The following is a 57,671-nucleotide window of genomic DNA, read 5'->3' as shown; positions in this document are numbered from 1 at the left end:
CGAGGAGCACCAGCCACACCGCAGCTGCGAGGACGAGATTGGCCAGGACGCCGTGCACCATCGTTGCGAGGAGCGGGACCATGCGCCCTGCGGGCGTGGCCGCGACGAGTTCCGCCCGGCCGAGCTCCTCATCTGCCCGCGTGTGGCGCACCGCGAGGAAGCTGCTCATGAACGCGGCCAGAAGTGCGAGGAACGGCAGGATCACGAAGGCGATGAACGACCCCTCCGCGGAACCCGACGGCAGCCCCCGGAAGAGCAGGATGACCGGATTGGCGATCGCGGTCGCGAGCAACGCGGTGCGATCCTGCTCGGTCCCGAGCGTCTCCCGCACGCCGGCGTAGGCGGCGGCAGCAAGGGCTGCCGTGCCGAGAATCCACAGCGCCAGCTGAATGACGTCGCGTCGTGCGCGGTGACGCAGCAGCAGGAAGAATCGCGTCACGACAGTGCCTCGGAGGCTGTCACGTCGTCGCCGTAGTGACGCAGGAAAAGCTCCTCGAGAGAAGGCGGCTCGATGCGCAGCCCCGCGACGTGGGCGTCGACGAGCGCGGGAAGCACGGCCGTCACGCGGTCGCTGTCGACGGTGAATCGCACCCGGCCGTTGCTCACGACCACGTCGTGAGCGTCCGGGAGGGGCGGGAGCACCCGCCCGTCGAGGGCTGCGAACGAGACCTCGGTGCGGGTCAGGTGCCGCAGGTCGCCCAGACTGCCGCTTTCGACCACGCGACCGGCGCGGATGATGCTGACCCGGTCGCACAGCTGCTCGACCTCCGAGAGGATGTGGCTGGACAGCAGCACAGAACTTCCGGCCTGGCGCACGCGCATCAACTCGCGCTGGAACACGACCTCCATCAGCGGGTCGAGCCCGCTGGTCGGTTCGTCGAGGATGTAGAGGTCGGCGGGGACGGCGAACGCGGCGATCAGCGCGACCTTCTGCCGGTTGCCCTTGGAGTAGGCGCGGCCCTTCGTGCGCGGATCGAACTGGAACGCCTCCTGGAGCCGGGCGCGTTCGTCGCGGTAGGCGGCGGAGCGCCCGCTCCCGCGAAGGCGGCAGAGGAAGTCGATCGCTTCGCCGCCGGACAGGTTCGGCCAGATGTTCACGTCACCGGGCACGGACGCGATGCGGCGATGAAGCTGCACCGCATCGCGCCACGGATGACCACCCAGGACGGATGCTTCGCCGCTGCTGGCGCGCGCGAGGCCCAGGAGGATCCGGACCGTCGTCGACTTGCCGGAGCCGTTCGGACCGAGAAACCCGTGGATCTCGCCGGGCGACACGTCGAGGTCGAGCCCATCCAGCGCGCGGACGCGGCCGTAGAGCTTCCCCAGCCCGCGGGTGCGGATGACAGCTTCCATAGGCGGGACGCTACGCCGGTGAACGTACCGCCGCAGCATCCCTCCCGCTGAGGGGCGGGATGTATACCAGAAGGTGCAACAGGGCGGAAAAAGTGCGGCCTTTGCGCCGTCTATGTATACAATGAGACGAAACCACGAGGAGGTGCGGGATGCGAGCCAGTGATCGCGCGTACGCGACCCTCCTCGGTGAAATCCAGGATGGATCGCTGCGCCCTGGCGCCGTGCTCGGGGAGGTCGAGCAGGCCACGCGACTCGGCGTGAGCCGCACACCGCTCCGCGAAGCGCTGAGCCGTCTCGCCGGCGACGGACTGGTCTCCCAGCTCTCACCGCGCGTCACCGTGGTCAGCGACGTCGACGCCGACGACATCCGGGCGCTCTTCGAGCTCCGCCGGGCGCTGGAGGAGGCCGCATCCCGGATCGCCGCGGCTCGAGGTGACGCCGACGCCTTCGCGGCGCTCGCCGAGGAGTTCGCCGCAGCGGACCCGGACGTGGCCGACCACTCCGACGCCTACTACGCCCTCATCGCCCGCTTCGACGCGGCGATCGATGCCGCTCTCGGTAACGACTACCTGACGTCCGCTCTGCGCACGGTGCGCACGCACCTGGTGCGGGTGCGCCGGATGGCACGCGACAACCCCGCGCGGCTGCAGCAGTCGGCGCGGGAGCACGAACTCATCGCCCGGGCGATTGCGGACGGCAATGCCGAACTCGCCGCACACGCCACCCACGTGCACCTGCACAACGCCCTCACGACCATCCTCGATTCCCTCCCGGAGGAACAGCCATGACCATCACCCACCACGTTCGGGTGCACCGCAGCGACGAGAACCTGCCCCGGGAGGGTCAGCTGGCCTGGGCCATCGCGCGCGTCGCCGCCGATCCGGTCGCCGTGGATGCCGACGTCACCGACATGATCATCAACCGCATCATCGACAACGCGGCGGTGGCCGCGGCATCCCTCACCCGCCGCCCCGTGAGCGCGGCTCGTCAGCAGGCGCTCGACCACGCCGTGTCCATTGGCGGGGTCGGTGCGACCGTCTTCGGGTGCGCGCTCGACCGGCGATCCAGCCCGGAGTGGGCGGCGTGGGCCAACGGCGTGGCCGTGCGCGAGCTGGATTACCACGACACGTTCCTCGCCGCCGAGTACTCGCACCCCGGCGACAACATCCCCCCGATCCTCGCTGTCGCCCAGCACACCGGGCACGACGGCGCGGCGCTCCTGAGGGGCCTCGCCACCGGCTACGAGATCCAGATCGACCTCGTGCGCGCGATCTCCCTCCACAAGCACAAGATCGACCACGTCGCCCACCTCGGCCCCTCGGCCGCGGCCGGTATCGGTACGCTGCTGGGCCTGGACGCCGAGACGATCTACCAGGCCGTCGGCCAGGCGCTGCACACCACCACCGCCACCCGCCAGTCGCGCAAGGGCGAGATCTCCACGTGGAAGGCGCACGCCCCGGCCTTCGCTGGAAAGATGGCCGTCGAGGCCGTGGACCGCGCGATGCGCGGCGAGACCAGCCCGTCCCCGATCTACGAGGGCGAAGACGGCGTCATCGCGTGGCTGCTCGACGGCAAGGCTGCCGCGTACGACGTGCCGCTGCCGGGCGAGGGCGAGCCCAAGCGCGGCATCCTCGACTCCTATACGAAGGAGCACTCCGCTGAGTACCAGGCGCAGGCGTGGATCGACCTCGCGCGTCGGCTCGGCGCGCAGCATCCCGCCCTTCGCGACCCGCAGAACGTCGCCTCCGTCGTGCTGCACACGAGCCACCACACGCACTACGTCATCGGGTCGGGCGCGGGCGATCCGCAGAAGTACGACCCGACGGCCTCTCGCGAGACTCTCGACCACTCGATTCCGTACATCTTCACCGTCGCGCTGCAGGACGGCGCGTGGCACCACGTCGACTCGTACACGCCCGAGCGTGCCGGCCGGCCCGACACGGTCGAGCTGTGGCGCAAGGTCACCACGGCCGAGGACGCGGAGTGGACGCGGCGTTACCACTCGGAGGACCCGAACGAGAAGGCCTTCGGTGGCCGGGTCGTCATCACGCTCACCGACGGCTCGACGATCGAGGACGAGATCGCCGTCGCCGACGCCCATCCGCTCGGGGCACGGCCGTTCGCCCGCGAGGACTACCTCCGGAAGTTCCGCCTCCTCGCCGAGCCGGTGATGCTCCCCGAGGAGATCGAGCGGTTCCTCGACCTCGCCCAGCGGCTGCCCGAGCTGACGGCTGCGGAAGTGCAGCAGCTGAACATCGTGGCCAAACCCGGCGTGCTCGCGATGGCCCCCGCCCCGAAGGGCCTGTTCTGATGCTGTACGCCAAGACTCCCGCGGCCGAGAAGCGCCGCCTGTTCCGGGAGCGGCTCGCCTCGGGCGAGGTGCTCCGCTTTCCCGGGGCCTTCAATCCGCTCTCGGCACGGCTCATCGAACGCAAGGGCTTCGAGGGTGTCTACATCTCCGGTGCCGTGCTCTCGGCCGACCTCGGTCTTCCCGACATCGGCCTCACGACCCTCACCGAGGTCGCCGGCCGTGGGCAGCAGATCGCGCGCATGACGGAGCTGCCGGCGATCATCGACGCCGACACCGGCTTCGGGGAGCCGATGAACGTCGCACGCACCATCCAGACCCTCGAGGATGCGGGCCTCGCCGGCACCCACATCGAAGACCAGGTCAACCCCAAACGGTGCGGGCACCTGGACGGGAAGCAGGTCGTGGATGCCGACACCGCCATCCAGCGGATCCGCGCCGCCGTCGACGCCCGCCGCGACCCGAACTTCCTGATCATGGCGCGCACCGACATCCGCGCCATCGACGGTATGGATGCGGCGATCGACCGCGCCAAGGCTCTCGTGGATGCCGGGGCGGACGCGATCTTCCCCGAGGCGATGCGCTCCCTGGAGGAGTTCGCCGCCGTACGTGCCGCCGTCGACGTGCCGATCCTCGCGAACATGACCGAGTTCGGAAAGAGCGAGCTGTTCAGCGTCGATGCCCTCCGCAACGTCGGGGTGAACATCGTCATCTGGCCCGTCTCCTTGCTGCGGATGGCGATGGGCGCCGCGGAGCGCGCGCTGGACACGCTCGTCGAGGAGGGGCACCTCACCTCCAAACTCGACGAGATGCAACATCGCGCAGACCTCTACGACCTGATGGACTACGAGGGCTACAACCACTTCGACACGAGCGTTTTCAACTTCACCGTCGCCCGCTGACGCGGCATCCTCGAAGGACACGGCAATGACCGACACCGACATCAAAAAGGGCCTCGCGGGCGTCGTGGTGGACTACACCGCGGTCAGCAAGGTCAACCCGGACACCAACAGCCTTCTCTACCGCGGCTACCCGGTGCACGAGCTGGCGGCGACCCAGCCGTTCGAAGCGGTGGCGTACCTGCTGTGGAACGGCGAGTTGCCCACCGATGGGCAGCTCGCGGAACTCCGCGCCACCGAGCGGCGGCATCGGGCACTGCACCCTCACGTCAAGGCCGCGATCGACATCCTGCCGACCAGCGCCCACCCGATGGACGAGGTGCGCACCGCCGTCAGCGTCATCGGAGCGCAGGACACCGCCGGTATCGCGAACGTCATGGATGCGGTGGGAACCCCCGATGAGAACCTCGAACGCAGCATCCGCCTGTTCGCGCAGCTGCCGGCGATCGTGGCGTACGGGCAGCGGCGCCGCCGGGGCCTGGAGCCTGTCGAGCCGCGCGACGACCTGGACTACGCCGCGAACTTCCTCTGGCTCACGTTCGGCGAGGAGGCGCACCCGGTGGTCGTCGACGCGTTCAACCGGTCGATGGTCCTCTACGCCGAGCACTCCTTCAATGCCTCGACGTTCACCGCCCGCGTCATCACCTCCACCCTCAGCGACCTGTACTCCGCGGTCGTCGGAGCCATCGGAGCGCTGAAGGGCCCGCTGCACGGCGGGGCCAACGAGGCGGTGCTGCACATCTTCGAGGAGATCGGCACGGCTGACAACGTCGTGCCGTGGCTGGATGCGGCGCTCGCCGAGAAGCGCAAGATCATGGGCTTCGGTCACCGTGTGTACAAGCGCGGCGATTCCCGGGTCCCGACGATGAAGGCGGCCCTCGACACGCTCGTGGCCCACTACGACCGGCCCGACGTCGCCGACCTGTACAACACCCTCGAGCGCGAGTTCGTCGAGCGCAAGGGCATCTACCCGAACCTGGACTACCCGTCCGGTCCCGCGTACGACCTGATGGGGTTCGACATCCTCACCTTCACGCCGCTGTTCGTGGCGGCGCGGATCACCGGCTGGACCGCCCACATCATGGAGCAGCAGGCATCCAACGCCCTCATCCGGCCGCTGTCCCACTACAACGGTCCCGATGAGCGGCACATCCCGGGCTACGTCCCCGACACCGCGGTCATCGAAGTCGCCGAACGCGCGGAGGAGGCGGCGGACTGATGGGTTCCACGGCGCACGAGAAGGTCGTGATCCTTGCCGGCGCGCGCACGCCGGTGGGAAGCTTCGGCGGGTCGCTCGCGAGCGTCCCCGCGCACGAGCTCGGCGCGACCGCCGTCACCGCGGCACTCGCGCGGGCCGGCGTCTCCGGGGACGACGTGGGCGAGGTCGTGATGGGATGCATCGCCCAGAACGGTCCCGACGCGTACAACGCGCGGCGGGTGGCGCTCGCGGCCGGGCTGCATCCCCGCATCCCGGCCTTCACAGTGAACCGCCTGTGCGGATCGGGTCTCCAGGCCATCTGGTCGGGAGCCCAGGAACTCCTGTGGGGCGGCGTGGACGTGGTGGTCGCTGGCGGCGACGAGAGCATGTCGCGGACGCCCTTCCTCGACTTCGGCGCGCGCGGCAACGCGCGTCTGGGCGACCGGAAGCTCCTCGATGGGACTCTCGCGATCCTCACCGATCCCTTCAGTGGCCGGCATATGGGGACGACAGCGGAGACCGTCGCGACGCGCTACGGCGTGAGCCGGCAGGCGCAGGACGAGTTCGCCGTCGAGAGCCAGCGGCGAGCGGCCACAGATGCGGCGCGCGCGGCATTCGCGGAGGAAATCGTGCCGGTGACGACCGGTGGTCGGAAGCCGGTCGAGGTCTCGGTCGATGAGCATCCCCGCCCCGGGACGACGGTAGAGGTGCTCGCGGGTCTGCGCGCCGCGTTCGAGGAGAGCGGCAGTGTCACGGCCGGTAACTCCTCCGGCATCAACGACGGAGCCGCGGCAACCGTGCTCATGCGGGAGTCGGACGCGCGTGACCGCGGGCTGACGGGCCTCGCCACGATCGAGGCGGTCGCGACAGCGGGCATCGAGCCGGAGATCATGGGCTACGCGCCGGTCATCGCACTGGAGCGGCTCTGGCAGCAGACCGGGATGTCGCCCAGCGACGTCGACACGGTCGAGCTGAACGAGGCCTTCGCGTCGCAGGCGGTTGCGGTCATCCGCGATGCGGGCTTGGATCCGGCGAAGACGAACCCGTATGGCGGAGCCATCGCCCTCGGGCATCCGGTCGGCGCCACCGGCGCAATTCTCACCGTCCGCGCGGCGATGGACCTGCACCGTCGTGACCTCGAGTACGCCGTCGTGACCATGTGCATCGGCGGCGGCCAGGCGCTGGCAGCGCTGCTTCGCCGCTGGGACGGTTGACCTTCGCGGCTCCCGCGCGCCGTATTCAGGCTGAATCACCGCCTGAATTGCGAGGTGCCCGAGATTACGGCAGGGCTGCAGGCGTTACTGCTGATCGGGCCTGAGTCAGGCCCGGGGGAGGCGGGGCAGGAGTGGACGGGGAAAGCCGGTCGGTTCGCGCGCGGGCCGATGGCGGGGCAGGATTTGTCCGGGATCGAACCACCGATCCGGTCCGGCAGTGCGACGTAAGGAGCCCGATGTGACAAGCTACGAAACCATCCTCGTGGAACAGCGCGGACGGGTCGGATGGATCACCCTGAACCGTCCTGATGCGCTCAACGCGCTCAACACCCGGGCGATGCACGAGGTGGTGACTGCCGCAGAGGCATTCGACGACGATCCCGGCGTTGGCGCGATCGTCGTGACCGGATCAGAGCGGGCGTTCGCTGCAGGTGCCGACATCAAGGAGATGGAGGGGAAGACCTCCGTCGACATGGTGCTGGACGACCACTTCGGCGCGTGGCGCCGCTTCGCCGACGTGCGCACACCGGTGATCGCTGCCGTCTCCGGCTATGCGCTGGGCGGCGGTTGCGAACTCGCCCTCATGTGCGACGTCATCCTCGCCGCCGACACAGCTGCCTTCGGCCAGCCCGAAATCAACCTCGGGGTGATCCCGGGCATGGGTGGCACGCAGCGGCTGGTCCGCGCCCTCGGCTATTACAAGGCGGCCGACCTCGTGTTGACCGGGCGCCGGATGCCCGCTGAAGAGGCCGAGCGCGCGGGCCTCGTGTCACGCGTCGTCCCGGCCGCCGAACTCCTGGTGGTTGCGGAGGAGGTGGCCGGCACCATCGCTGCGAAGTCGCTGCCGTCCCTGTATGCCGCGAAGGCTGCGCTGGATGCGGCGCTGGAAACGACGCTCAGTGAGGGCTTGCGTTATGAGGGCGCCGCTTTCTCGTCGCTGTTCGCCACGCACGACCAGAAGGAGGGCATGTCGGCCTTCCGGGAGAAGCGCGCGCCGGAGTTCATCGGCCGGTGAGGCGCATCGGAGCGGCTGCGGCGGGACGGCCGAAGGGCGAGAGTGCGCGCCGCCTAGACTCGATCCGACGTGAGGAGCGGAATCGATGAGGATCGTGGTTCTCGTGAAGGAGGTCCCCGACACGTACGGGGATCGCAAGCTCGACCTGGAGACGGGATTGGCCGATCGGGGCGCGAGTGACGCGGTGCTGGACGAGATCGGGGAACGTGCTCTCGAGGTCGCGTTGACGTACGCCGATGCGCATGCCGGTACCGAGGTGGTCCTGGTGACCATGGCGCCGGCGTCGGCGGTGACGACGGTTCGCAAGGGCCTGGCGATGGGAGCTACGTCGGCGGTGCATGTCGTGGATGACGGTCTGCGGGGTGCCGACATGTCCCTGACGGCGGAGGCGCTCGCCGCAGCGGTGCGCCGGGCGCAGCCGGATCTGGTGATCACGGGAAATCTATCGACGGACGGCACCGGCGGGGTGATCCCGGCGATGCTCGCCGAACACCTCGGGATGCCGCAGCTGACGGCGCTATCGAGCGTGGAGATCGCGGAAGGGTCGGTGTCGGGGACGCGGGCCTCGGATGCGGGAGCGGTGTCGGTCTCGGCGCCTTATCCGGCGGTGATCTCGATCACGGAGGCGCTGCCGGATGCGCGGTTCCCGAACTTCAAGGGCATCATGGCCGCGAAGAAGAAGCCGTACGAGACCCTGACCGTTGCTGATCTCGGTGTGGATCCGGAGGACTTCTCGGTGCCCCGGTCGATCCTGGTGACGGTCGCCGAGCGCCCTGCCCGGGCGGCCGGCATGAAGATCGTCGATGAGGGGGATGCAGGCACCAAGCTGGCCGAATTCCTCATCGCGAACCGGCTGGCGTGAGGGGAATGCGATGACTTCCAACCCGATCCTCGTGCTGATCGAGACCACCCCCGACGGCACGGTCGTCTCCACGGCCGCCGGCCTGCTGGGCGCGGCAGCGGCGGTCGGGGAGCCCGTCGGCGTCGTCGTGACAGGCGCGGGTTCCGGCGACGCGGCGGCGCAGGAGGCGGCCTCCCTCGGCGCCCGGCGGGTGCTCGTGGCCGAGCTGGACAGGGCTTCCTCGCACCTGACCGTGCCGGTCGTCGACGCCCTCGCCGTGGCGGTCGCCACGGTGCGGCCCGATGCGGTGCTCGTGGCCAATTCGATCGAGGGCCGTGATATCGCCGGCCGTCTCGCGGCGAGGTTGCGGCTGGCGATCGCGGCGGACGCGGTGGGGGTGGCCCGAGACGACCAGGGCATCCTCGCGCAGCACTCCGTCTACGGCGGTGCGTACAGCACCGAGTCGGCGGCGACCTTCGGCACGCTCGTGGTCACCGTGCGACAGGGCGCGATCGACGCGCGCGCCGAGGCCGTCGCCGAGCCGGTGATCGAACGGCTGGAGGTGGACGCATCCGGTGCCCCCGCCGCATCCGTTCATGGGTACGACCCTGCCGTGGCGACATCGGCCCGACCGGAGTTGCGTGGTGCGGTCAAGGTCGTCTCCGGTGGCCGCGGGTTGGGATCGGTGGACAAGTTCGTGCTGGTCGAGCAGCTCGCCGATGCGCTCGGGGCCGCAGTGGGCGCATCCCGCGCCGCCGTCGACGCCGGATACATCCCGTATTCGGCGCAGGTCGGGCAGACCGGAGTTTCCGTGTCGCCGCAGCTCTACGTCGCCCTCGGGATTTCCGGGGCCATCCAGCACCGCGCGGGCATGCAGACGGCCAAGACGATCGTCGCGATCAACAAGGACGGCGACGCTCCGATCTTCTCCATCGCCGACTTCGGCGTCGTGGGCGACGTGTTCACGGTGGTGCCGCAACTCATCGCGGCGCTCGAACAGCGCAAGGGATAGGCCGCCCGTGAGTCCGACCCGCACCCTCCGCCGAGGCCTGCCGCGCACTCCGGGCGGCGAGCCGTGGCCTCCCGCCGGCGTGCCGGTTCCCGGTGCGCTCGCCGACGTGGCAGGGGAGCCCGGGGTCGCTGCGCGCGGTGACGCGGTCGGGGCGGAGGCGACGCCGGATACGGCCGCGGGAGCACGCCCGCCTGGGATACCCGAGGGTGCCGAAGTGCCGGGGGAGGCTGCGGCGGGCAAGGCCGAAGCGCCGGGCAAGGATGTCCCGGCCGCGGCCGCGCCGGGCGCAGCGACGATGCCGGCCTCTGGTGGCACGTCCGCGCCGCGCAAGGCCGCGTCTCTGGTGCCCCAGGAGAGTGCGGCCGAGCGGCCGCGCGGTCTGCGCCGCGGACTGCCGCGTGTGCCAGGCGGGGAGCCGTGGCCTCCTGCATCGGCAGTGATGGCGACCGCGTCGCCCGGTACTGGCACGTCGGCGAACGCGGGCCGATCCGAATCGCCGCGGACGGCAGACGTCGGTGCGGATGCGGTGGCCGCGGTGCCGGCCGCACTCTCTCCCGGACGTGTGACGCCGTCGACGGCGACACCGGAGTCCGTTGCGCCGCAGGTGGCCGTCACCCGAGCGGGGGTGAGCCTCCGCCGGGGGATGCCGCGCGAGCCCGGCGGCGAGCCGTGGCCCCCGGTGGACGCCGTGGTCGTGGCTGCCGCGGCGCCGGCCGCGTCCGCGCCCGAGTCCGCCGGCGGGCGCGACGCGACGACACTGCCCGCCGAGGCCGTCCCCGTCGCCGCAGCCGCAGCCGTCCCCGCATCCGCAGCGGTGCCGGCGGGTCCGCGGCCGCCGTTGCCGTTCCCGCCCACCGTCTGGCCCGGGCCGGCAGCATCCGGGCCGCGCATCCCGCGGCCGGAGCCGAAGCGGTACGGACCCTTCACCCGCGTGCAGTGGGCCGGGGCCGCGGTGGTCGCCGGCGGCGGGTTGCTCGTCGCCGCGGGGATGGCGGTCGCGCTCGTGCGGTGGCTGCTTTCGACCGAGTGGGGAACGGGGTTCCTCGCGGCCTACCCCGGCGAGTACCACCTGCCCGCCGGTGCCCCTGTGGGCTTTCCCGCGTGGCTGGGGTGGCAGCATTTCTTCAACGCGTTCCTGATCGTCCTCATCATCCGATCGGGCCTGGAGGTGCGTCGGGACAAGCGTCCGAGCGTGTTCTGGTCACCGCGCGGAAACTCCAAGCGCAAGATCAGCCTTGCCCTCTGGTTCCACCAGTCGCTCGACATTCTGTGGCTCGCCAATGGCCTGATCTTCGTCGTGCTGCTGTTCGTCACAGGGCAGTGGATGCGGATCGTCCCGACCTCGTGGGAGGTCGTCCCCAACGCGATCTCGGCGGGCCTGCAGTACGTGTCGTTGAACTGGCCCACCGAGAACGGATGGGTCAACTACAACTCGCTGCAGCAGTTGGCGTACTTCGCGACGGTGTTCCTCGCCGCCCCGCTCGCGGTGATCACCGGGGTTCGGATGAGCGGCATCTGGCCCGCGAACGCCACCGCGCTGAACCGGATCTATCCGCTCGAGTGGGCCCGCCGCATCCACTTCCCGGTGATGATCTACTTCGTCCTGTTCATCATCGCCCACGTCGCGCTCGTTTTCGCGACCGGGGCGCTGCGCAACCTCAACCACATGTATGCGGCGCAGGATGCGGTGAACTGGACCGGGTTCTGGATCTTCGTGGCATCCATCGCCGTCACCGCGGCAGCCTGGGTCGCCGCCCGCCCGCTCATCCTCGCTCCGATCGCGCGTCTGTTCGGCGACATCAAGGGCCGCTAAACCCCCGCGACGACCGTTCCGCCGCTCAGTGGCCGGCGAGGCGCGCCGTCAGAGCCGCCGCGGCGTGGCGGACGGCGCCGCCGAGGGCCTCGACGAGGCCCTCCTCCTCCCGCGCGCGGAAGGTGAGACCGACGGATGCCACGGGGTAGCCGTTGCGGTCCACCGCGGCGGTGGCGACCGAGGCGTATCCCGGCGTGATGTCGCCGTCCTCGGTCGCCCAGCCGCGCCGACGAGCGGCACGCAAGAGCCCCTCGAGCTCCCCGAGCGTCGACGGTCCGGGGCCGACGCGGCGGTACAGGGCCTCGCGGTGGGGGTACAGGGCGCGCACCTGATCGGTCGACAGGACGGCGAGCGCGGCGCGTCCCGTTGCCGTCAGGTGCGCCGGCAGCCGCACTCCGACGTTCGACACCGTGGTGGGCGCGCGGGGCGCCGAGAGCGCGTCGACGTAGGTGACCTCGGCTCCGATGAGGACCGCGAGGTGCCCCGCAGCGGGGACCGGGGCACCGGCGACCAGCTGCTCCACGAGGGGGCGCGCCATCCGCCGCAGCCGATCGGTCTGGAGCGACCCTGCGCCGATCTCTGCGACCAGGGCCGAGAGACCATAGGCGCGCTCCTCGGGATAGTGCACGAGAAACCCCTCGTCCATCATCGCCCGCGCCAATTGGTACAGCGACGACCGGGGGATGCCGAGCTCCCGCGCGAGCGTGGAGGCGGGCACCGGGTCGGTGCGTTCGGCGAGGATCCGCAGCATCCGCAGCGCGTTCCGTGCAGCGGGGACCTGAGGCACGGGTTCTCCTGGCTGTCTGGGATTTCAGACAGAATAGCGCGCCCCGCCGATGCGCGACGCGGTCGGCGGGGCTTCACTGAGGGCATGCCGGATGTTCTTGTGGGCGCAGGTCCTCTCCGTATCCCCGACGTCGTCGCCGTGGCGCGCGATGCCGCGCCCGTGCGGCTCGATCCCGACGCCCTCGGCCGGATGGCGCACACCCGCGCCGTCATCGACCGGCTCGCCGACCACCCGCTGCCGCACTACGGCGTCTCGACCGGGTTCGGCGCCCTGGCCACCACGCACATCCCGCCGGACGATCGCCGCCGGCTGCAGCGCTCGCTGGTGCGCAGCCACGCCGCCAGCGCCGGGCCGGAGGTCGAGCGCGAGGTCGTCCGCGGCACGATGCTCCTCCGGCTGGCGACGCTCACCACCGGCCGTACCGGAGTCCGCCCGGTCGTTGCCGAAACGTACGCCGCGATGCTCAATGCGGGCATCACCCCGATCATCGGCGAGTACGGGTCACTCGGATGCTCGGGCGACCTCGCCCCGCTCGCTCACCTCGCGCTGGCCGCCATCGGCGAGGGCGAGGTGCACGACCCGTCCGGCACGCGCCGGGACGCCGCATCCGCCCTCGCCGAGGCCGGCATCACCCCGCTCGTGCTGCAAGAGAAGGAGGGGCTCGCGCTCATCAACGGCACCGACGGGATGCTGGGGATGCTGGCGCTCGCCATCTCCGATCTCGACGCACTGCTGCACACCGCCGACATCGCGGCGGCCATGAGCGTCGAGGGACTGGCGGGCACCGACGGGGTCTTCGCCGCCGACCTCCACGCCCTCCGGCCGCACCCCGGGCAGGCCGCGTCGGCGGCCGTGATGCGCGGGATGCTCGACGGATCGCCGGTCATCGCCGCCCATCAGACGGCGGGGTTCACGCGCGTGCAGGATGCGTACTCGGTGCGCTGCGCGCCCCAGGTGCACGGCGCAGCGCGTGACACTGTCGACCATGCGCGGCTCGTCGCCGATCGCGAGCTCGCGAGCGCCATCGACAACCCCGTCGTGACGCCCGATGGCCGGGTCGAGTCCAACGGGAACTTCCACGGCGCTCCGATCGGGTACGTCCTCGACTTCCTCGCGATCGCCGCAGCGGACGTCGCGAGCATGAGCGAGCGGCGCACCGACCGTTTCCTCGACCGCACGCGCAGTCATGGGCTGCCGCCGTTCCTCGCCGATAACCCGGGCGTGGACAGCGGACACATGATCGCCCAATACACGCAGGCCGGGATCGTCAGCGAACTCAAGCGGCTCGCGGTGCCCGCATCCGTCGACTCCATCCCGACGAGCGCGATGCAGGAGGACCACGTGTCGATGGGATGGAGCGCGGCCCGAAAGCTCCGCCGGGCAATCGAAGGGCTGACCACGGTGCTGGCGATCGAGGTGTTCACCGCGGCGCGCGGCATCGAAATGCGCGGCGAAGGCGCCGCTCCAGCGACCGGCCGCGTGGTCGACGCGCTCCGCGAAACGGTGCCCGGCGCAGGTCCCGACCGCTACCTCGCCCCGGAGATCGCCGCGGCGACCGACTTCGTCGCCTCCGGTGGGGTGCTTCGCGCGGCCGGCGTCACGGACGAGGGATCTCGATAACGGCCCGATGCGAGCCGCACGCCGGACACCGCACTTCTTGGCAGGTCAGCGGGATGCGGCGCCGTCGGCGTAGCCGGCGGCGTACGCCTCGTCGGCACCCAGGCGGAACATGTCGCGCTCGGTCGGTCGGACGATCGAGCGGGCACCGGGAAGGTCCAGCGACCCGACGAGGTCGGCCCGGCCCCGGACCACCGCGACGGGGCGGCGCGAGGCCTTGCCCTTCACGAGGTCGGCGGCGGATGCCAGCTCGTCGGCGACGCACGGCATCGTGACGACCAACGGCCGGCCCTCCGCATCCACGCCCCCGCGGAGATCCTCGAACACCAGCACGCCGGCAGCTCCGATCGCCGAGTCGGTCTGCCCCTCGCGCCACGCGCGCCCGAGTGTGTCGGAGATGAGGACCCCCACCAGGGCGCCGGTCCGCTCGCGCAGGCCTTCCGCGAGCGCGCGCGCCGACGCATCCGGGTCTTCCGGCAGCAGCAGGACGGTACCGTCAGGGGTGTTGCTCGCGTCGACGCCGGCGGCGGCCGCCACCATCCCCAGTCGGTTCTCGACGATCCGCGTGACATGTCCGGTCGGCGCGGTGCGGGTCGCCACGGTCCGCACCGTCTCGGCGGTGATCGCGTCTTCGCGGTCTTCGGCGATGACGAAACGGTTCTCGGCCTTCGACACGATCTTGGAGGTCACCACGACGATGTCGCCGTCGCGCAACTCATCTCGCGCCGCATCCGCGATCACCGCGACCAGATCGGTCCCCGGTGCGACCTCGCCGATGCCCTCGAGGGCCCAGACCTGCAACACGTCAGCGGACGAAGCGGACTTCGGTGAGCGTCTCGCCGAGGAAGGGCTCGGTGTGTGAGGCGCCGTCGAGGGTGAACCCGTTGCGCGTGTAGAAACGGTGCGCGCGGGGGTTGTCTTCGGCGACCCACAGATACACCGGCTCGTCCTTCTCCACGACGGCGTCGAAGAGCTGCTGGCCAATGCCGGTGCCGTGCCACGCGTCGAGGAGGTAGATGAAATACAGCTCCCGGTTGCGCGGGGCGTCCCGGTCGCGGGCGGGTCCGGAGCCGGCGAATCCGACGATGTCGCCATCGAGGAGAGCGGCTCGCATCGTGAACTCCGGGCCCTGGACGGCCCAGTGGGTCCAGAGCTCCGCCATCCGCTTCGGCGAGACCCGTTCGAGCGCCGCCTTGCTGATGAGGTGGTCGTACGTCTCGTGCCAGCAGGTCGCGTGCACACGTCCGAGGGCTTCGATATCCACGTCGCGTACGGGTCGCACGACGATGTCGGTGTGCAGTTCGGCGTCCATGGGCGTGACTCTACGCGCGCGGGTGCGGGGCGAGAAATTCAATACAAAGGTGTCTCGTGTCGCGATTCCGGGGTGCCGTTCGCCGCCCCCGCGAAGCTACTGTGAGAGCGTGCGGACGGTCGTGGTGACGATGGGCCGGCTCCTCGTCGCCCACTGGCCCGCGCTCATCGCCTGGTTCTTCGCGGGCATCCTCGGCCGCTACCTCGCGATCGAGCTGGCCGGCTTCGTCGGCGCGTACACCGCGATCGGCGGCTTCCTCTTGCTGCCGTTGGCGATCCTCGCGCGCCTGATCGGGTTCGTCGCGATGTTCCTCGTCCTGCGCGACGGGATGGCGCGCCTGGGCGCCATCGCGCCGGTGCCGGCCGAGCCCGCCGGACGCCGCCGGGCGTTCCGTGACGCTCTGCTGGCGTCGATCCTGCCGTTCTTCGCCGTCTACACCGCGTGGGGGTTCCTGCGGGAAGACGTCACGGCGTACATGAACCGGGCTCTCGAGGTGCAGTCCGAACGCATCATCGTCTCGACCTTCTCCGGCGGGCCGGAGGTGGACACGAGTGGCACCGTCCTGGAGCTCGGCTTCGAGCCCTGGACCGCCGCCGCCATCGTTCTGGCTTTCACGGGGCGCTGGGCGTGGAAGCGGTGGGCGTCCCGGGTTCCGCGCTGGTTCGCGGTCGGCGCGGTGTACCTCGAGGCGGTGTGGGTCTTCCTCACTCTCTTCCTCATCTCGGACGCCGTCGGCTGGGTGACCGAATGGATCGACACGCGTCAGGCGATGGCGTGGCTCGCCGACATGCGCGGCTGGCTTGCCGGCGCCGTGGCCCCGGTGGCGTGGGCGTGGGATGCGGCGGAGTGGCTGATCGGACAGGTCGGCGCGGTCGTCCTGCTGCCCCTTGCGTGGCTGACGATCGCCGGCGTCATCTACGGACAGGCCGTGTCACCGCAGGGCGTCGCGGTGCGTGCGCCTCTCGTGGAGAAGGTGCGCGGGCGGTACACGAGCCTCCCGCAGCGACTCCGCCGACGCGTGGGCGACATCGGCTCGGGGCTGGGGTCGCGGTTCCAGCCGATCTGGCGGGCACTGGTGCTCATGTGGCGGGGCGGCCCGATCCTCGTCGGCGGGTACGTCCTGCTGTACACCGTCCTGCTGCTGGGCGAGCGGCTGCTGACGGTCGGGCTCACGCGGGCGCTGGGCCCGCACGACTTCTACTCGTTCTGGATCGTGGCCGACACCCTCGTGCTCCTCGCCGTCCCGCTCGTCATCGAACCGTTGCGCGCGGTACTGGTCGCCAGCGCCTACGACGCGACGATCGGCGCGCTGATCGGCGCACCCGTGGTGTCGTCAGGGCACGTCGACGACGAGTCGCAGGAAGCGCGGGAGCTCGTCCACGACCGTGAAGTCGAGGCCGACGGAGCCGGAGACGTCGTCGGGAACGAGGAACGGGACGGCGACGGTGTAGCCGCCGATCCGCTCGGAGTCGCATGACCACGTCGCGTCCTCGTCGGAGGGCAGATCGATGGTGAGGGTGGCGTTGGTCCACCGTCGGCCTTCACCGGACAGCTCGCGCAGGGTCGGGGAACCGCACCGTGCGGGCGCATCGTCTGTTCGCACCGGAACCTCCACCGATAGCACCTTCACTCCCTGCGGAAGCTCCCAGTCCGGGTCTTCCCGCAGCTCCGTGACCGTCGCCGGTCCGTACGTGGCTCCGGAGAAGTCGGCCGTTTCCCCGGCGTCGACGGCGACGGGGAACACCTCGCGGCCGGAGTAGTACCCCCACCACTCGTTGCCGCCGATGACGACAGCGCTCGCGGGGACGAGGAGGGCCGCCGCCGTCAGGGCGAAGCTGTTGCGGCGCAGCCAGGAGGAGGTCATGCCTGTGCCCATTCGGTCGGGAGCAACTCCGTCTCGGGGAGGTGCTCGACAGCCCCGAGGTCGATCGTCAGCTCGATGAGCGCGTCCAGCCGCGTCTCCGTGTCCTCCGAGAGGCGCAGGATCCCCACATCGGCAGCGGCATCGGCGGGCAACTCGAAAGCGATGCTGCCGGAGAGCGGGATGCCGACGAAGAGCGGTTCCCGGAACAGCGACGCGGGCCTCTCGCTGGCGCGGAAGGTGCGATCACCGATGGTGAGGGTGGCGCCGCGGAGGAGTGCTCCCTGCTCGTCCATCCGTGCGGCGATGTCGAGATCGACCACGAGCCACGTCCCCTCCGCGCTCCATCCCTCGGCGGTGACGCGCTCAGCCACGCGCGCGTCCCTGATCGTCGCGGTGAGCGTGCGGGCTGCGACCTCCTCGCCGATCACCGCAACGACGGGGAAGGGCGCCTCGGCCGCGTCTTCCGGCGGTGTGATCAGGGTGATGATCCACGCGACCACGAGCAGCCCCACGCCGATCGACCACGCCAGCCACGGCCTCATTCCTCTGCTCCCGCCGAGGCGCCCGCGCCCACGTCGGTGAGGCGAACCGCCACGCGGGCTCCGACGACCGGGTCGATCCACGACTGACCGGCCGTGACGAAGGAGCCGGTGTGCAACTCCGCGTCGCCCAGCTCGACGACGAGCTCGGCCCCCTCTCGGAAGCGGCCGGCCTCCACTCGCCACACGATGGCCAGTTCGGCGGGAACTCCCGGCTGAAGATACGGTGACCGCGTCGTGTCATCGAAGCGCGCGACCGCGCTGGGAGGTCGGTCACCGAGCTCCGGGATGCGGAAGTTCTGCGACACGCTGGAGTCGCCTGTCGTGGCGAGGGCCTCGGTCCACCGATTCTCGGCGGTGACCACGAGTACGAGCACCCGTTCCCATGGCTCGACCGTCACCCCCGCCTCCGGGAGATCGTCGATGAGGACGGCCCGCTCCACGGTGATCGCGAGCTGCTCGTTGACGTGCTCGTCCCCGGCGGTGAGCTCGGGAATCGCCGGCGCGGCGACGGTCGCCAAACCGCCGAAGCCGGCTGTCGCTGCGAGGAACGCCGCGGCCCCCAACCCGCCGAACCACCGGGTGGGTATGCGGTCGGTCGCGGCGTGCACCCACCGGAACCGGCCGCCGGGCGCGGGAGACGGAGCCCTCCCACCCTCGCTCTGCGGCGCCCCCGAGTCCACGGCGCCAGCCTAGAGGCGAACCGGCCGAGCTGGGTACGCGGCACGGGCGCGGTGCCCCCGCCCCTATCCTGAGCAGATGCGTACGGCCCGCGCCACGGTCAAAGACGTCGCGGCGCTCGCGCGCGTGTCACCCAAGACCGTGTCGAACGTGCTCACCGGCACCGTGCACGTCCGCCCCGAGACCCGCGCACGCGTCGAGCAGGCCATGGCCGCACTGGACTTCGTGCCCAACCTCAGTGCACGAGGTCTGCGCAGCGGCCGGTCCGGAGTCATCGCCGTCGCCCTTCCCGACCTGGCAACGGCCTTCTCGGCCGACCTCCTGCACTTCCTGGTCGAGGCGGCGCACGAGCGTGGGTTCGCGGTGCAGATCGAGGAGACGGCCGCCCGTCCTCAACGCGAACGCGATCTGCTCTCCCGCGCCCGGGCGCACCTCGTGGACGGTCTCATCCTGAACCCCATCCGGCTCGAAGACAGCGTGATCGATCGCGCCGACGACCTGCCACCGGTGGTGCTGATCGGCGAGGTCGAGCAGCACCGCACCGACCGGGTGCTCATCGACAGTCGCCAGGCGGCGAAGGATGCGACGCGGCACCTCATCGCTCGGGGGGCTGGCCGCATCGCCGCGATCGGCGGGGACGACCGAGCCGAACACGCCACGGCGACCAGTCGTCTCCGGCTGGCGGGGTTCCGGGACGCACTGGCCGAGGCGGGGATGAGCTCCGACCCGGCGAGCGAGGTCAATCTCCTGCCATGGAGCATGGCCGCCGGCGCCGCGGCCGTCCGCGAGCTCCGCCGGCGCAGCATCCCCGTCGACGGAGTCGTCGCGTTCACGGACTCCCTCGCCGTCGGGGCCGTCCGCGAACTCGCCGAGGGCGGGGTGCGGGTACCCGATGACGTCCTGATCGTGGGATTCGACGACATCGAGGTCGCACGGTTCACGACCCCCTCGCTCACCACGGTGGGCTTCGACCGGCGCCTGTTCGCGCAGGAGTCGCTGCGCCTCCTCGTCGAGCGGATCGCGCGGCCGGGACAGGAGCCGGAGGCCGTCACCATCCCGCATCGCGTCATCGAGCGGGAGAGCACGGTGAAGCCGGCCGCGTAGGCCCGCTGAGACGGCGCGTCGGCCACTGGCTCTTGCTCCCCGGTTACATCGATGTAAGGATGCTGTCACTCTCACCGCGGACTGGTCACGAAGGAGTGGCGATGACGGCACCCTCAGCCTTCACCCGAAGGCAGTTCCTCAGCCTCGCGACGGCGCTGGCCGGCACCGCGGCGCTCGCGGCGTGCAGTCCGGGCGCCGTATCGGCGTCGGGCGCGCGACCGTTGGAGTTCTGGCACCTGCTCAGCGGCGCGGACGGCGTCACGATGTCGGGTCTGATCGATTCCGCGAACGCCGGGCAGAGCGCATACCGCGTCCACCCCACCGTGCTGTCGTGGGGGGAGCCCTACTACACGAAGCTCGCCATGGCGGCCGCCGGCGGGCGAGCGCCCGACCTGTCGGTGATGCACGCCTCGCGCGTCGTGGGCTACGCCCCGGGCGGACTCCTGGACACCTGGGATGTGCAGCGGCTGGGCGAACTCGGTCTCGACGAGAGCACGTTCCCGGCCGCGATCTGGGAGAAGGGGTTCGTCGGCGACAACCTCTACAGTGTCGCGCTGGACGCGCACCCGTTCATCCTGATGTACAACACCGAGATCTGCGAGCGGGCCGGCGTCCTGGACAGTGACGGGCGACTGCGGCCGGTGTCGTCCCCGGAGGACTTCCTCGAACTGGCTCGGGCGGTGGCGGGGGAGTCGGAGGGCCACGGCCTGTCGTACGGATACCTCGGCGACGGCGCCCAGATGTGGCGGCTGTTCTACACCTTCTACACCCAGCACGGGATGGAGATCGAGCTGCCCGAAGGCGGAAACGCCGAGATGGACGACGATGTCGCGGTCACGGCGCTGAGCTTCATGCAGGAGCTCCTCGACGGCGAGATCGCGGCGCGCGAGAACGACTACCAGTCCGCGATCGCCGAATTCGCCACCGGTCGCAGCGGGCTCTTCCTCACCGGCGTGTGGGAGTTGCGATCGATGCAGGAGCAGGACCTCCCGCTGGATGCGACGATCATCCCGACGCTCTTCGGCACTCCGAGCGTCTACGCCGACTCGCACGCGTTCACCCTGCCGCACCAGAGTTCCCCCGACCCGCAGAAGCGAGACCTCGTCTACCGGTTCGTCGCGGACATCCTCAAAGGATCCTTCGACTGGGCCGGGGCGGGACACATCCCGGCGTACCTCCCGGTGACCGAGGCGCCCGACTACGCCGACCTGCTCCCGCAGGCCCACTACGCCGAGGCTGCGGAGTACGTCGTCTACGACCCGCCGGCGTGGTTCACCGGCTCCGGGTCGCGCTTCCAGGCCGAGTTCGGCTCGGCGGTGCAGAACGTGCTGCTGGGCGGAGACGACCCGTCCGCGGCGATCGCCCGGTTCCGCTCCCGATTGGACGCGCAACTGAAAACGCCCAACCCGGCCAATCCCGAGGGAGGCACGGCATGACCACCACAGCACCCGCCACCTCGACCACCACGGTCGTGACCGGCCGCCCGGCCCCCCGTGTCCGACGCCACGCCGGAGACCGCCGCGAGGCCGCCGCCGCCTGGGGCTTCCTCGCGCCCTTCCTCCTCGCCTTCGCGCTCTTCCTCGTCTGGCCGCTTCTGCACGGCCTCTACCTCAGCTTCACCAACCAGTCCCTCACCGGCGCCGGCGGATCCTTCGTGGGATTCGCGAACTACGCCGAGGCGCTCACCGATCCGGTGATGTGGCGTTCGCTCGGCAACACCGCATGGTTCACCATCCTCTCCACGGTGCCGCTCGTGCTGCTCGCGCTGGTGATGGCGCTGCTCGTGCATCGCGGGCTCCCCGGCCAATGGCTGTGGCGACTGTCGTTCTTCATGCCGTATCTGCTCGCCTCCACCGTGATCTCGCAGATCTGGGTGTGGATCTTCAACCCCCAGATCGGTGCCGCCAACCGGATCCTGCAGACCTTCGGGCTCGAGCCGCTCGCGTGGCTGCAGAGCCCCGACACCAACATGTACGCGATCGTCATCGCCACGGTGTGGTGGACCGTGGGCTTCAACTTCCTGCTCTATCTCGCCGCGCTCCAGAACATCCCTCACCAGCAGTACGAGGCGGCGTCGCTGGACGGTGCCGGGCCGTGGCGTCAGCTGTGGTCGATCACCCTTCCGCAGCTCGGGCAGGTGACCGTGCTCATCGTGATCCTGCAGGTGCTCGCCTCGCTGAAACTCTTCGACCAGGCGTACCAGATGCTCGGGGGCATCGCGAGCGACACCACCCGATCGATCGTGCAGTACATCTACGAGGCGGGATTCGTCGGCTACCGCTTCGGCTACTCCGCCGCCATCTCCTACGTCTTCTTCGCGATCATCGTCGTCATCGGCGTCATACAGGCGCTCGCTCTGCGCCGCCGGGGGGAGCAGTCATGACCACCACCGCTCAGGCCCGCACACCGCTCGCCACGCCGGAGGGGGCAGGAACCGCCCCCGACCGCGTGAAAAAGCCCGGCGGGCGCCGGTTCAGCCTTCTCAATGTGCTCGCCTTCGTGGCACTGGCACTTCTCGCTCTGGGCTGGCTGCTGCCGTTCCTCTGGGCGGTGGCGACCTCGTTCATGACCGAAACGGATGCTGCGTCCGGGGGGAGCTGGATCGGGGCGTCCGGTCCCACCATCGACGCGTACCAGACGATCCTGGCGCAGGGGAACGTCTACGTCTGGGCGTTCAACAGCCTGTGGACGTCGGCCGCGGTCACGTTCATCACTCTGGCCATCTCGGCCCTCGCCGCCTATGCGTTCTCCCGGTTGGACTTCCCGGGGAAGAGCTTCCTGTACGGCGCCGTCATCGCGTCGATCGTGGTCCCACCGCAGGTGCTGATCATCCCCCTGTTCTACGAGATGCTCGCGTTCAACCTCGTCGATACGCCTCTCGGGCTGATCCTGCCGCAGATCGTGGCGCCGCCGATGGTGTTCATCCTGAAGAAGTTCTTCGACCAGGTGCCGATCGAGCTCGAGGACGCGGCGCGGGTGGATGGTGCGGGCCGGATCCGGGTCTTCTGGTCCGTCGTCCTGCCCCTGTCCCGCGGCATCCTCGCGGCCGTCGCGATCTTCGTCTTCATCACCACCTGGAACAACTTCCTGTGGCCGTTCCTCATCATCAACGACACGAACCTGATGACCCTCCCCGTCGGCCTCCAGACCGTCATCAGCGCGTATGGCGTGCAATACGCCCAGATAATGGCTCAGGCGGTGCTCGCCTCGGTGCCGTTGATCGTGTTGTTCCTGATCTTCCAGAAGCAGATCGTCCGCGGCGTCGCCACCACCGGCTTCGGCGGCACCTGAGCCGTCTCCGCCGTCCCGCCGTTCCCCCGCCCCATCCGTCGTAACAGGAGAACAATGTCCCGCGCCCGCATCGTCATCGACCGTGACTTCACCGTGGCCGACGTGCCGCGACGGCTCTTCGGCTCTTTCGTGGAGCACATGGGCCGCTGCGTGTACACCGGCATCTTCGAACCGGGGCACCCCGAAGCGGATGAGCGCGGGTTTCGACGGGACGTCCTCGCGCTCGTGAAGGAGATGGGTCCGACCGTCGTGCGCTACCCGGGAGGCAACTTCGTCTCGGGCTACCTGTGGGAGGACGGTGTCGGGCCCGTGGCCGATCGTCCTCGACGGTTGGACGGGGCGTGGCACACGGTGGAGACGAACGCCTTCGGTCTGCACGAATTCGTCGACTGGGCCCGTGAGGCCAACGTCGAGGTGATGCAGGCGGTGAACCTGGGCACCCGCGGCGTCGAGGAGGCGCGCGCGCTCGTCGAGTACGCGAATCATCCCGGCGGGACGTACTGGTCCGATCTGCGCCGGCGCAACGGAGCATCCGAACCCTTCGACATCCGCCTGTGGTGCCTGGGCAACGAACTCGACGGACCGTGGCAGATCGGACACAAGACGGCGCACGAGTACGGCCGCCTCGCGCAGGAGACCGCGAAGGCCATGCGCTTCATCGACCCCGACCTGGAACTGGTCGCGGTCGGGTCGTCCGGCCGGCAGATGCCGACCTTCGGCTCGTGGGAGCACACCGTCCTCACGCACGCGTATGACGAGGTGGATTACATCTCGATGCACGCGTACTACCAGGAGCGCGACGAGGATGCGGCATCCTTCCTCGCCGAGGCCGTCGACATGGATGCCTTCATCGACGGAGTGGTCGCCACGATCGACGCCGTGAAGGCTGCCGGCAAGCACACGAAGCAGGTCCACATCTCGTTCGACGAGTGGAACGTCTGGTACCAGGAGGGTCAGCAGACCGAGGACCAGCCGCATCTGGTCGCACGGCAGTGGCGGGAGCATCCCCGGCTCATCGAAGACACCTACTCCGTCACCGACGCCGTCGTCGTCGGAACGTTCCTGCACAGCCTGCTGCGGCACGGCGACCGCGTGCGCATCGCCAACCAGGCACAGCTCGTCAACGTCATCGCGCCCATCCGCTCCGAGGAGAACGGCCCGGCCTGGCGGCAGACGATCTTCTGGCCGTTCGCGCGGATCGCCGAGCTCGCCCGCGGCCGCATCCTCCGTCTCGCCGTGGAATCGTCGCAGATCCCGACGGTGAAATTCGGCGATGTGGATGCGGTGGATGCCGCGGCCACCTGGGACGAGGAGTCGGGCCGGGTCGCGCTCTTCCTCGCCAACCGCTCGCTCGATGAGGCGACCGACGTCTCGATCGAACTGCGCGGTCTGGGTGCCACGGGCGTGCGGGACGCGGAGGTGCTCACCCTCCCCGACGGCGGTGACCGGTATGCCGCGAACACCCAGGACGCCCCCGACACGGTGGGTCTTGTGCCCCTGCGATCGGTGGGCCTCGAGGACGGCACGCTGCGCGCGACGCTTCCGCCGCTGTCGTGGTCCGTCGTGCAGCTCGACGTAACCCGCTCCTGACCCCCCACCCCCTCTCCGGGCCGCGAGACTGCATCTCCGCCACGAGACTGCCGGCGGCGGATGCGGTCTCGTGGCGCAGGTGGAGTCTCGCGGCCCCGGGGTGGGCCGGGGTCGGCTACGCTCGCGGATCGTGAACCTGCTCTGGCGCACCCTCCTCGTCATCGCCCATGCCCGCCGGAAGGCCCGCCGTCCCGGCGGACGCCTCGCCCTGACCGAGGTCGGCCGCATCCGCCTCACGACGCTCCCCACCGACATCGACATGCTGCGGCACATGAACAACGGCCGGTACCTGTCGCTGTTCGACCTCGGCCGGTGGGACCTGCTCGTCCGCACCGGCATCTCCGACAAGATGCGCGAACGAGGGTGGTATCCGGTGGTGTCGAGTGAGACGGTGACCTTCCGCAAGTCGCTGAACCTGTGGCAGCGCTTCGAGCTGGAGACGCGCCTCCTCGGGCACGACGACCGCGCCCTCTACCTCGAGCACCGCGCCGTGGTGCGGGGCGAGATCTACGCCCGCGCGATCATCCGCGCGCGCTTCCTCAAGCGCGAAGGCGGCACCCTCCCGCACGAGGAACTGTTCGCCGCCATGGGCCAGCCGGAGGGGCTTCCGGATGTCGAGCCGTGGGTGCACGAGTGGGCCGCCGCATCCGCCCTTCCGTCCACCCGCCGCCCCGCGCCCAGCGTCTGGGACCACTGACGCGCGCCCGATCCGAAAGGGCCGGCGTCGAGCGTCGTCTCCCCTGCGCCGTGCGCACAACTCCTCAGCAGACGGCCCCCTGGCCCGATTCCGGGTCCAGGACGGGCCGGGGTTGAGGAGTTGCGTCCGCCGCGGCACGCCGCATGCCGGCCCTCGGACGCCCTGCCTAGGCTGTGGATCATGAGCACGACAGCGCCCGCGCCGCCTTCTCCGGATCTGCCGGATGGCGCCGTGGAGCTCGCCCGGCGCTGGGCGTCAGAGGCCGCCGGCGAGCCCGTCGACCCGGCGGCGGCGCGGCTGGCGGGCGTGTTGCGCGACCCTCGCGGTCTGGAATTCACGATCGGCTTCGTCGACGGAGTGATGCGACCCGAGAGCCTCTCGGCCGCCGCATCCTCACTCCACCGGATCGCCCCGCTCGTGCCCGGCTTCCTGCCGTGGTACCTGCGCGGCGCCGTGCAGCTGGGCGGGGTGGTGGCCCCTGCGCTTCCCGCCCCGGTCGTACCGATTGCGCGCCGGGCGCTGCGGGAAATGGTCGGGCACCTCGTCGTCGACGCGCGACCGGACAAGCTCGGCCCCGCCCTCGCGAAGCTGCGGGAAGGCGGCGCGCGGCTCAACCTGAACCTCCTGGGCGAGGCGGTGCTCGGCGAGGCGGAGGCGCAGCGCCGGCTCGAGGGGATCCACGACCTCATCCGCCGCCCCGACGTGGACTACGTCTCGGTGAAGGTGTCGGCGATCGCGTCGCACCTGACCCTGTGGGCGTTCGACGACATGGTGGAGCGCATCACCGAGCGGCTTCTGCCGCTGTATCTCAGTGCCGCGGCCGACGGCACGTTCGTCAATCTCGACATGGAGGAGTACCGCGATCTCGACCTGACGATCGCGGTGTTCACGCGGCTGCTGGAAGACCCGCGCCTGAGCGCCCTCGAGGCGGGCATCGTGCTGCAGGCCTACCTTCCCGACGCGCTCCCGGCGCTGCGCGAGCTGAACGCCTGGGCGCGGCACCGCGTGGCCGACGGCGGGGCGCGGATCAAGATCCGCCTCGTCAAGGGCGCGAACCTCGCCATGGAGCGGGTGGATGCGGTCCTTCACGGCTGGGCGCTGGCCACCTACGACAGCAAGCTCGACACCGACGCGAACTACCTGCGGTGCCTCGACGAGGCGCTCCGACCCTCCAACACCGCCGCCGTGCGCGTGGGTGTCGCCGGTCACAACCTCTTCGACATCGCGCACGCCTGGTTGCTCGCCGGGGAACGGGGCGTGCGGGCGGACGTCGAGTTCGAGATGCTGCTCGGCATGGCGCAGGGGCAGGTGGCCGCGGTCACGCGCGAGGTCGGGCACGTGCTGCTGTATGTCCCGGTCGTCCGCCCGGACGAGTTCGACGTCGCCATCAGCTACCTCGTCCGCCGCCTGGAGGAGAACGCCTCCGGTGAGAACTTCCTCTCCGCCGCGTTCGACCTGGACGACGATCCCGAACTGTTCGCCCGAGAACGTGACCGCTACCTCGCTTCGGTCGACCGTGCGGCCGACCCGAGGCTGGCGCTCGGACCGAAGCGGGCTCAGGAGCGCGATGTCGACCTGGATCCTGACGCGCCGCGCATCCTGCGCGACCCGGCCGACGCCGCGCAGGGCCTCACACAGGCGGTGCTGGGCATCGCACGGTCGGCGTCCGCCACCGACACCGATCCCGCTCAGGTGATCTTCGGGGGTGAGGCGTTCGTGGAGACGGCCGTCTTCTCGCCGCGCGAGGACGAAGTGGATGCGGTGGGCGCCCCGGGGTTCCGCAACGCCGCCGACTCCGATCCCGCCCTCCCGTCGAACCGGGAGTGGGGCACCGCCGTGCTCGCCCGTGTGGCGACCAGCGTCGCGGGAGACACGACGCTGGAGGCGGCGCAGGTTGATGACGCCGCGGCCCTGGACGCCGTGGTGACCGGGGTACGGGATGCCGCGACGGCGTGGGGCGCGCGTCCTGCGGCCGAGCGTGCCGAGGTGCTCGCCCGGGCTGCCCGTGCGCTCGCATCCCGTCGGGGGGTGCTCATCGAAGTCGCCGCATCCGAGACCGGCAAGGTGTTCGCCGAGGCCGACGTCGAGGTGAGCGAGGCGATCGACTTCGCGAACTACTACGCCGCGACGGCGCGCGAGCTCGATCGGGTGGCGGGGGCCGTGTTCGTCCCGGCCGGCGTCACGGTGGTCGCGCCTCCGTGGAACTTCCCGATCGCGATCCCCGCCGGTGGCGTCCTGGCCGCGCTCGCCGCCGGAAGCGGGGTCGTGTTCAAGCCCGCCCCGCAGGCGCGACGCTGCGCCGCGGTGGTGGCCGAGGCCCTGTGGGATGCGGGCGTCCCGCGCGAGGTGCTGGCTCTCGTCGACCTCGACGAAGACCTCCTCGGCCGCGCGCTCATCGAGCACCCGGACGTGGAACGCGTCGTCTTGACCGGGTCGTGGGAGACCGCGCAGCTGTTCCGTTCGTGGCGTCCCGATCTGCCGCTCCTCGCCGAGACCAGCGGCAAGAACGGGATCATCGTCATGCCATCGGCCGACCTCGACCTCGCCGCATCCGATCTCGTGCGCAGCGCCTTCGGTCATGCGGGGCAGAAGTGCTCGGCGGCATCCCTGGCGATCCTCGTCGGACCCGTGGCCCGTTCCCGCCGCTTCGCGCAGCAGCTGGTGGACGCCACGACCTCGCTGCGGGTGGGTCCGGCGTCGGACCCGCTGAGCGAAGTGGGCCCGGTCATCCAGGCGCCGCAAGGCAAGCTGCAGTGGGCGCTCACCACCCTGGACGAGGGCGAGCGCTGGCTCGTCGCCCCGCGCGAACTCGACTTCGGCCCTGACGAGGCAGGTCGGTATTGGACGCCGGGGATCCGCACGGGCGTCGCGCCGGGATCACGCTTCCACCGCGAAGAGTTCTTCGGTCCGGTGCTCGGGATCATGCACGCGAACTCGCTCGCGCAGGCGGTCGAACTCCAGAATGCGGTGGAGTTCGGGCTCACGGCCGGGCTGTACACGCAGCATCCCGATGACCTCGCCCTGTGGCTGGAGCGCGTGCAGGCCGGAAACCTCTACGTCAACCGCGGCATCACGGGCGCCATCGTGCAGCGGCAGCCCTTCGGCGGCTGGAAGCGCTCGTCGGTGGGGCCGGGCGCCAAGGCCGGCGGGCCGAACTACCTCGTCGGGCTCGGATCGTGGCGGAGCACGACGGGCGGGGCGCCGTCCTCCACGCTGCACCTCCGCGGCCTCGACTCCCGCATCACCGGGGTCATCGAGGCCGCCCAGTCGTCGCTGGACTACGACGCGTTCGAGTGGCTCCGCCGCGGCGCGCTCTCGGACGCCGTCGCATGGGACCGCGAGTTCGGGCGCGTCAAGGATGTGTCGCACCTGCGGATCGAGCGCAACCTCTTGCGCTACCGGCCGGTGGATGCGGCGATCCGAGCGACCGCGGACGCCCCGTGGCAGGCGGTGCTGCGCGTCGTCCTGGCCGCCGTGCGGGCGGGCGGCCGGTTCACGCTGAGCGCCCCGGTCGGCCTTCCGGCGGACGTGCGGCGCGCGCTCGGGGAGCTCGGTGTGCCGGTTTCGGTGGAGACGGATGAGCAGTGGCTCCAGCGCATCGCAGCGGGGGCCGGAGGGGTCGACGCGGCCGAGGGCGACGCATCCCCCCGTCCGGCGCGCGTGCGGCTGGTCGGAGCGGCCGAGTCGGTCGCGGCCCTGCACCGCGCGCTCGCCCACGCCGTCGAGGGCGACCCCGACGTGGCGGTCTACGCCGACGAGGTCACCACGGCCGGCCGGATCGAGCTGCTGCCCTTCCTCCACGAGCAGTCGATCAGCATCACCGCGCACCGCTACGGCACCCCCGACCCCTGGACCGCCGCCGTCATCTGACCCGCCCGCCCCTCCCTCCCGCCCTCCCGTCCCGCCCTCCCGCCCGTCCCCCCTCCCTCCCGCGAGAAACGACGATCCGGACGAGAAACGACGCGGCGCATCCTTTCTCGTCCGGAATGTCGTTTCTCGGGGGGCGAAGAGGCGCCGGAAACGAGGGTGTAAAGAATTCTTGACACGGGAGTGCGCGCGTGGCATGCTTCCGATGTAAAGAATTCTGTACATCGGAGGATGACATGGTCTACCAAGAGCGCAACACGTGGTCGAGCCTGGTGGTGACGATCGTGGCTCTGACCGTCTACGTCGTCCTGGTGCTGCAGCGGGCCGACGGCGGCCAGCTGACCGAGGTCGACTGGGCGCCCCTCATGTTCTGGACGATCGGCATCTCGATCGTCGGAGCGATCCTCCTCAGCATCCTGTGGGGGATCTTCGCCGGCATGCGCGATCCCGACGGCGTCGGCCGGTCCGACCAGCGCGATCGCGACATCTCCCAGATGGGCGACCGCGTCGGGCAGGCGTTCATGGTCGTCGCGGGCCTCGGGGGGATCGTGCTGTGCGCGGTCGAAGTCGACGGCTTCTGGATCGCCAACACCCTCTTCTTCGGCTTCGCGCTCTCCGCCCTCGTCGGCGGCATCGCCCGGGTCATCGCCTACCGTCGCGGGCTGGTCTGATGGTCAAGCCCACCCGTGTCACCAACGAGATCCGCGCCCTCCGCGCCGCCCACGGCGACATGACACAGGCCGAACTCGCCCGCCGCGTCGGCGTCACCCGCCAGACCCTCATCGCGATCGAGCAGGGGCGCTACTCGCCCACGCTCGAGCTCGCCTTCCAGATCTCCCGCGTCTTCGGCGTTCCGCTGGACGACGTGTTCTCTTACCCCGAGGAGTAGACCCATGGATGCTGCCGCCCCACTGCCGCGTACCCGCACCGTCTGGCGCCAGCACGCCTATGGCTCGGCCGACGCGGTCGCTGCCGAGACCGCAGATGTTCGCCCTCCCGGCCGGGGGAAAGTGCTCCTGCGGGTCGAGGCCGTCTCGCTCAACTCCGGTGACGTGCGGATGATGCGGGGCGACCCGCCCCTGATCCGCCTCTTCGCGGGGCTGCGCCGTCCTCGCCCGCGCGGCCGAGGCATGGACGTGGCCGGCACCATCATCGCGCTGGGCGAGGGCGTGGAAGACTTCGCCGTCGGCGATCGGGTGGTCGGAGCCGGGAGCGAGACACTCGCCGACTACGCGATGGTCCGCGCCGCCCGGCTGACGCACCGGCCACCGGCCGTGGACGTGGCGGTCGCAGCCGCGCTCCCGATCGCCGGGAACACCGCCGTCGCAGCTCTCGACGCCTGCAGGGTCGGCTCCGGGAGCCGCGTGCTCGTCGTCGGCGCCGGCGGGGGAGTCGGAACCTTCACGGTGCAGCTGGCCGCCGAGCGCGGCGCCGAGGTCTGGGCGACCTGTGGCGCCCGCGCGGAGGAAACGCTCCGTGGCCTCGGCGCATCACACACGTTCGACTACCGCCGCACCGACCTGACGGATCTTCCCGCCGCGTCGTTCGACGCGATCATCGACATCGCCGGCCTGCCGCCGCTCCGCATCCTCCGCCGCCTGCTCCGCCCGGGCGGCACCGTTGCTCTCGTCGGCGGAGGGGACGGCATCCTCGGCCCGATTCCGCGGATGCTGCGCACCCTTGTCGTCCGCGCGCGCTTCCGGCCGATCGCCGCCACCACAAAGCCCGCCGTCACCGCCTCGCTCCTGGAACTGGCCGCCGCGGGTCGCCTCACCCCGGTGATCGAGGCGACCTGGCCCATGTCCGAGGCGCGCGCGGCGCTGGCCTCGGTGGACGCGGGTCACACGGTCGGCAAGGTCGTCGTCCGAGCCGCCTAGCCCGCCCGTCCCCGCCCCGCCCGCCTCGCCGCCCCGCACTCCCGGCGAGAAACGACAATGCGGACGAGACACGACGCGTCGCATCCTTTCTCGTCCGGAATGCCGTTTCTCGGGCGCTCGCGGAGCGCCGATAGGATCCAGGGGATATGCCCGCACCCCGCCCGTCGACGCTCGCGACCGGCCGCCTGCTTCGAACGCGCGCGGGGGCTCGCGCGGGGCTCCTCGCGAGCCTCGCGGGAACGATCGCCGTCGCCGTCGCGACGACGCTCACTCTCGGCATGTGGCTGGTCCGCGGCGCCGCCGCACCCGGGATGCTCCGGCCCGCCGGGATGAGCGACGACGCATACGCCGCCCAGATCGATGAGGGAGTGCGGGCCCTCGCCGCCGGCGCGCCCGGCCTCGTGCTCGTCGTCGTGCTGCTCGCGGCCATCGCCGTCGCCCAGCTCGGCCGGCTCCTCGCCATCGCACGGGAGGCGGAGACGACGTTCGCGCGCGCCCGCGGGCTGTCGAGGCGGCAGGCGCTCGGAGCGGCAGCGGTCGAAAGTGCCGCGGTCGCATCCGCCGGCGCGGTGGCGGGGATCGCCGCGGGGTGGGGGATCGCCGCCGGAACGCGGACCGTCACCGGCGAACGGACCGGCGACGTCTGGGCACACCCGGCAACCGGACCGGTCGTCCTCGCCGCGGTCGCGCTGGCCGGCCTCCTCGGCTGCGTCGCCGCGCGGTCGAGCCGCTTCCCCGACCGGCGGCCGCTCGGGCGGGCGGCCCGGGCGGCGAGTGTCGCGCTGGTGGTCGCCGTGCTCCTCGCGGCCGGATTCGTGCTGTGGCAGCTCCGGTTCGTGCGTGCGGCGCCCGGCAGCTTCGACCCGGTGGTCGCGATCGCCCCCGCGGTTCTGCTCTCGACCGCGGGCATCCTGACCGTCGCGCTGTTCGCGCCGTTCTCCCGGGCTGTGGCCGGCATCGCGGCACGTCGTCCGGGGCTCGTTCCCGCCTTGCCCGCCCGCCACGCAGCGCGCCGGGTCGCTGTCTACCGCGTCGCGGTGCTGCTCGTCGCCTTCGCGGCAGCGCAGGCCGTGTTCGGCGCGGCCGTCACCGCCACGTGGCAGAACCTCGTCGCGTTGTCCGCAGCGGTGGAGACCGGAGCCGACATCCGTGTCGACCTCGATACGGATGCAGCGACCCCGGGCCTGGTCGCCGAGATCGCGGCCGTCGACGGCATCGAGGCGGCCGGCCCGGCGCTCATCGCCCCCGTGGAGGCGGGATCGACCGCCTTCGAGCTGATCGCGCTGCCGGGAAGCAGCATCCCGGAACTCCTTTCGCCGGCCGGAGGCGCGGTCGATCCGCTGCAGGTGCAGCACGACGTCGCGGCGGAGACGCACGCGGTGGACCTGGGGGACGGGGCGACCGCCCTGCGCCTGACGGTCGACGTCGCCTCGACGCAGAGCCAAGCGGCCGATCTCGTCGAACTGGGCGCCCTCGTCGCCGACGCCACCGGAGCGACGGCGCGTCTGCGCTTCACGGGCGCCGCGACGCCCGCAGCCGACGGCGTCCGCCGGGTGACCGGCGAGGCGGTCCTGCCCGACGGCACCGCGCCCTGGAGCGTCCTCGCCCTCACCGCGCAGTTCCGCGCGTCGATCCTCCGGCCGGCCGCGACGATCACGGTGGCCTCCGTCGAGGGCGTCGGGGGCGCCGGCGACCTCGGCATCGCCGGCACCGCCGAGCTGACCGACGACGCGCCGGAATCGCATTTGTGGCTGGCCGACCCGGCGGTGCGGGCCGACGCGCCGGTGCGCGTGCCGGTCGTCGCCAGCTCGGCGCTGGCCGATCTGCTCGGACTGGTCGAGGGCGACGCCGTGGACATTCGTTACGCCGGGTCAGGCCGCTCCGGGTCGCTCGTGGTCGCAGGCATCGTGGATGCGGTGCCCGGCGCGGGCGGCGCTCCGGCGGTCTTCGCCGATCTCACAACGCTCCGCGCCGCGATGCTGCAGAGCGACGTCTCGGTTATCGCCCCCAGCTCGGTGTGGGCGTCAGGGGATCCCGCTTCCGCCGACGAGGTCAGCGCGGCGGCGGGCGACCGCCTCGTGCGGACGGCCGCACCCGGCGTCGCCGCATCCATCGCGGGTGCGCTCGTCCCGGCGTGGGGGATCGCGACCGCCGGTGGGCTCGTCCTCGCCCTGATCGCGGTGCTCGCGATCGTGCAGACCCTGACACGCGGGCGGCGGGCGGAGCTTGCCGCACTGCGGGCGGTGGGGGTGACCCCGCGGCTCTCGGCCCGGATGCGTGCCGCCGAGCTGGGAGAGGTGACCGGGTTCGCCCTCATCGCGGGCGGTCTGATCGGCGCGCTCGCGGCGTGGTTCGTCGTGCCCGACCTCGTGCGAGCCACCGCTGCCGGGGTCCCGGCTCCGCTGGCGACACCTGTGGCTTTCGCGCCCGTCCCGCTCATCGTCGGCATGGCGGCGCTCGTGGCCGGACTCACCGTGATCGTGGCGGGTGCCGCCGGACGGGTCGACCGGGATGCGCGCAGGGCCGTGGATGTGGAGGCGTCGGGATGAGCCGGCGGACGGGTATCGGCGGGTTGTTCCTGCGGCACCTCGCGCGCGGTCTCCCCGCGGCGACCGTCGTCGCCGTCCTCGTCGCGGTGCTGGCCGCCGTCGCGACCTTCCTGCCCATCGCCGTGGCCGGCCTTGACCGCGGCACCCTGCGCGACCAGCTCGCGCAGACCGGACCGAACCAGCGCGACGTCGGAGCCGTCGCCCCGGGCGCGCCGGCGGCGGCCACGGCGCGGGACGGCGGGTCACCGACGACCGAGGGGGCGTGGGGACCCTTCATCCAGGGACTGGAAGAGGTCCGCACGTCGGCGCAACCCCCGCTCGATGACGTTCTCGCGCCCGCGCACGCCGTGACGCGGTCGATCGGCAACGTCCTCGTCGGGGAGGAGCGCACACGCTCGCTGACGGTCGCCTTCGACCCGGCATATCGGGAGCGGGTCACGCTCGTCGACGGCGCCTGGCCGGCGACACCCGTCCTCCGCTTCTCGGACCGCGGAGAGTTGCTCCCCGGCACCCTCGAGATCGTGGTGTCGGCGGACACCGCGACGGCGATGGGATGGAGCATCGGCGAGACGCGCGCGGTTCCTCAGCGCGCGGCCGTCGCCGACCCGGTCGTGTGGCGTCTGGTCGGCACCTTCGCGGCGGTCGACCCGGGCGACGACTACTGGCAGCACGTGCGCTCGGTGCTCGCCCCGGACGTCGTGGACGACGGCAATCGCGCTCCCGTCGTCACGGGAACCGGCTTCGCCCACCCCGCTGCCGTGGATGCGGCGAACCTCCTCTCCGGCAGATCGGAGACGGCGGTGTGGTACCCCGTCGACACGGCCCGCATCACCGGCGCGAACGCCGAGGGCGCGGGAACGGCACTGCGCCGCTTCGCCTCCGAGGCGCACCCGGTCGCCGAAGCTCCTGACGCCGGACGTGGAATCACCAGCCTGCGGTTCGAGGCTCCCGTGGTCGAGACCATCGACATCGCGCTGGACCAGTCGCGTGCGACGGCGGCGATCCTCGCGATGATCGCCGCCGGCCCTGCGGGCGTGGCGGCGCTCGTCCTGCTGCTCGGGTGCCGCCTCATCCTGGAACGTCGCCGGCCCACGCTGCGCCTGCTGTCGGCTCGCGGCGGCTCGGGCCGCCAGCTCCGCGCCCTCCTGGGCGTCGAGGGGCTGGCGCTCGGGGTCATCCCCGCCGCCGTCGGCACCGCCGCCGCGCTCGCGCTGGCCCGCACCGCCCCCGAACCGGGGATGCTCCTCGCCCCGGTCCTCCTCGCCCTCGCGCCGGCTGTCGTGCTCACTGCGGTGGCCGGCTCCGCCGCCGATCGGACGGCACGGGCCGACCTCGGCCGGCGCGTACCGCGTCTGCGCGCCGTGATCGAGGCGCTCGCCCTCGCTCTCGCGGCCGCGGCTGTCGCCCTCCTGGTGCTGCGCGGATACTCGAGCGCCCGGGCCGACCCCCTCCTCGCGGCGGCGCCGCTGCTGGTCGCGATCGCGGGGTCGATGGTGACTCTGCGGCTGTACCCTCTGCCGCTGCGGGCCGTCCTCGAGCGCGCGCGGCGGGGAGAACGGATGACATCGTTCCTCGGAGCGGCGCGCGCCATCCGTGAGCCCGCGCTGGGCCTGGTCCCGGTCGTCGCGCTCGTGGTGGGGGTGTCTGTCGCCGTCTCGTCGGCCGTGCTGCTGTCGACGCTTCAGACCGGCATCCGCACGTCGGCCGAGGGAGAGGTCGGAGCAGACGTGCGGGTCGACGGCGCCCGCTTCGACGCCGCGGTTCTCGAGCGGATCCAGGCCCTGGACGGGGTCGCCGTCGCGACAGGGGTGTCGGGGGCGGAACCCGTTCAGCTCGAAATCGGTGGCAGCGCGCGACAGACCTCCGTCCACCTGGTCGATGCGCGCGCGCTCGCCGAGGCGCAGGGCGACGGCCCGGGCATCCTGCCCGAGGGAACCTCCCTCGTCCCCGGCAGCGGGCCGGTGCCGATCGTCGTCTCCGCCGGCGTTGCGGGACTCGTCGGGAACGAAGCGGTCTCGATCGAAGGAGTGGCGTCCGACATCGTCGGGGTCGCCACCGGACAGGCGCCCCTGAGCTCTCGGGCGAACTGGATCGCGGTGGACGCCGCGTACGCCGAGGCGCTGCTCGGCGGAAACGCCCCGATCCGCCTCGTTCTCCTGAGACTCGACCCGGGCGCGTCCCTCGGCTCCGTCGAAGACGAGCTGCGGGCCATGCTCGGACCGCTCGTGCGGATCGACGCGCCCGGCGACATCCTGCGCGAGATCGAGGACGGCCCGGCCGTCAGCGGTCTGCGCACCGCCCTGGCAACGGCCACCGGGTTCGCGGCGGCGCTCGCGGCGCTGGCCGTCGTGCTCACCCTGACGCTGGTGGCACGCTCCCGGGAGCGCGTGCTGGCGCTGCTGAGCGCTCTCGGGGTAGGCCGTGGCACGCGGATGCGCCTCATCGCCTGGGAGATCGGACCACCGGCGGTCGCCGCGGTGGTGGTCGGTTCCCTCTTCGGTGCGGCGCTGCCGCTCCTCGTCCTCGCCGCGGTCGACCTGCGCCCCTTCACCGGGTCATCCGTCGCCCCCGCCTACGTGGCCGACCCCGCGACGGTGGCTCTCACGCTCCTCGGCTTCGTCGTGGGAGCAGGCGTCCTCAGTGCGGTCGCGCTGATGGCCGGGCGGGGTTCCCGGAACGACCCTGCGCTGCGCGGGGTAGAGGAAGCTTGAAGGAAGGAGAAGACCATGGCTGTACGTGCCGTCCCGGATGCTGACATCCTGTGCGTCGATCTCGTGCGGATCTTCCAGGTGCGCGCGAGCACGGGGCCGGGCGTCGAGGTGCAGGCGCTGCAGGGTCTGAATCTCCGCGTCGACCCCGGTGAGCTGGTGGCCGTCGTCGGCGCCTCCGGTTCGGGCAAGTCGACCCTCCTGTCGATCCTGTCGAGTCTCGACCAGCCCACCGCCGGCGTCGCCTGGGTGGCGGGGCACGACCTCCTCACCATGGGCGAGAAGGAGCGGGTGGCTTTCCGGCGGAAGAGCGTCGGTTTCGTGTGGCAGCAGACCTCACGCAACCTCGTGCCGTACTTCACCGCGGCGGAGAACGTCGCGGCGGCACTTGCCATCCCGGGTGAGGTGCGCGGATCCGCCCGCCGTGCCCGAGTGCGCGAACTCCTCGACCTCCTGGAGGTGTCGGATTGCGCTGAACGCCTGCCCGCGGAGATGTCCGGAGGTCAGCAGCAGCGGGTGGCGATCGCGGTGGGCATCGCCAACCGGCCCCGGGTGCTGCTGGCGGACGAGCCGACCGGTGAGCTGGACGAGACCACGAGCGCCCACGTGCTCGAGGCGATGCGGGCGGTGAACCGGGAGCTGGGCGTCACCACGCTCATCGTGACCCACGACCCCGGCGTGTCCGAACATGTCGCCCGCACCGTGCAGATCCGCGACGGGCGCACCTCCACCGAAGTACTCCGTTCCACCCGTCGCGACGAGCACGGTGCGGAGCACCATGTCGCCGAGGAGTACGCCGTGCTCGACCGGGTGGGCCGGCTGCAACTGCCTGACGAGTTCGTCGCCGCGCTGGATCTCCGCGACCGGGTGCGTCTGGCTCTCGAGACCGACCATGTCGGCGTCTGGCCGGGGCAGAACCGCGACCGCGCCGCGTCCCCGTCCGAGGAGGAGAGATGACCACCGCATCCACTCGCACCGTCGCCCTTCGCGGTGAGCGCCTGAGCCGCACGTTCTCCACCCCGGCCGGCGACGTGCACGCCTGCGTCGACATCGACATCGAGGTCGCCGCCAGTGAACTCGTCGTGGTGCGCGGGGCTTCGGGTGCGGGAAAGACCACGCTCCTGAACATGCTCGCGGGCTTGGAAACCCCCACGTCGGGTCGGGTGTGGATCGGCGACACCGAGCTCACCGGGCTGGGAGAGGACGAGGTCGCCGGGCTCCGGCGGGAGAACCTCGGGATCGTGTTCCAGGCCTTCGGGCTCATCCCCATCCTCTCGGCAGCCGAGAACGTGGAGCTGGCGTTGCGGATCGCGCGCACGCCGCCGGCCGAGCGCGACGAGCGGGTCGCCGAGGCGCTGCGTCTGGTGGGCCTGGCCGACCACGCCGCCCAACGCCCCGATGAGCTCTCGGGCGGCCAGCAGCAGCGCGTCGGGATCGCCCGCGCGCTCGCCGTGCGGCCACGGGTGCTGCTGGCCGACGAGCCCACCGGACAGTTGGACTCGCGCACCGCCGCGACCGTGATGGACCTCATCGGCGAGCTCGTGCACAGCCGCGGCATCGCCGCCATCGTCACGACCCACGATCCTCTGCTGGTCCAGCGAGCCGATCGCGTCCTCGAACTGCACGACGGGCGGGTGCGTCTCCCGGAGTGAGCGCCCCCGCCATCGCCCGCTCCTGCTGGCGAGAAACGACGATCCGGATGAGACACGACGCGGCGCATCCTTTCTCATCCGGAATGCCATTTCTCGCGGGGGCAGCCGGCTCTCGTCTTTCCGGGATGCGGCGTGGCACAATGGTCGCGGCGTGCCCGGATCGCCGGCTTCGAAGAGCTCCGCCGGGCCAGTGGACAGCGTCCGCCGATCTTCTACGAGGAGCCGTATGTCCACGCACGAATCGATCGCCCCTACCCTCCGCACCGAGCGCGTCCAGCAGTACCGGCGCTACCTGATGTGCCGCCCCGAGCACTTCACGGTCAGCTACAGCATCAACCCGTGGATGGAGCCGACCCGGCCCACCGACACCGCTCGCGCGGTCGCGCAGTGGCAGACGCTGTATGACACGTACCTCGAGCTCGGTCACGAGGTCGAGCTGATCGACCCGATCGACGGACTGCCGGACATGGTCTACACCGCCAACGGCGGATTCGTCATCGACGGCATCGCGTACGGGCCGAAGTTCCGCTTCGCCGAGCGGGTTCCCGAAGGCCCCGCGTTCATGGAGTGGTTCGGGCAGAACGGGTTCGATGTCGTCGACCCGGTCGAGGTGAACGAGGGCGAGGGCGACTTCCTCCTCGTGGGTGACACCATCCTCGCCGGCACCGGCTTCCGCTCGACCGGCGACAGCCACCGCGAGGTGGGCGAGGTCTTCGGCCGCGAGGTCGTCTCCCTCACGCTGACCGACCCGCGGTTCTACCACCTCGACACCGCCATCGCCGTGCTGGACCCGGTCCAGGGCGCCGGCGGCGTGGAGCGCGCGAACATCGCGTATCTCCCCAACGCGTTCGACGACCGCAGCCAGGCGATCCTGCGCGAGCGCTACCCCGACGCCATCCAGGTCTCCGACGCCGACGGTGCCGTCTTCGGCCTCAACTCGGCCAGCGACGGCCGCAACGTCATCATCTCCCCCCGCGCCGCCGGATTCGAGGCGCAGCTCCGCGAACGCGGCTACACCCCGATCCTCCTCGACCTCTCGGAACTGCTCCTCGGTGGTGGTGGCATCAAGTGCTGCACCCTGGAACTGCGGGGAGGGGCTCGATGAGCACCTCCCTCGACACCGGGACGGTGCGCATCATCGGCGCCGAGCGGGAGCACCTCGCCTCGAACTATTCGCCGCTGCCCGTCGTCATCGCTCGCGGCGACGGTGCCTGGGTGACCGATGTCGAGGGCAAGCGCTACCTGGACCTCCTGTCGGCCTACTCCGCGCTCAACTTCGGCCACGGGCATCCCGCGCTCATCGCCGCCGCGCAGGAGCAGCTCACGCGCCTGACCCTCACGAGCCGCGCCTACCACAACGACCAGCTCGGGCCTTTCGCGGCAGCTCTCGCCGAGCTCTGCGGCAAAGAGCTCGTCCTGCCCATGAACACCGGCGCCGAGGCGGTCGAGACCGGCATCAAGGTGGCACGCGCCTGGGGGTACCGCGTGAAGGGCATCGCCCCGGATGCGGCGACCATCGTCGTGGCCGACGGGAACTTCCACGGCCGCACCACCACCATCGTCGGCTTCAGCGACGACCCCACCGCCCGGGACGATTTCGGTCCGTATGCGCCCGGCTTCATCCGGGTTCCCTACGGGGATGCGGCGGCGATCGCAGCGGCGATCGACGAGAACACCGCCGCGGTGCTGATCGAGCCGATCCAGGGCGAGGGCGGCGTCATCATTCCGCCGGAGGGCTACCTCCGTGCGGTGCGGGAGATGACGACGAAGAACAACGTGCTGTTCATCGCCGACGAGATCCAGTCGGGCCTCGGCCGGGTGGGCACGACCTTCGCGTGCGATCGCGAAGGGGTCGTGCCCGACGTCTATCTCCTCGGCAAGGCGTTGGGGGGCGGCATCCTGCCGTTGTCCGCCGTCGTGGCCGACCGCGACGTGCTGGGCGTCATCCGCCCGGGCGAGCACGGCTCGACCTTCGGAGGCAATCCGCTGGCGGCCGCCGTCGGCCTGCGGGTCGTCGAGATGCTGTCGTCGGGCGAGTTCCAGACCCGCGCTGCGGCGCTGGGGGAGCACCTCGAGGGCAAGCTGGCCGAGGTGGTCGGGCACGGGGTCACGGCCGTGCGGATCGCCGGCCTGTGGGCCGGCGTCGACATCGACCCGGCGGTGGGCTCCGGCCGTGAGATCGCCGAGCGGCTCCTCGCGCGGGGCGTTCTCGTCAAGGACACGCACGGGCAGACGATCCGCGTCGCCCCACCCCTCGTCATCCGCGCGACCGAATTGGACTGGGCCGTCGAACAGCTGAGGCACGTCCTGGCCGCCTGACGCCGAGCCTGTGTACGGAAACATCTCCGCAATGAGCGGGCGATTACGCTCGCTGCATGGGTGAACCGTTCGACGGCCATGGCGCAGCTCTGACCTCGGATGGAACCCCTTGGGGCGCTCTCGCGCACACGGAGACGTGGCGCTCGGCGCCGCATGCGGGTGACCGTGGCCCCGTGCAGGCCGGCGGTCTTCTCGACGACGACGAGGAGGCGGCCTACCGGGTGATCCTCGGGTCGGGCACGGCCGACGCGGCACGGGTGGCCGAGGCGATGCGCGTGCCGCTGCCGGACGCGCGGCGGCTGCTGGAGCGACTGCGCCGGAGGGGGCTCGTGAGCGACCACGGGGCGGTCGCCGGGGCGGTGGAGGCGATGTCGCCCGATGTCGCGTTCGCCGCGCCTCTCGCCCGGCGGCAGCAGGAATTGGATGCCTCGCGCCTTCTGGTCGCTTCGTTGAGCGAGACCTACCGGACCGCGAACCGGCGTCGCGATCCGCGCTTCGTCGTCGAGGTGGTCACGGGTGCCCAGCCGCTCCGGGAGACCTTGCGCGCGTTGCAGTCGTCCGCGCGCCAGGAGATCCTCTGGTTCTGCCGGGCCAACCCGCTGGCGATGGCCGGAACCGAGAACGGTGAGGAGAGAGCGGCCCTGGAGCGCGGCGTGCGCTATCGAGCCGTGTACGAACGGGCACTGCTCGAGATGCCGGGGGAGATGGACGGTGTCGCCGAAGCGATCGGGTGGGGGGAGGAGAGCCGGGTGGTCGCGTCGCTGCCCGTGCGGCTGGCGATCGTGGACCGCACCACGGCCCTCTGCCCGCTGCTTCCGGACGCCGAGCGCGGCGTGGCCGAACCGACGGCCGCGGTGATCGGTCCCGGTCAGCTCCTCGACGCACTTCTGGCCCTCTTCGACAGTGTGTGGGAGGGGGCCACGCCGCTCCGGCTGGCCGGTGGGCGCGACGACGGCCATGCGGGGGGTGCGGAAGTGACCGAGGAGGATCGGGCTCTGCTTTCGCTTCTCGTCGCCGGCATGCCCGACAAGTCGCTCAGCACGCTGCTCGACATCAGCCGCCGCACGGTGCAGCGCCGCCTTCTGCGGCTCATGGCGATCGCGGGCGTGGACAGCCGGCCGGCGCTGGCGTATCAGGCGGCCCGGAGGGGCTGGCTCTGATCCGAGCCAGCCCCTCCGTGCGTCAGCCTCTGCGCAGTCAGCCTCGCCCGTAGGCGTCGACGACGGTCTGCTCGACCTGGCGATCCTTACCGGCGGACGCGACCACCCGAACGGACACGGGCGTGTCTCCGCGCGGCACCTCCACCTTCAGCTCGCCCTTGTGGCCGCGCACGTGCGCGGGCTTCCACGTCGCCCCGGCGTCGGAAGACAGCCACACCTCGACCTTCGCGTCGCGGACCGTCGCGCCGGCTGCATCCGTGATGCGGATGGGCAGCGTGTGCGAGCGCCGGGATGCTGTTCCGGTGTCGTCGACCGGAGGCTCGTACGCCGCATGGATGAGCGGCAGTTCCGCCGTCTTCCCGTCCGCCGGGCGGTCGGAGCGGAACGTCCACGCCGTGTCGACCGCGGGCGACCAGCGCCACTCGGGGGTATCCCGCCGGACGGACAGCTCCAGCCGGTACTGCGCCGACCCGCCCGTCACCGCCACGTCCGCCACCCCCGAGTTCGTCTCGGCGATCAGGGCGCCGTCGCGGTAGAGCCGCGCCGCCGTGCTCGATGTCTCGCCGATCGAGAAGTGGCCCTCCGCATCCACGTACTCCGGGATCCGCAGCGACATCACATCGTCGGTGCGCGCGGAGGGCACGCCCGCCACGCCGGCTGAGCGCATCACGGTGCCGTACCAGGTCTCTTCCGAGCGTCCGGGTTCGTAGGTCCGGGGCAGCCCCGCCACCCCGCCCTGCAGAGCCCCCCAGTTGAGGTCGAAGCGCGATGCGAGGACTCTGTGCTGCCACAGCGAGTCATCCGCCGTGACCCACTCCTCCCGCGTCGAGGGTGTCGCCACGATCCGCGACGTGTCGTTCAGCGCATACTCCTGCCACGGCCGCCAGCTGAATCGCTGCTCATCCGTCCACGGGAAGCCGCCGGTGTCGGAGTAGGTGGTGCGGACGCGGTGAGTGTTCGCCTTCGTCACCTCGATCTCGATCCCGTCCGGGATGCTGCCCGAGACGGAGTGCTGGATGTCGTAGAGGTAGGGGCTCGACCGACTGACCTCGAGCTTCGCCGTCGCGCCGCGCTTTCGAGCGAGCGCGAGGAGCTTCTCGCCGTCGCGGGCGTTCGTCACCATCCCCGGGATGGGATCTCGTTCGGCACTCGGGTCGAAGACGTCGCGGATGGAGAATTCCTCGGGGAAGACGAGGATGACCGCTGCCGCACCCGCCGCGGCCGCCCGGGCGACCAGGTCGCCCTGCTCGCTGGCGTCGGTTGCCTCGACGACGGCGATTCGCCCGCGTACGCCGGCGAAGTCGGGTCCCGGGGCCACGAGCCCCAGCGTCCGCGGACGATCCCACTGGGGAGACGTCGCGATCAGGTTCGTCACGGGGACCCCGCCGAAACCGCGGGTCTCGAGGACGGCGGAGGGGCGCACCATCTGCCGGCGTGAGGAGAATTCGAACGCACCGTCGGTGACCTCCTTCGTGGGGGTGACCCACACGCCGGTCTCGCCGAACTCGCGGACTCCTGCGCTGACGGCGCGACCACTCGCGAATTTCCGGTAGGCGTAGAAGCTGTGCACCGTCTGCTGCTGGGCGAGCTGCGGGGTGCGCACGGTCACCTCACGCGTCTTCCGAGCGTCGAGCACGATCGACATGTCGCCGGTGACCTCCACGTTGGGATCGACGATCGCCGCCGTGCGCGCGTGCTGTCCGCCTCCGTTAGTGATGAGACCGCTGAGGAGGTAGGAGCCCTCCTCGAGGAAGATCTGCCGTGGCCCCTCGTTCTCGCCCACCCAATCGAACACATCGGTCCCCAGTCGCTCGCCGAAGAAGTCGACGGGAGTGGTCACCGGCTCACCCTCGAAACCGACGGCGGTGACCGTCACGCGGTGCTTCGGCCCGGTGCGGATCGCGCCTACGGCGGTCTGCACGCTGACTTCGCCGTCGGCCGAGGCGGCTGTCAGGGCGCCCGACCAGTTGGCGTGGGGCAGGAGACCCGAGTCGAGGGTCACCGTGACGTCCGCCGACCCCTTGGCGGGGATATCGACACTCTCAGGCGCCGTGAACGCGTCCGACGTCACGCTGCGATCATCCGCGTTGCGCACATCCAGTGCGAGCGTCAGCCGGACGGCGTCGGCCGAGTCATTGCGGTAGGTGATCGTCCGGGTGACGGGTGCATCCTCGCTCACGTGCGCGAAGTCGACCGACCCGCTGGCACGCACCTGCTGGCCGATGGCGCGGGTCACGTCGACCTCGCCCGCGCCCTGCTCCCACACCGACGCGTCGGGAGCGGACGTGGCCGAGCTCATCAGCAGTTCCTTCAGCTCGGCGCCGGTCAGTTCGGGCCGCTGTTGGGCCAGAAGCGCTGCTGCCCCGGCGACGTGCGGGGTCGCCATCGAGGTGCCGGAGGCCGCTGTGTAGAGGTCGTTCACCGCGTCGCCCATGTCGGTGCCCGCCGCTCGGGCGGCGACGATGTCCACTCCCGGCGCCGAGATGTCGGGCTTGAGGGCTCCGTCTCCATAGCGTGGTCCACGGCTGGAGAAGTCGGCCATCGCGCCCTCGGCGTCCACGGCGGCGACTGTGAGTGCACGGGCCGCGGTACCGGGGGCACCGACGGTCTCGACACCGCCTTCGTTCCCGGCAGCGACGACGAACAGCGTGCCGGTCTCGGCCGCGAGGCGGTCGAGCGCGACGCTCAGCGGGTCGGTGCCGTCGGTCGGTCCGCTACCCAGACTCATGTTCACGATGTCGGCGCCTTCGGCCGCTGCCCACTCCATGCCGGCGATCACCCAGGAGAACTGACCGAACCCGTCGTCGGCCAAGACCTTCGCGATGAGGAGGTCGGCGTCGTAGGCGACGCCGCGCTCGCGGCCTTCGCTGCCCGCCCCCGACCCTGCGATCGTCGAGGCCACGTGAGTGCCGTGGCCGAAGAGGTCGCTGGTTCCCGTCGCGCTCTCGGAGAAGTCCTCCGCCGCCGCGACCCGGTTGGCGAGATCGGGGTGCGTGGCATCCACACCCGTGTCCAACACCGCGACCTTGACGCCGTCGCCGGTGTAGCCGGCCGCCCAGCCGTCGGGTGCGCCGATCTGGCCCACGCTCTGCTCCAGCGTCGGGCGCACGAGCCCGTCGAGCCACAGACCCGACATGCCGTTGCCGAGGGCGGCGCCGCCCGACGTGTCGGCCACGCCGGTTTCGCCGGGCGTCAGCGCCCGCCAGAGCTCGGCGAGGGAATCGGTTCGCGTCTCGAGGGCCGTGCCGTCGATCGAGGGGAGCAGGCGGGTGGCCGTCGCCTCCGGGAAGGACTGGGTGCGGACGGCCTCGGGGTCGGCGTAGGTCGCGATGAGGGGAAGCGCATCACGCTCGGCGTAGCCGTCTTCGATGAGGGAGGTGACGTCGAACAGGCGACGGTCGAGGATGGATTCGCCCAGGTACGGCACGACGTCGCTCGGGATGACGAGGAACTTTCCGTCGACCTCGGTGGTCTGGAAGGTCACGCTCTCGCGCCCCTCGGCGGGGGCGACCGAGACCGTCTTGCGACCGCCACCGGCGTCGCCCACGGTCACGACGTCACCGGTGATGAGCGTCACCCGCTGCTCCCCGCCCGCAGCCGCCGGTGCGGCGAGATCGGGCGATGGGGGAGGCGGGGATGCGGCGCCCAGGGAGGCGGTCGTTCCCGTCACGATGAGCGTGGTCGACAGGGCTGCGGCGAGGGAACCTCGCCAGAGGGTGCGAGTGCGGCGCGTGGACATGCGTCTCCGAACTGAGCGGCCAGGGGGATGGTGCCTCCAGTGTGGCCGCGTCTCATCGAGGTGAACCCGATGGCGGTGCCGCATATGCGCCGTGACGCACGTGCGCCATCTCCGCGAGCCCTGGGCGGCGAGAGGGCGACGCGCAAGCCCCTGGGTCGGAAACATTTCGGCAACACGGCCCCGGATAGGCTCATGACATGGGTGACCTGTTCGACGGCTACGGCGCCACGTTGGCGCCACGCAAGACCCCGTCCGGGATCCCGCCCTTCGACGAGATGTTCGGTGATCCGGCGCATCCGGGGGCTCACGCGGAATCCCGCGACGCGTATCGCGAGCTCTACCAGGCACTGGCCCAGATGACGCAGGACGAGCTGCGCGGGCGCACCGAGTCACTGGCGAGCTCCTACCTCGCGCAGGGTGTCACCTTCGACTTCGCCGGCGAAGAACGACCGTTCCCGCTCGACGCGGTGCCGCGCATCATCGACTACGACGAGTGGTCGCGCGTCGAGGCGGGGGTCAAGCAACGCGTTCGGGCCCTGGAGGCGTTCCTCGACGACGCGTACGGAAACCAGCACGCGGTCCGCGACGGCATCCTCCCCGCGCAGCTCATCGCCTCGTCGCAGTACTTCTACCGGCAGGCCGCCGGCATCCACAGCGCCAACGGCGTCCGCATCCAAGTCGCCGGCATCGACCTCATCCGGGACGAGCACGGCGAGATGCGGGTGCTCGAGGACAACGTCCGCGTGCCGAGCGGCGTCAGCTACGTCATCTCCAACCGCCGTGTCATGGCGCAGACGCTGCCGGAGCTGTTCACGTCGCTCCGCGTGCGGCCCGTCGGCGACTACCCGAACAAGCTTCTCGCCGCCCTCCGCGCCTCCGCCCCCGGCGGCATCGACGACCCGAATGTCGTCGTGCTCACCCCGGGGGTGTACAACTCCGCGTACTTCGAGCACACCCTGCTCGCCCGCCTCATGGGCGTCGAGCTGGTCGAAGGGCGCGACCTGCTGTGCATGGGCGGCAAGGTCTTCATGCGCACGACCCACGGACCCAGGCGGGTGGATGTCATCTACCGCCGTGTCGACGATGACTTCCTCGACCCCCTGCAGTTCCGCGCCGACTCGATGCTCGGAGCGCCGGGGCTCATGCTCGCCGCGCGTCTGGGCAACGTCACGATCGCCAACGCGGTCGGCAACGGCGTCGCCGACGACAAGCTCCTCTACACCTACGTGCCCGAGCTCATCCAGTACTACCTCGCCGAGGAGCCGATCCTGCGGAACGTCGACACCTGGCGCCTGGAGGATCCGGGGGCACTCGAAGAGGTGCTCGACCGCCTGGACGAACTCGTCGTCAAACCCGTCGACGGGTCGGGCGGCAAGGGGCTCGTCGTCGGACCCGATGCATCCCCGTCGGAGCTGGACAAGCTCCGGCAGCGCCTGATCGCCGATCCGCGCGGGTGGATCGCACAGCCCGTCGTGATGCTCTCCACCATCCCGACGCTCGTGGAGGACGGGATGCGGCCGCGCCACGCCGACCTGCGGCCCTTCGCGGTCAACGACGGTGACGACGTGTGGGTTCTTCCCGGGGGCCTCACCCGGGTGGCTCTTCCCGAGGGTCAGCTCGTGGTCAACTCGAGCCAGGGCGGCGGGTCGAAGGACACATGGATCGTCGGTGGTTCGGCGCCCACGCACGTCGAGTACGGGCAGGGGCATGGCCTCGCCGGGCTCGTCGCGGACCAGGCGGCCACGGTGACGGCATCCATTCCGATCATCTACGACGGTCAGCCCGAGGTGACGCACTCACCGCAGGACCGTCCCCGCACGGGCACCGAGCAGCAGCAGCAACAGCAACAGGAGGACCGCCCGCAGGAGCACGGCCCTCAGCACGAGCAGCAGCAACAGCAGCGCGAAGATGATGTCTCAGTCGTGCAGGATTCCGGCCCGGATTACCTGCGACTGCGGGACATGACTCGGCCGACCGGGAAGGACGGCGCATGCTGAGCCGCATCGCCGAGAGTTTGTTCTGGATCGGGCGCTACATCGAGCGCAGCGACGGCACAGCGCGGATTCTCGACATCCACCTTCAGCTCCTGCTCGAGGACCCCTGGATCGACGAGGACACCGCGTGCCGATCGCTGCTGAGCGTGATGGGGTCGGTCGTCCCGGAGGGCGACGACAAGGTGCGCCGCGGTGATGTGCTGCAGCGCCTCGCGGTGGACCGGATGAACCCCGCGAGCATCGCGTACGCGCTCACCGCGGCGCGCGAGAACGCTCGCCGTGCCCGCGAGATCGTCTCCAGCGAGCTGTGGGAAACACTGAACACGACGAACTCGCGGATGCCGCGGCGCCTGCAGACCGACAAGGTGCACGAGTTCTTCGGCTGGGTCCGCGAGCGCTCCGCCCTGGCGGTCGGCATCGTGGACTCCTCGACGAGCCGCGATGAAGCGTGGCAGTTCTTCACCCTGGGCCGCAGCATCGAGCGTGCCGACATGACCGCGCGGCTCCTGGCCACCCGCTCCCTGACCCAGGCGTCCGGCCCGTCCTGGACGACGATCCTGCGGTCGTGCGGCGCGTACGAGGCGTATCTGCGCACGTACCGCGGCATGCCCAGCGCCCGCAACGCCGCGGAGTTTCTGCTGTTGGATCGCCTCTTTCCGCGCTCGATCATCTACTCGATCCAACGCGCCGAGGAGTGCATGAGCGCCATCGACCCGCGGGCCGATCGGGTCGGTCACTCGAACACCGTGCTGCGGGCGCTCGGACAGATCCGCAACGATCTCGAGTACCGCCCCATCAGCGACATCCTCGGTGAGCTGCCGCTGCACATGCAGCGTGTGCAGAAGGTCACGCGCGAAGCATCCGAAGCCATCCGCTCGCGGTTCTTCCCGGCCCAGGCCGAACCCAGCTGGATCGGGGAGATCTCATGAAGCGGCTCCGGATCGAACACTCCACGGGGTTCGCGTACCAGGGCGACGTCTCGGCGTCGTACAACGAGGCGCGGATGCTGCCGGTCTCCACCGACAGCCAGTTCGTGCTGAGTTCGGCCCTCGACATCGAGCCGTCCACGAGCGTGAACTCGTACGTCGACTACTTCGGCACGCGGGTGAGCGCCTTCGATGTGCTGTCGCCGCACTCGGCTCTGGCGATCGCGGCCCGCTCGCTGGTCGAGGTCCGTCCGCGCCCGATCTCCCACGTCGACCTCACCTGGGACGCGCTCGCCGCCGAGGCGGGGCGGTCGATCGGAACGGTCGAGCAGCTGGTCCAGACGCGGCGCACGCGGCCGCATCCCGAGGTCGCCGAGATCGCCCGGTCGATCGCGGCGCAGCACGACCACCCCGGGCGCGCGGCGCACGCGATCGCCGAGGCGATCGGCGATGCGGTGGAGTACATGCACGGCGTGACCGGTGTGCACTCCACGGCGTCGGAGGCGTGGGAGGCGCGCAAGGGCGTCTGCCAGGACCTCGCGCACATCACTCTCGGCGCGCTTCGGGAGGTCGGGATCCCGGCCCGCTACGTGTCGGGGTATCTGCATCCGCGCCCGAACGCCGAGGTCGGCGTTTCGGTGACTGGCGAGTCGCACGCGTGGGTGGAGTGGTTCGCCGGCGACTGGCAGGGGTTCGATCCCACGAACAACATCGAGATCGGTGACCGGCACGTGCTGGTCGGGCGAGGTCGCGACTACAACGACGTGCCGCCGCTGCGTGGCGTCTACGCCGGCCCGTTCAAGAGCCAGCTGCGCGTGAAGGTGACGATCACCCGCGAGGCCTAGCGCCGCTCGCCTCTCCGCCGCGAGCTCGCTCGCCGCGAGAAACCACATCCCGCACGAGAAACCCCGCGTCGCGGGGCGTCTCGCCCGGATCGTCGTTTCTCGCCGTGGCACGGGGCGGCGCACCGGGTCAGCGCGCGTAGCCGCCGCGCGTGATGAGGCGGGTCGGCAGCAAGAAGCGTGACGGTTCGGCGCCGGCCGAGCCGTCGATGCGGGCGAAGAGCGTCTCGGCCGCGACCGTGCCGAGGCGCTCGATGTCGTAGTCGACGATGCGGATGCGGCGGGGCAGCACCCCGGCCAGCTCGAAGTCGTCGAACCCGGTCACGGCCACCTCGGCGTTGCGGGGGAGGATCGCCTCCAGCGCCCCGATCGTGGAGCGGTTGTTCGCGCAGAAGACGGCGGTCGGCGGATGCTCCGCTCCCAGCAGGCGCTCCATGGCCTCCCGTGCGTCCGCAGGGGTGTGCAAGCCCGTCATCACCAAGGCAGGATCCGGCGTGCGTCCGGAATCGGCGAATGCGTCGAGGGCGCCCTGCCGGCGCTCGGCCATGGTGAAGATCGAGGGGGAGTCGAACAGCATCGCGACGCGCTCATGGCCGTCGCGCAGCAGCTCGGCCACGGCATCCCGCGCACCGCCGCGGTTGTCGATGAGCACCGCGTCGGCGTCGAGCCCGCCGCCGGGGCGGTCGAGGAAGACCACGGGCGTCGTCGCCATCTCGCCGGACAGGTAGGACTGATCATCGCCCGCCGGGACGAGAAGCAGACCGCCCACACGTCGGTGACACAGGTCGAGCGCGAGGGTGCGCTCGGCGGCCGCATCCTCTTCGCTCGAGGCCATGATGACCTGCATCCGCCGACCGACCGCGATCGCCGACACCGCGGCGGCGATGGTCATATAGAACGTGTTCGACAGGTCCGCGGCGAGAAAGCCGATGGTGTCCCGGCTGCCCGACCGCAGGCTCGCCGCCAGGGCGTTGCGGTGGAAACCGAGTCGGGCGATGGATGCGTTCACCCGGTCGATGAGCGCCGCGTCGACGTTGGGCTGGGCGTTGATGACCCGAGAAACGGTCTTGAGGCTCACTCCGGCATCGGCGGCGACGTCCACCATGGTGGGGCGACCGCTCTTGCGCATCGAGTTCCCTCCCGCGACGTTTCGGATCGATCCTACGGAGCCGAGCCGCCCACGGCGCAGATCAGCGTGCCACCGCGACCAGGGCGCTTTCGTCGCGCGACGCGATCGCCGCGGCGAAGATGCGGTGGGTGAGGGCGGCCTCCTCCGGCCGGACGGTGCCGAACCGGTCGCCGAGGTCACCGGTGTACTCGGCGAGGAACGCGGCCCACATCTGCAGGATGGCGTCCGAGAATCCCGACTCGAAGTTCGCGCCGGTGACCGTCGGCCACACCGACTGGCTCCCCGAGTCGATGCGCTGCCAGCTCTGCTCGCGACCGACCCCGGGCACGTCCACGACGGCGAAGACCTCGACCGACTTGGGATTCTTCGTGCTGAACCGCACGCCGCCATCCATGCCGACGGCCTCGAACTCCCAGGTGTTCTTCTCGCCGGGAGCGATGCGCTTGGTCTCGGTCGTCAGCACGAACGGCGCGCCCTCGTGGGTGGTCCAGCTGTGGATGACCGCGTTGTCCCACGTGTCGCAGGGGAGGAGGTCGCCATCGGGTCCGGCGCGTTCGGTCACGATGTCCTGAAGCAGTGCGACCACCCGCTCGGGCACCCACCCGAGCCGCAGGGGAACATGCCAGGTGTGCATGCCGAGATCGTTCATGACACCGGCCTCGCCGCAGAACTGCTTCTGCCGCTTCCAGTTCAGCGGCTTCGCCGGATCGAGGTCGCTGGAGTGCAGGAAGGTGCATTTCGCCTCGATGACCCGACCGAGCGCCCCGCTGCGGATGTAGTCGACGGCGGCCTGGGCGCCCGGGAAGAACGGCATCTCGCTGGAGACGCGGACGAACGACCCGGGGGTTTCGTCGATGGCGCGGACCACCGCATCCGCCGCCGCCCCGTCGATTCCGAACGGCTTCTCAGCCAGGAGGGCCTTGCCGGAGCGGATGGTGTCGACGTACAGCTGCTCGTGCAGGTCGTGCCGCACGGCGATGTAGACCACGTCGATGCCGGGATCGGCGAGCAGTTCGCGATAGTCGGTGACTTTGAGGCGCACGGTCTCGATGCGGTCGAACCACTCCATCGCGGCGGGGTTGATGTCGCACACCGCGACGAGCTGCGGGTCGGCGGGATGGTCGAGGAGGGCGGGCCAGCGCCGGAGGGCCGCCGCGATCTCGCGTCCCATCAGGCCGCCGCCGATGATGCCGACGTTCACGCGCCGTGATTCGGTCATCGCTGACCTCCGATGAGGGCGAGGGCGTCGTCGACCGAGGCGTCGTCGTGCACGACGGCCATGAGCGCCGCGGTGATGCCGGCCGGATGCGGATGCTGGATGACGTTGCGGCCGTAGACGATGCCGCGGGCCCCCTGCGCGAGGACGGCTTTGGTGCGCTCGAGGAGCGTGCGGTCATCGACGCGCCCGCCGCCGCGCACGAGAACGGGGGTGTCGGCGGCGGCCTGCACGACGAGGTGGTAGTCCTCGATGTCATCGGTGGGGTCGGCCTTGATGAGGTCGGCCCCGAGTTCGCGAGCCTGGCGGACGAGCGTGACGATCTTCCGGGTGTCACCGTCGACCATGTACCCGCCCTGGCCGGAGTTGGTCTGCATCACGAGCGGCTCGATCATCAGCGGCATCCCGTAGCGCTCCGCGTCGGTGCGGAGAGCGAGGATCGAGCGGATGCACTGCTCGCGCACCTCAGGGTGCCCGGGAAGGTCGAGAAGGTTCACGCACACCGCCACCGCATCCAGTCGCACCGCGACCTCGATCGCGTCGGGAACGTGGATGCTGTGCAGCGGCGACTCGAGCGGGCTGTTGTAGACGTTCGCGATGTCGGTGCGCAGCACGAGACCGGGCTTCTGCTTGCCCGGCACCGACTGCAGCAGCGGAGCCTGCCCGAGGGTCAGCTGGATCGCGTCGGGGCCGGCGTCGACGAGGGTGGCGATGGTGGCCGCCATGTCTTCGATGCCGGAGAGGAACGCGTGCTCGTGAAACGCGCCGTGATCGACGGCGACGTCGAGGGCGCGACCGGATCGCGGGTGGAAGAGGCGGTTGAGCCGGTGCTTCGTCATGGGAGGTCGTTCTCCGGGAGCTGGATGCGGGGCCGCTCCGATGCGGCGGCCCTCACAGTATGAGCAGCGTGAGACAACGTTGTCAATACGAGGACGCGCGCGCCCCCAGGCAGGTGCCCGGGCTGCTACCGTGGCGCATCGACGGAGGGATGGCATCGTGTCCGAGCTGTACGGAAGGCCCATCGGGGAGGCCCAAGAGCGTCGCGGGTCGCTTCTGCAGACCGCATCGGTCGAAGCGTCGATCATCACGGACGGACCGTCGGCGGGCATGCGGCGCATCCGGATGGTCGCGGGCGACGTCGACGTCGAGCTCCTGCCCGACCGAGGCCTCGACCTCGGCCAGGTGCGCGTGGGAGGCGTCCCGCTCGCGTGGATCTCGCCGACCGGATTCCCGCGCGCCGGCGTGCACGACGCCGATGGCCGCGGATGGATGCGGGCGTTCGGCGGCGGGCTCTTGACCACCTGCGGCCTCCTCAACGTCGGGCCGGCCGCGCAGGACGAGGGCGCGGAGCATCCGATGCACGGGCGGTTCACGTCCCTGTCGGCGGCCATCGTCCGGGCCGAAGCGACCGAGGACGAGGTGGTCGTGGAGGGCGTGATCCGTGAGGCGGCGGTGTTCGGCGCCGACCTCGAGCTGCGCCGACGGATCTCCGTGCCGGTCGGAGGACGGAGCATCCGGGTTCACGACGTCGTCCGCAACCGTGGCGCCCATCCGGTCGAGCCGATGGTGCTGTACCACCTCAACTTCGGATGGCCTTTGATCGACGAGGGCACGCGCCTCCGCAGCCCCGCGACGGCCGTGCTGCCGCGCGACGCGGATGCGGCCGCCGGAGCCGACACGTGGGACACCCTCCCCGCTCCGCATCTGCCGTACCCCGAGCAGGTCTTCGCGCATGAGTTGCCTCCGGGTCAGCCGGTCGCGGTCGAGGTCGTGAATCCGCGCGGGCTTTCGGTGGCCGTGCGCTTCGATACCGCCCAGCTGCCGGGCCTGTTCCAGTGGCGCGTCGCGGAACCGGGGACGTTCGTTCTCGGTATCGAGCCCGCCCTCGTGCCGACGATCCTCGGCCGAAGCGCGGCACGGGAGCAGGGGCTGCTCCGCCCCCTCGCCCCCGGGGCATCGATCGCGTTGGGCGTGGAGATCGAGGCGACCGGCTCGCTGTCCTAGAAAACGGAGAGCCCGACGCTCCCGGACACTGAGCGAGCGCAGCGAGACGAAGTGTCCCCGCGCGACCTCGACCCTTCGTCTCGTCGCTACGCTCCTCGCTCAGGGTCCGGAACGGAGACCCGGACGCTCCCGGACACTGAGCGAGCGCAGCGAGACGAAGTGTCCGAGTCGGATGAGCCCCGCCCGGGGTCAGGCCAAGGTGCGCACGGCACCGCGCGGCCCGCGCTCCGCGAGGAGCGAGCGCGCCGCGAGGTAGGCGGCGCGAAGGCGAGGATCGTCGACTCCGAGCGTCGGCACGAGGGTGAGGAACGCCCCGGGCTGTTCGTCGTCGGCCGCTGCAGCTGCCTCGAGCAGCTCGAGCCGCGCGTCCGAGGTGATGAGTCGCTCCTGCGGATGGCGGGCACCCCGCGCCAGACATGCCTGCCAGGCAGCGAGCACGAGGGCGCACCGTGCCAGCTCGCCGTCCGCTGCAAGGCGGTCCTGGATGACGGGCACGAGGAACTTGGGGATGCGGTCCGACCCGTCGACGATCTGCCGAGCGAGGGTGTCTGCGATCGCCCGGTTGGAGAATCGCTCGAGCAGCTGCGCCTGGTACGCCACAACGTCGATTCCCGGCACCGCATCCAGCGTCGGCGCCGCCTCCTCGCGCATGTAGCCGGCGAGGAAGGCGGCGAAGTCGGGGTCATCGACGACGTCGTGGACATACGTGAAGCCCTCGAGGAGACCGAGGTACGACATGGCCTGATGCGACGCGTTGAGCAGCCGCAGCTTCATCTTCTCGTAGGGCGCCACGTCGCTGACGAACTGTGCGCCGACGGCCTCCAGGGCGGGGCGTCCGGCCGGGAACCGATCCTCGATGACCCACTGCGCGAACTCCTCGGCGCCCACGGGCCACCCGTCGCGCAGGCCGGTCAGTTCGGCGACGGTCGCAATGTCGTCGGGCGTGGTGGCCGGGGTGATGCGGTCGACCATCGAGTTGGGGAACGCGACTTCCGCGGCGATCCACTCCGCCAGTTCCGCATCCATTGCCCGCGCGAAGGAGACCAGGGCCTCGCGGGCCACGGCGCCGTTGCCCTGGATGTTGTCGCACGAGAGCACCGTGAAGGCCGGGATGCCCCGTTCCCGGCGTCGGGCGAGTCCGGCGGCGAGGAATCCCCAGACGGTGGTCGGCAGCGTGCCGGGGACGGTGTCGGCGCGTGCGCCGGCCCGGTCGAGATCGAAGAGTCCTGTCGCGTCGTCGACCCCGTACCCGGCTTCGGTCACCGTGAGCGACACGATCCGCACGGCGGGGGAGGCGAGCTTTTCGATCACCGCCTCGCGATCATCCGGCGCGTAGAGGTGCTCCGCGACCGACCCGATGATGCGCGCCGTCGTTGCTCCGTCCGGGGCGCGAGTGACGAGTGTGTAGAGCCGGTCCTGCGCGGCCATGACGTCACGCATCCGCGCGTCGCCGGGCATCAACCCGACTCCGCACAGCGCCCATTCCGGGGATCCCCCTTCGCTCAGGGCGCGGTCGAGGTACATCGCCATGTGCGCCCTGCTGAACCCGCCTAGACCGAAGTGCACAATCCCGGATAGAGTCGCGTCTCGATCGTACGGTGGGATGACAACGTTGTCGTTGACGGAACTCAGCGTCGAGCTTTTCAAATCGGTCACGGCCGAGAGTCTAACGAGGGGGAACACAAGAAATGCGAGACTTCGAGGGTCGTACCGTCCTGGTGACGGGTGCGGCAGGAGGTATCGGCGGCGCCACGGTCCGTCATCTGGTTGCTCGAGGGGCGGATGTCATCGCCGCCGGTCGCACGGAGGAATCGCTCGCGGCGATCGTCGAGGAGACCGCCGCCCGACCGCTGGCGTTCGACCTCGAGTCGGAGGACTCGGTCCGCGAGGCTCTGGAAGGACGGGACCTGTGGGGTGTCGTGAACTGCGCCGGCTTCGGCGGCGAGATCGCCACGCCCCAGGACACCGACATCGCGGTCTTCGACAAGGTGATATCGGTCAATGCCCGCGGTTCGCTGCTGGTCATCAAGTACGCCGCCCGCGAGATGATCCGTCTGGGCAAGGGCGGCGCGATCGTCAACGTCTCCAGTCAAGCGAGCCTCGTGGCCCTCACGGGCCACATTTCGTACGGCTCGTCCAAGGCGGCCCTGGACAACATCACCCGAGTGTCGGCGCTGGAACTCGGGCGCTACGGCATCCGCGTCAACAGCGTCAACCCGACGGTCGTGATGACGCCGATGTCGGCGTGGTACTGGGGTCGCGACGACATCCAGGGCCCCTTCCTGGAGCAGATGCCGCTGGGTCGCTGGGCGACTGAGGATGACATCGCGGGACCCATCGCGTTCCTCCTCAGCGACGAGGCCGCGATGATCACCGCTGTCTCGCTGCCGATCGACGGCGGCTACACCGCCCGCTGACCGCCCGCTTACCGCTGCAAAGGGGCCCCTGCCGCGCGGTGGGGTGAGCGTCTCGGGAGGAGATGTGCGTTTCGGAGGGCTTGGATGCCGGATTTCAGCCTCCCGAAGCGCCATCTCCTCCCGTACGGCCCGGGTGGGCGAGGTGGATGCGGCGGACCCCGAGCGCCTCGGGAGGAGATGTGCGTTTCGGAGGGCTTGGATGCCGGATGTCATCCTCCCGAAGCGCCATCTCCTCCCGTACTGCCCGGGTGGGTGGGGTGGGTGGGGTGGGGTGCGGCGGGGGTGTGCGCCTCGGGAGGAAATGTGCGTTTCGGAGGGCCTAGATGCCGGTTTTCCTCCTCCCGATGCGCCATCTCCTCCCGTACCGCCCGTACGGCCCGAGGCCCCCGCACCGCGCGCGGCCGGGTCAGGCGCGGACGCGCAGGCGGAAGCCGCCCGCGTCCGCGACTACCTCCAGCTGGTCGAGGCGGTCGACGATGACGTCGGCAGCGGTGAGCTCTTCGGCGTCGTGCGTGCCGGTGATCGCGACCACCGCGCAGCCAGCCGCGCGCGCGGCGGCAATGCCGGCGGGTGCATCCTCGAACACGACACAGCTCCGCGGATCGACGCCCAGGCGTTCTGCGGCGACGAGGAAGGGCTCGGGATGCGGCTTGCCGCGGGTCACGTCATCGAAGGTCACCACGACCTCCGGGCGAGGCAGCCCTGCCGCCCGGAGACGGCTGTCGGCGATCGGGCGAGTGCCGCTCGTCACGATCGCCCGCCGCGGCGCGGAGGCGAAGAACTCCGCAGATCCCGGAATCGGAACCACGTCCGAAACCTCCGCGGTCTCGATCGCGGAGATGCGGGCGAGGGCCTCGGCTGCCCGGTCAGCGGGGAACATCCGTGCGATCAGTGCCGCCGCGGGCTGGCCGTGGCCGGAAGCCAGCAGGTCGAGGTCGATGTCGTACTCGGCCGCGAGCATGGTCCACGACCGCAGCACCGCCGGGGTGGAGTCGATGAGCGTCCCGTCGAGGTCGAACAGGGCGGCATCGAAGTGCCGCGACCACAGTGGCGCGTCCGCGGGAATCTCGCGGTGGATGCCGAGGGCCCGGAGGACGCGCGTGACCTGCTGCGCGGTCGACAGCGCAGCGTCGATCCGGACGTGCGGGACCGTCGGCGGATGCGGCGGTGCCGCCATCGCGTGCGCATCCCGGTCGGCGCTGCGCGTCGCTCGCCGGGCCGCGAGGGTCTCGGGGGTTCCCGTCATCCACACGACGGTCGGTTCCTGCCCGCACGCCTCGACGAGAGCGGTCCACGCCTCGCCGCCGGACAGCTCCTCCGTGAACGGCGCCACGACGACGGCGCCGAGTCCGACGCTGCGCTGATCGGCCACGGCGTCGCGCAGTGCGCGGTAGCGCGCGGGGCGCACGGATGACCGGAGGGCGGGGTCGTTCCAGTGCGCGTCCCCGAGACGGGGGCTCACCACGTCCTCGAGGAGGGCGTTCGTCAGGCTGTCCAGGTCGAGCAGGGGAAGGCTGAGGGAACGGGCGAGCGCCCGCCCGAGCGTGGACTTGCCCGCACCGGCGGCGCCGGTCACAGCGAGGAAAATCATCCGGTCACTTTCCATGGGACTTGACAACGTTGTCGTGCGAGGCCCACTATATCGACGGGTGGATGCCGGAGTGGGCGGGGACCCGAAATGACAACGATGTCGGAGAAGGACATGGCGCAGGACGAGATGGCGGGGACAGCGACGAACGCCGTTCGTGCGGTCGCCCACCCCCGAGCCCGCATCACCGACGTGGCCGACCGCGCGAAGGTCAGCATCAAGACGGTCTCGCGCGTCGTCAACGACGAGCCGGGCGTTCGTGAGGCCACGCGCGAGCGCGTTCTCACCGCCATCCGCGAACTCGGCTTCTTCCCGAACACCACCGCGCGCTCCCTCAAAACGGGGGGCCAGGATGCCATCGGCGTCGTCATCGACGCAATCGCCGACCCGTTCTTCGCCGACCTGGTGAGCGTGCTGGAAGAACTCGCCATCGAGCGGGGGATGAGCCTGCTGTTCGCGAGCACCGGCTTCGATGCCGACCGCGAGCGCGAACAGCTGCAACGCCTCGCCGGGCATCAGTTGCGCGGGCTCATCATCGCGCCGGTGGGC

The 57,671-nt window shown here is 70.9% G+C and carries 47 protein-coding genes (2 of these 47 only partly in view); 34 read left to right on the top strand and 13 right to left on the bottom strand.

Going from position 1 to position 57,671, the window contains the following annotated elements; genetic code table 11:
• Positions 1-439, bottom strand: partial view of an ABC transporter permease gene (locus tag AC4FS2_RS14405; protein WP_491155863.1) — the 5' end (the start) only. The gene continues 1,184 nt to the left of window position 1, outside the view; the window shows 439 of its 1,623 coding nt (coding positions 1-439); it begins with the start codon at positions 437-439; its stop codon lies off the left edge, out of view.
• Positions 436-1,353 carry an ABC transporter ATP-binding protein gene (locus tag AC4FS2_RS14400; RefSeq protein ID WP_491155864.1) on the bottom strand — a complete coding sequence of 306 codons (918 nt, stop codon included), beginning with the start codon at positions 1,351-1,353 and terminating at the stop codon, positions 436-438. Before AC4FS2_RS14400 ends, AC4FS2_RS14405 begins: the two co-directional genes overlap by 4 nt.
• 149 nt (positions 1,354-1,502) lie before the next feature.
• Here AC4FS2_RS14400 and AC4FS2_RS14395 point away from each other — a divergent pair, with 149 nt between their 5' ends.
• The 9 genes from AC4FS2_RS14395 to AC4FS2_RS14355 all read left to right on the top strand — a co-directional run bounded on the left by AC4FS2_RS14395 (position 1,503) and on the right by AC4FS2_RS14355 (position 11,653).
• Positions 1,503-2,141: a GntR family transcriptional regulator gene (locus tag AC4FS2_RS14395; protein WP_491155866.1), complete on the top strand. Its 639-nt coding sequence runs from the start codon at positions 1,503-1,505 to the stop codon at positions 2,139-2,141.
• Entirely contained in the window at positions 2,138-3,664 is a 1,527-nt protein-coding gene (locus AC4FS2_RS14390; RefSeq protein ID WP_491155867.1) for an MmgE/PrpD family protein, read from the top strand. The genes AC4FS2_RS14395 and AC4FS2_RS14390 overlap by 4 nt, the downstream gene beginning before the upstream one ends.
• Positions 3,664-4,563, top strand: coding sequence for a methylisocitrate lyase (gene prpB, locus AC4FS2_RS14385; RefSeq protein ID WP_491155869.1), 900 nt, complete (start codon positions 3,664-3,666; stop codon positions 4,561-4,563). The genes AC4FS2_RS14390 and prpB overlap by 1 nt, the downstream gene beginning before the upstream one ends.
• A gap of 25 nt (positions 4,564-4,588) precedes the next feature.
• The gene (locus AC4FS2_RS14380) at positions 4,589-5,779 is read left to right on the top strand and encodes a bifunctional 2-methylcitrate synthase/citrate synthase (protein WP_491155871.1); all 1,191 of its coding nucleotides are present in this window, start codon (positions 4,589-4,591) and stop codon (positions 5,777-5,779) included.
• A complete protein-coding gene (locus AC4FS2_RS14375; protein WP_491155873.1) occupies positions 5,779-6,972 on the top strand; it encodes a thiolase family protein in 1,194 nt (397 codons plus the stop codon). Before AC4FS2_RS14380 ends, AC4FS2_RS14375 begins: the two co-directional genes overlap by 1 nt.
• Before the next feature lie 238 nt (positions 6,973-7,210).
• Positions 7,211-7,987: an enoyl-CoA hydratase-related protein gene (locus AC4FS2_RS14370; RefSeq protein ID WP_491155875.1), complete on the top strand. Its 777-nt coding sequence runs from the start codon at positions 7,211-7,213 to the stop codon at positions 7,985-7,987.
• Positions 7,988-8,072: 85 nt separating this feature from the next.
• Positions 8,073-8,849, top strand: a complete 777-nt coding sequence (locus AC4FS2_RS14365; protein WP_491155877.1) for an electron transfer flavoprotein subunit beta/FixA family protein — start codon at positions 8,073-8,075, stop codon at positions 8,847-8,849.
• A gap of 10 nt (positions 8,850-8,859) precedes the next feature.
• A complete protein-coding gene (locus AC4FS2_RS14360) occupies positions 8,860-9,840 on the top strand; it encodes an electron transfer flavoprotein subunit alpha/FixB family protein (RefSeq protein WP_491155879.1) in 981 nt (326 codons plus the stop codon).
• A 7-nt stretch (positions 9,841-9,847) separates the two neighbouring features.
• On the top strand, positions 9,848-11,653 hold the full coding sequence (locus AC4FS2_RS14355; RefSeq protein WP_491155881.1) for a cytochrome b/b6 domain-containing protein: 1,806 nt from the start codon (positions 9,848-9,850) through the stop codon (positions 11,651-11,653).
• Between the two features lie 25 nt (positions 11,654-11,678).
• Here the strand turns inward: AC4FS2_RS14355 and AC4FS2_RS14350 are convergent, their stop codons facing one another.
• Complete coding sequence (locus AC4FS2_RS14350) at positions 11,679-12,440, bottom strand: IclR family transcriptional regulator (RefSeq protein ID WP_491155883.1); 762 nt, start codon at positions 12,438-12,440, stop codon at positions 11,679-11,681.
• 84 nt (positions 12,441-12,524) lie between these two features.
• On the opposite strand from AC4FS2_RS14350, the gene hutH reads away from it, so the two are divergent.
• The gene (gene hutH, locus AC4FS2_RS14345) at positions 12,525-14,060 is read left to right on the top strand and encodes a histidine ammonia-lyase (RefSeq protein ID WP_491155885.1); all 1,536 of its coding nucleotides are present in this window, start codon (positions 12,525-12,527) and stop codon (positions 14,058-14,060) included.
• 45 nt (positions 14,061-14,105) lie between these two features.
• Here the strand turns inward: hutH and cofE are convergent, their stop codons facing one another.
• Together cofE and AC4FS2_RS14335 are read right to left on the bottom strand one after the other, a co-directional pair.
• Positions 14,106-14,861 carry a coenzyme F420-0:L-glutamate ligase gene (cofE, locus tag AC4FS2_RS14340; protein ID WP_491155886.1) on the bottom strand — a complete coding sequence of 252 codons (756 nt, stop codon included), beginning with the start codon at positions 14,859-14,861 and terminating at the stop codon, positions 14,106-14,108.
• A gap of 1 nt (position 14,862) precedes the next feature.
• On the bottom strand, positions 14,863-15,369 hold the full coding sequence (locus tag AC4FS2_RS14335; protein WP_491155888.1) for a GNAT family N-acetyltransferase: 507 nt from the start codon (positions 15,367-15,369) through the stop codon (positions 14,863-14,865).
• 109 nt (positions 15,370-15,478) lie between these two features.
• Here AC4FS2_RS14335 and AC4FS2_RS14330 point away from each other — a divergent pair, with 109 nt between their 5' ends.
• A complete protein-coding gene (locus AC4FS2_RS14330; RefSeq protein WP_491155889.1) occupies positions 15,479-16,846 on the top strand; it encodes a hypothetical protein in 1,368 nt (455 codons plus the stop codon).
• A gap of 383 nt (positions 16,847-17,229) precedes the next feature.
• Here AC4FS2_RS14330 and AC4FS2_RS14325 read toward each other — a convergent pair whose 3' ends face one another.
• Both AC4FS2_RS14325 and AC4FS2_RS14320 read right to left on the bottom strand, forming a co-directional pair.
• Positions 17,230-17,775 (bottom strand): hypothetical protein, encoded by a 546-nt coding sequence (locus AC4FS2_RS14325; RefSeq protein ID WP_491155891.1) that lies wholly within the window; start codon positions 17,773-17,775, stop codon positions 17,230-17,232.
• On the bottom strand, positions 17,772-18,455 hold the full coding sequence (locus AC4FS2_RS14320) for a hypothetical protein (protein ID WP_491155892.1): 684 nt from the start codon (positions 18,453-18,455) through the stop codon (positions 17,772-17,774). Before AC4FS2_RS14320 ends, AC4FS2_RS14325 begins: the two co-directional genes overlap by 4 nt.
• Before the next feature lie 76 nt (positions 18,456-18,531).
• Between AC4FS2_RS14320 and AC4FS2_RS14315 the strand changes: the two genes are divergently transcribed.
• The 17 genes from AC4FS2_RS14315 (at position 18,532) to AC4FS2_RS14235 (ending at position 41,267) form a co-directional block, all read left to right on the top strand.
• Positions 18,532-19,557: a LacI family DNA-binding transcriptional regulator gene (locus AC4FS2_RS14315; protein ID WP_491155893.1), complete on the top strand. Its 1,026-nt coding sequence runs from the start codon at positions 18,532-18,534 to the stop codon at positions 19,555-19,557.
• 101 nt (positions 19,558-19,658) lie between these two features.
• On the top strand, positions 19,659-20,993 hold the full coding sequence (locus tag AC4FS2_RS14310; RefSeq protein WP_491155895.1) for an extracellular solute-binding protein: 1,335 nt from the start codon (positions 19,659-19,661) through the stop codon (positions 20,991-20,993).
• The gene (locus AC4FS2_RS14305) at positions 20,990-21,940 is read left to right on the top strand and encodes a carbohydrate ABC transporter permease (RefSeq protein ID WP_491155897.1); all 951 of its coding nucleotides are present in this window, start codon (positions 20,990-20,992) and stop codon (positions 21,938-21,940) included. Before AC4FS2_RS14310 ends, AC4FS2_RS14305 begins: the two co-directional genes overlap by 4 nt.
• Positions 21,937-22,848, top strand: a complete 912-nt coding sequence (locus AC4FS2_RS14300; protein ID WP_491155899.1) for a carbohydrate ABC transporter permease — start codon at positions 21,937-21,939, stop codon at positions 22,846-22,848. Before AC4FS2_RS14305 ends, AC4FS2_RS14300 begins: the two co-directional genes overlap by 4 nt.
• A gap of 54 nt (positions 22,849-22,902) precedes the next feature.
• Positions 22,903-24,438 (top strand): arabinosylfuranosidase ArfA, encoded by a 1,536-nt coding sequence (arfA, locus tag AC4FS2_RS14295; protein WP_491155900.1) that lies wholly within the window; start codon positions 22,903-22,905, stop codon positions 24,436-24,438.
• 130 nt (positions 24,439-24,568) lie between these two features.
• Positions 24,569-25,135 (top strand): thioesterase family protein, encoded by a 567-nt coding sequence (locus AC4FS2_RS14290; protein WP_491155901.1) that lies wholly within the window; start codon positions 24,569-24,571, stop codon positions 25,133-25,135.
• A gap of 180 nt (positions 25,136-25,315) precedes the next feature.
• Positions 25,316-29,005, top strand: coding sequence for a bifunctional proline dehydrogenase/L-glutamate gamma-semialdehyde dehydrogenase (locus AC4FS2_RS14285; protein WP_491155903.1), 3,690 nt, complete (start codon positions 25,316-25,318; stop codon positions 29,003-29,005).
• A 233-nt stretch (positions 29,006-29,238) separates the two neighbouring features.
• On the top strand, positions 29,239-29,673 hold the full coding sequence (locus AC4FS2_RS14280; RefSeq protein ID WP_491155906.1) for a hypothetical protein: 435 nt from the start codon (positions 29,239-29,241) through the stop codon (positions 29,671-29,673).
• Entirely contained in the window at positions 29,673-29,891 is a 219-nt protein-coding gene (locus AC4FS2_RS14275; protein WP_484507852.1) for a helix-turn-helix transcriptional regulator, read from the top strand. The genes AC4FS2_RS14280 and AC4FS2_RS14275 overlap by 1 nt, the downstream gene beginning before the upstream one ends.
• Before the next feature lie 4 nt (positions 29,892-29,895).
• Positions 29,896-30,879 (top strand): NAD(P)-dependent alcohol dehydrogenase, encoded by a 984-nt coding sequence (locus tag AC4FS2_RS14270; RefSeq protein WP_491155907.1) that lies wholly within the window; start codon positions 29,896-29,898, stop codon positions 30,877-30,879.
• A 146-nt stretch (positions 30,880-31,025) separates the two neighbouring features.
• Positions 31,026-33,428, top strand: a complete 2,403-nt coding sequence (locus AC4FS2_RS14265) for an ABC transporter permease (RefSeq protein WP_491177610.1) — start codon at positions 31,026-31,028, stop codon at positions 33,426-33,428.
• Positions 33,425-36,139, top strand: coding sequence for an FtsX-like permease family protein (locus AC4FS2_RS14260; RefSeq protein ID WP_491155909.1), 2,715 nt, complete (start codon positions 33,425-33,427; stop codon positions 36,137-36,139). Before AC4FS2_RS14265 ends, AC4FS2_RS14260 begins: the two co-directional genes overlap by 4 nt.
• Positions 36,140-36,154: 15 nt before the next feature.
• On the top strand, positions 36,155-37,093 hold the full coding sequence (locus tag AC4FS2_RS14255; protein ID WP_491155911.1) for an ABC transporter ATP-binding protein: 939 nt from the start codon (positions 36,155-36,157) through the stop codon (positions 37,091-37,093).
• A complete protein-coding gene (locus AC4FS2_RS14250; protein WP_491155913.1) occupies positions 37,090-37,788 on the top strand; it encodes an ABC transporter ATP-binding protein in 699 nt (232 codons plus the stop codon). The genes AC4FS2_RS14255 and AC4FS2_RS14250 overlap by 4 nt, the downstream gene beginning before the upstream one ends.
• A gap of 226 nt (positions 37,789-38,014) precedes the next feature.
• Positions 38,015-38,893, top strand: a complete 879-nt coding sequence (ddaH, locus tag AC4FS2_RS14245; RefSeq protein WP_491155915.1) for a dimethylargininase — start codon at positions 38,015-38,017, stop codon at positions 38,891-38,893.
• On the top strand, positions 38,890-40,107 hold the full coding sequence (rocD, locus tag AC4FS2_RS14240) for an ornithine--oxo-acid transaminase (RefSeq protein WP_491155917.1): 1,218 nt from the start codon (positions 38,890-38,892) through the stop codon (positions 40,105-40,107). Before ddaH ends, rocD begins: the two co-directional genes overlap by 4 nt.
• Positions 40,108-40,163: 56 nt before the next feature.
• Positions 40,164-41,267 carry a hypothetical protein gene (locus AC4FS2_RS14235; protein ID WP_491155918.1) on the top strand — a complete coding sequence of 368 codons (1,104 nt, stop codon included), beginning with the start codon at positions 40,164-40,166 and terminating at the stop codon, positions 41,265-41,267.
• Between the two features lie 37 nt (positions 41,268-41,304).
• Here the strand turns inward: AC4FS2_RS14235 and AC4FS2_RS14230 are convergent, their stop codons facing one another.
• Positions 41,305-45,006: a S8 family serine peptidase gene (locus AC4FS2_RS14230; RefSeq protein WP_491155920.1), complete on the bottom strand. Its 3,702-nt coding sequence runs from the start codon at positions 45,004-45,006 to the stop codon at positions 41,305-41,307.
• A 197-nt stretch (positions 45,007-45,203) separates the two neighbouring features.
• Between AC4FS2_RS14230 and AC4FS2_RS14225 the strand changes: the two genes are divergently transcribed.
• From AC4FS2_RS14225 to AC4FS2_RS14215, 3 genes are read left to right on the top strand one after another with little or no spacing between them, the layout of a single operon-like run.
• Positions 45,204-47,003, top strand: a complete 1,800-nt coding sequence (locus AC4FS2_RS14225) for a circularly permuted type 2 ATP-grasp protein (RefSeq protein WP_491155922.1) — start codon at positions 45,204-45,206, stop codon at positions 47,001-47,003.
• The gene (locus tag AC4FS2_RS14220) at positions 46,997-47,929 is read left to right on the top strand and encodes an alpha-E domain-containing protein (protein WP_491155923.1); all 933 of its coding nucleotides are present in this window, start codon (positions 46,997-46,999) and stop codon (positions 47,927-47,929) included. The genes AC4FS2_RS14225 and AC4FS2_RS14220 overlap by 7 nt, the downstream gene beginning before the upstream one ends.
• On the top strand, positions 47,926-48,771 hold the full coding sequence (locus AC4FS2_RS14215) for a transglutaminase family protein (RefSeq protein WP_491155924.1): 846 nt from the start codon (positions 47,926-47,928) through the stop codon (positions 48,769-48,771). The genes AC4FS2_RS14220 and AC4FS2_RS14215 overlap by 4 nt, the downstream gene beginning before the upstream one ends.
• A 127-nt stretch (positions 48,772-48,898) precedes the next feature.
• On the opposite strand, the gene AC4FS2_RS14210 is transcribed toward AC4FS2_RS14215, so the two are convergent.
• The 3 genes from AC4FS2_RS14210 to AC4FS2_RS14200 all read right to left on the bottom strand — a co-directional run bounded on the left by AC4FS2_RS14210 (position 48,899) and on the right by AC4FS2_RS14200 (position 51,952).
• Positions 48,899-49,897 (bottom strand): LacI family DNA-binding transcriptional regulator, encoded by a 999-nt coding sequence (locus AC4FS2_RS14210; protein ID WP_491155925.1) that lies wholly within the window; start codon positions 49,895-49,897, stop codon positions 48,899-48,901.
• A 61-nt stretch (positions 49,898-49,958) separates the two neighbouring features.
• The gene (locus AC4FS2_RS14205; RefSeq protein WP_491155927.1) at positions 49,959-51,116 is read right to left on the bottom strand and encodes a Gfo/Idh/MocA family protein; all 1,158 of its coding nucleotides are present in this window, start codon (positions 51,114-51,116) and stop codon (positions 49,959-49,961) included.
• Positions 51,113-51,952: a class I fructose-bisphosphate aldolase gene (locus AC4FS2_RS14200; RefSeq protein ID WP_491155928.1), complete on the bottom strand. Its 840-nt coding sequence runs from the start codon at positions 51,950-51,952 to the stop codon at positions 51,113-51,115. Before AC4FS2_RS14200 ends, AC4FS2_RS14205 begins: the two co-directional genes overlap by 4 nt.
• A 157-nt stretch (positions 51,953-52,109) precedes the next feature.
• On the opposite strand from AC4FS2_RS14200, the gene AC4FS2_RS14195 reads away from it, so the two are divergent.
• Positions 52,110-53,117 carry an aldose 1-epimerase family protein gene (locus AC4FS2_RS14195; protein WP_491155929.1) on the top strand — a complete coding sequence of 336 codons (1,008 nt, stop codon included), beginning with the start codon at positions 52,110-52,112 and terminating at the stop codon, positions 53,115-53,117.
• Between the two features lie 189 nt (positions 53,118-53,306).
• On the opposite strand, the gene AC4FS2_RS14190 is transcribed toward AC4FS2_RS14195, so the two are convergent.
• A complete protein-coding gene (locus AC4FS2_RS14190; protein WP_491155930.1) occupies positions 53,307-54,773 on the bottom strand; it encodes a mannitol dehydrogenase family protein in 1,467 nt (488 codons plus the stop codon).
• 32 nt (positions 54,774-54,805) lie between these two features.
• Between AC4FS2_RS14190 and AC4FS2_RS14185 the strand changes: the two genes are divergently transcribed.
• Positions 54,806-55,534, top strand: a complete 729-nt coding sequence (locus AC4FS2_RS14185) for an SDR family oxidoreductase (RefSeq protein ID WP_491155932.1) — start codon at positions 54,806-54,808, stop codon at positions 55,532-55,534.
• Between the two features lie 406 nt (positions 55,535-55,940).
• Here the strand turns inward: AC4FS2_RS14185 and AC4FS2_RS14180 are convergent, their stop codons facing one another.
• Positions 55,941-57,125, bottom strand: coding sequence for an HAD-IA family hydrolase (locus AC4FS2_RS14180; protein ID WP_491155934.1), 1,185 nt, complete (start codon positions 57,123-57,125; stop codon positions 55,941-55,943).
• Between the two features lie 87 nt (positions 57,126-57,212).
• On the opposite strand from AC4FS2_RS14180, the gene AC4FS2_RS14175 reads away from it, so the two are divergent.
• Positions 57,213-57,671, top strand: partial view of a LacI family DNA-binding transcriptional regulator gene (locus AC4FS2_RS14175; RefSeq protein WP_491155936.1) — the start only. 648 nt of this gene lie beyond the right edge of the window; the window shows 459 of its 1,107 coding nt (coding positions 1-459); the start codon lies at positions 57,213-57,215; the stop codon falls past the right edge of the window.

It is taken from the genome of Microbacterium sp. Z10_103, from assembly GCF_058310455.1.
Note: the sequence above shows the minus strand (reverse complement) of the source record. Positions and strands in the feature narration are given on the sequence as shown.

Coding starts and splice junctions, on each gene's coding strand:
- AC4FS2_RS14400 (WP_491155864.1), bottom strand. CDS start 1,353: ATGGAAGCTGTCATCCGCACCCGCGGGCTGGGGAAGCTCTACGGCCGC.
- AC4FS2_RS14395 (WP_491155866.1), top strand. CDS start 1,503: ATGCGAGCCAGTGATCGCGCGTACGCGACCCTCCTCGGTGAAATCCAG.
- AC4FS2_RS14390 (WP_491155867.1), top strand. CDS start 2,138: ATGACCATCACCCACCACGTTCGGGTGCACCGCAGCGACGAGAACCTG.
- prpB (WP_491155869.1), top strand. CDS start 3,664: ATGCTGTACGCCAAGACTCCCGCGGCCGAGAAGCGCCGCCTGTTCCGG.
- AC4FS2_RS14380 (WP_491155871.1), top strand. CDS start 4,589: ATGACCGACACCGACATCAAAAAGGGCCTCGCGGGCGTCGTGGTGGAC.
- AC4FS2_RS14375 (WP_491155873.1), top strand. CDS start 5,779: ATGGGTTCCACGGCGCACGAGAAGGTCGTGATCCTTGCCGGCGCGCGC.
- AC4FS2_RS14365 (WP_491155877.1), top strand. CDS start 8,073: ATGAGGATCGTGGTTCTCGTGAAGGAGGTCCCCGACACGTACGGGGAT.
- AC4FS2_RS14360 (WP_491155879.1), top strand. CDS start 8,860: ATGACTTCCAACCCGATCCTCGTGCTGATCGAGACCACCCCCGACGGC.
- hutH (WP_491155885.1), top strand. CDS start 12,525: ATGCCGGATGTTCTTGTGGGCGCAGGTCCTCTCCGTATCCCCGACGTC.
- AC4FS2_RS14335 (WP_491155888.1), bottom strand. CDS start 15,369: ATGGACGCCGAACTGCACACCGACATCGTCGTGCGACCCGTACGCGAC.
- AC4FS2_RS14325 (WP_491155891.1), bottom strand. CDS start 17,775: ATGAGGCCGTGGCTGGCGTGGTCGATCGGCGTGGGGCTGCTCGTGGTC.
- AC4FS2_RS14315 (WP_491155893.1), top strand. CDS start 18,532: ATGCGTACGGCCCGCGCCACGGTCAAAGACGTCGCGGCGCTCGCGCGC.
- AC4FS2_RS14310 (WP_491155895.1), top strand. CDS start 19,659: ATGACGGCACCCTCAGCCTTCACCCGAAGGCAGTTCCTCAGCCTCGCG.
- AC4FS2_RS14305 (WP_491155897.1), top strand. CDS start 20,990: ATGACCACCACAGCACCCGCCACCTCGACCACCACGGTCGTGACCGGC.
- AC4FS2_RS14300 (WP_491155899.1), top strand. CDS start 21,937: ATGACCACCACCGCTCAGGCCCGCACACCGCTCGCCACGCCGGAGGGG.
- arfA (WP_491155900.1), top strand. CDS start 22,903: ATGTCCCGCGCCCGCATCGTCATCGACCGTGACTTCACCGTGGCCGAC.
- AC4FS2_RS14285 (WP_491155903.1), top strand. CDS start 25,316: ATGAGCACGACAGCGCCCGCGCCGCCTTCTCCGGATCTGCCGGATGGC.
- AC4FS2_RS14280 (WP_491155906.1), top strand. CDS start 29,239: ATGGTCTACCAAGAGCGCAACACGTGGTCGAGCCTGGTGGTGACGATC.
- AC4FS2_RS14275 (WP_484507852.1), top strand. CDS start 29,673: ATGGTCAAGCCCACCCGTGTCACCAACGAGATCCGCGCCCTCCGCGCC.
- AC4FS2_RS14270 (WP_491155907.1), top strand. CDS start 29,896: ATGGATGCTGCCGCCCCACTGCCGCGTACCCGCACCGTCTGGCGCCAG.
- AC4FS2_RS14265 (WP_491177610.1), top strand. CDS start 31,026: ATGCCCGCACCCCGCCCGTCGACGCTCGCGACCGGCCGCCTGCTTCGA.
- AC4FS2_RS14260 (WP_491155909.1), top strand. CDS start 33,425: ATGAGCCGGCGGACGGGTATCGGCGGGTTGTTCCTGCGGCACCTCGCG.
- AC4FS2_RS14255 (WP_491155911.1), top strand. CDS start 36,155: ATGGCTGTACGTGCCGTCCCGGATGCTGACATCCTGTGCGTCGATCTC.
- AC4FS2_RS14250 (WP_491155913.1), top strand. CDS start 37,090: ATGACCACCGCATCCACTCGCACCGTCGCCCTTCGCGGTGAGCGCCTG.
- ddaH (WP_491155915.1), top strand. CDS start 38,015: ATGTCCACGCACGAATCGATCGCCCCTACCCTCCGCACCGAGCGCGTC.
- rocD (WP_491155917.1), top strand. CDS start 38,890: ATGAGCACCTCCCTCGACACCGGGACGGTGCGCATCATCGGCGCCGAG.
- AC4FS2_RS14235 (WP_491155918.1), top strand. CDS start 40,164: ATGGGTGAACCGTTCGACGGCCATGGCGCAGCTCTGACCTCGGATGGA.
- AC4FS2_RS14230 (WP_491155920.1), bottom strand. CDS start 45,006: ATGTCCACGCGCCGCACTCGCACCCTCTGGCGAGGTTCCCTCGCCGCA.
- AC4FS2_RS14225 (WP_491155922.1), top strand. CDS start 45,204: ATGGGTGACCTGTTCGACGGCTACGGCGCCACGTTGGCGCCACGCAAG.
- AC4FS2_RS14220 (WP_491155923.1), top strand. CDS start 46,997: ATGCTGAGCCGCATCGCCGAGAGTTTGTTCTGGATCGGGCGCTACATC.
- AC4FS2_RS14215 (WP_491155924.1), top strand. CDS start 47,926: ATGAAGCGGCTCCGGATCGAACACTCCACGGGGTTCGCGTACCAGGGC.
- AC4FS2_RS14210 (WP_491155925.1), bottom strand. CDS start 49,897: ATGCGCAAGAGCGGTCGCCCCACCATGGTGGACGTCGCCGCCGATGCC.
- AC4FS2_RS14205 (WP_491155927.1), bottom strand. CDS start 51,116: ATGACCGAATCACGGCGCGTGAACGTCGGCATCATCGGCGGCGGCCTG.
- AC4FS2_RS14200 (WP_491155928.1), bottom strand. CDS start 51,952: ATGACGAAGCACCGGCTCAACCGCCTCTTCCACCCGCGATCCGGTCGC.
- AC4FS2_RS14185 (WP_491155932.1), top strand. CDS start 54,806: ATGCGAGACTTCGAGGGTCGTACCGTCCTGGTGACGGGTGCGGCAGGA.
- AC4FS2_RS14180 (WP_491155934.1), bottom strand. CDS start 57,125: ATGATTTTCCTCGCTGTGACCGGCGCCGCCGGTGCGGGCAAGTCCACG.